47 protein-coding genes and 5 pseudogenes (1 of these 52 running past the window's edge) are annotated in these 57,671 nt (G+C 36.0%); 11 read left to right on the top strand and 41 right to left on the bottom strand.

What is annotated here, in order from left to right; genetic code table 11:
• Positions 1 to 839: 839 nt before the first annotated feature.
• On the bottom strand, positions 840 to 1,430 hold the full coding sequence (locus tag NSQ61_RS18090; protein WP_339210452.1) for a TetR/AcrR family transcriptional regulator: 591 nt from the start codon (positions 1,428 to 1,430) through the stop codon (positions 840 to 842).
• A 189-nt stretch (positions 1,431 to 1,619) separates the two neighbouring features.
• Between NSQ61_RS18090 and NSQ61_RS18085 the strand changes: the two genes are divergently transcribed.
• A complete protein-coding gene (locus NSQ61_RS18085) occupies positions 1,620 to 3,179 on the top strand; it encodes an AMP-binding protein (RefSeq protein ID WP_340807807.1) in 1,560 nt (519 codons plus the stop codon).
• 170 nt (positions 3,180 to 3,349) lie between these two features.
• The gene (locus NSQ61_RS18080; protein WP_144598291.1) at positions 3,350 to 4,657 is read left to right on the top strand and encodes an MFS transporter; all 1,308 of its coding nucleotides are present in this window, start codon (positions 3,350 to 3,352) and stop codon (positions 4,655 to 4,657) included.
• Positions 4,658 to 5,202: 545 nt separating this feature from the next.
• On the opposite strand, the gene NSQ61_RS18075 is transcribed toward NSQ61_RS18080, so the two are convergent.
• Positions 5,203 to 6,081: a LysR family transcriptional regulator gene (locus tag NSQ61_RS18075; RefSeq protein WP_063388774.1), complete on the bottom strand. Its 879-nt coding sequence runs from the start codon at positions 6,079 to 6,081 to the stop codon at positions 5,203 to 5,205.
• A 216-nt stretch (positions 6,082 to 6,297) separates the two neighbouring features.
• Between NSQ61_RS18075 and NSQ61_RS18070 the strand changes: the two genes are divergently transcribed.
• Positions 6,298 to 7,620: a short-chain fatty acid transporter gene (locus NSQ61_RS18070; protein ID WP_144598292.1), complete on the top strand. Its 1,323-nt coding sequence runs from the start codon at positions 6,298 to 6,300 to the stop codon at positions 7,618 to 7,620.
• A 125-nt stretch (positions 7,621 to 7,745) separates the two neighbouring features.
• On the opposite strand, the gene ltrA is transcribed toward NSQ61_RS18070, so the two are convergent.
• From ltrA to yhfZ, 15 genes are all read right to left on the bottom strand, one after another.
• Complete coding sequence (gene ltrA / locus NSQ61_RS18065; RefSeq protein WP_340808025.1) at positions 7,746 to 9,005, bottom strand: group II intron reverse transcriptase/maturase; 1,260 nt, start codon at positions 9,003 to 9,005, stop codon at positions 7,746 to 7,748.
• 612 nt (positions 9,006 to 9,617) lie between these two features.
• Positions 9,618 to 9,800: a hypothetical protein gene (locus NSQ61_RS18060; protein ID WP_144598293.1), complete on the bottom strand. Its 183-nt coding sequence runs from the start codon at positions 9,798 to 9,800 to the stop codon at positions 9,618 to 9,620.
• A 1,286-nt stretch (positions 9,801 to 11,086) separates the two neighbouring features.
• Positions 11,087 to 11,491 (bottom strand): hypothetical protein, encoded by a 405-nt coding sequence (locus tag NSQ61_RS18055; RefSeq protein WP_063388778.1) that lies wholly within the window; start codon positions 11,489 to 11,491, stop codon positions 11,087 to 11,089.
• 175 nt (positions 11,492 to 11,666) lie between these two features.
• Positions 11,667 to 11,858 (bottom strand): cyclic-phosphate processing receiver domain-containing protein, encoded by a 192-nt coding sequence (locus NSQ61_RS18050; RefSeq protein WP_339193410.1) that lies wholly within the window; start codon positions 11,856 to 11,858, stop codon positions 11,667 to 11,669.
• Positions 11,859 to 11,907: 49 nt separating this feature from the next.
• Positions 11,908 to 12,123: a hypothetical protein gene (locus NSQ61_RS20400; RefSeq protein WP_445659467.1), complete on the bottom strand. Its 216-nt coding sequence runs from the start codon at positions 12,121 to 12,123 to the stop codon at positions 11,908 to 11,910.
• A gap of 602 nt (positions 12,124 to 12,725) precedes the next feature.
• Positions 12,726 to 13,457, bottom strand: coding sequence for a glucosamine-6-phosphate deaminase (gene nagB / locus NSQ61_RS18045; RefSeq protein WP_340807802.1), 732 nt, complete (start codon positions 13,455 to 13,457; stop codon positions 12,726 to 12,728).
• A gap of 57 nt (positions 13,458 to 13,514) precedes the next feature.
• Positions 13,515 to 14,258, bottom strand: coding sequence for an HAD family hydrolase (locus tag NSQ61_RS18040; RefSeq protein WP_340807800.1), 744 nt, complete (start codon positions 14,256 to 14,258; stop codon positions 13,515 to 13,517).
• 68 nt (positions 14,259 to 14,326) lie between these two features.
• Positions 14,327 to 15,478, bottom strand: coding sequence for a YhfX family PLP-dependent enzyme (locus NSQ61_RS18035; protein WP_130158690.1), 1,152 nt, complete (start codon positions 15,476 to 15,478; stop codon positions 14,327 to 14,329).
• Positions 15,450 to 16,703, bottom strand: a complete 1,254-nt coding sequence (locus tag NSQ61_RS18030; RefSeq protein ID WP_066250152.1) for a phosphopentomutase — start codon at positions 16,701 to 16,703, stop codon at positions 15,450 to 15,452. The genes NSQ61_RS18035 and NSQ61_RS18030 overlap by 29 nt, the downstream gene beginning before the upstream one ends.
• 16 nt (positions 16,704 to 16,719) lie before the next feature.
• Entirely contained in the window at positions 16,720 to 17,841 is a 1,122-nt protein-coding gene (locus NSQ61_RS18025) for an aminotransferase class V-fold PLP-dependent enzyme (protein ID WP_340807796.1), read from the bottom strand.
• 5 nt (positions 17,842 to 17,846) lie between these two features.
• Positions 17,847 to 18,722 (bottom strand): phosphotriesterase family protein, encoded by an 876-nt coding sequence (locus NSQ61_RS18020; protein ID WP_066250155.1) that lies wholly within the window; start codon positions 18,720 to 18,722, stop codon positions 17,847 to 17,849.
• A gap of 81 nt (positions 18,723 to 18,803) precedes the next feature.
• The gene (locus NSQ61_RS18015) at positions 18,804 to 20,105 is read right to left on the bottom strand and encodes a YhfT family protein (protein ID WP_340807789.1); all 1,302 of its coding nucleotides are present in this window, start codon (positions 20,103 to 20,105) and stop codon (positions 18,804 to 18,806) included.
• An 817-nt stretch (positions 20,106 to 20,922) separates the two neighbouring features.
• Complete coding sequence (locus NSQ61_RS18010) at positions 20,923 to 21,282, bottom strand: DUF2620 domain-containing protein (protein WP_063388786.1); 360 nt, start codon at positions 21,280 to 21,282, stop codon at positions 20,923 to 20,925.
• Positions 21,283 to 21,295: 13 nt separating this feature from the next.
• Positions 21,296 to 21,661, bottom strand: a complete 366-nt coding sequence (locus tag NSQ61_RS18005; protein ID WP_063388787.1) for a PRD domain-containing protein — start codon at positions 21,659 to 21,661, stop codon at positions 21,296 to 21,298.
• 147 nt (positions 21,662 to 21,808) lie between these two features.
• Positions 21,809 to 22,735, bottom strand: coding sequence for a GntR family transcriptional regulator YhfZ (yhfZ, locus tag NSQ61_RS18000; RefSeq protein ID WP_066250160.1), 927 nt, complete (start codon positions 22,733 to 22,735; stop codon positions 21,809 to 21,811).
• Positions 22,736 to 22,999: 264 nt separating this feature from the next.
• On the opposite strand from yhfZ, the gene NSQ61_RS17995 reads away from it, so the two are divergent.
• The gene (locus tag NSQ61_RS17995) at positions 23,000 to 23,203 is read left to right on the top strand and encodes a hypothetical protein (RefSeq protein ID WP_340807784.1); all 204 of its coding nucleotides are present in this window, start codon (positions 23,000 to 23,002) and stop codon (positions 23,201 to 23,203) included.
• Between the two features lie 16 nt (positions 23,204 to 23,219).
• Here NSQ61_RS17995 and NSQ61_RS17990 read toward each other — a convergent pair whose 3' ends face one another.
• Both NSQ61_RS17990 and NSQ61_RS17985 read right to left on the bottom strand, forming a co-directional pair.
• The gene (locus tag NSQ61_RS17990) at positions 23,220 to 23,780 is read right to left on the bottom strand and encodes a hypothetical protein (protein ID WP_311066568.1); all 561 of its coding nucleotides are present in this window, start codon (positions 23,778 to 23,780) and stop codon (positions 23,220 to 23,222) included.
• Between the two features lie 75 nt (positions 23,781 to 23,855).
• A complete protein-coding gene (locus NSQ61_RS17985) occupies positions 23,856 to 24,329 on the bottom strand; it encodes a hypothetical protein (protein ID WP_133309162.1) in 474 nt (157 codons plus the stop codon).
• 63 nt (positions 24,330 to 24,392) lie between these two features.
• On the opposite strand from NSQ61_RS17985, the pseudogene NSQ61_RS20395 reads away from it, so the two are divergent.
• A pseudogene (locus tag NSQ61_RS20395) lies at positions 24,393 to 24,749 on the top strand (transposase); the annotation flags it as partial.
• A gap of 1,090 nt (positions 24,750 to 25,839) precedes the next feature.
• Here NSQ61_RS20395 and NSQ61_RS17975 read toward each other — a convergent pair.
• The 6 genes and pseudogenes from NSQ61_RS17975 to NSQ61_RS17950 all read right to left on the bottom strand — a co-directional run bounded on the left by NSQ61_RS17975 (position 25,840) and on the right by NSQ61_RS17950 (position 31,093).
• Positions 25,840 to 26,214, bottom strand: a complete 375-nt coding sequence (locus NSQ61_RS17975) for a hypothetical protein (RefSeq protein ID WP_066250170.1) — start codon at positions 26,212 to 26,214, stop codon at positions 25,840 to 25,842.
• Between the two features lie 300 nt (positions 26,215 to 26,514).
• Entirely contained in the window at positions 26,515 to 27,231 is a 717-nt protein-coding gene (locus NSQ61_RS17970) for a hypothetical protein (protein WP_340807780.1), read from the bottom strand.
• Positions 27,228 to 27,644: a hypothetical protein gene (locus NSQ61_RS17965; RefSeq protein ID WP_340807778.1), complete on the bottom strand. Its 417-nt coding sequence runs from the start codon at positions 27,642 to 27,644 to the stop codon at positions 27,228 to 27,230. The genes NSQ61_RS17970 and NSQ61_RS17965 overlap by 4 nt, the downstream gene beginning before the upstream one ends.
• Positions 27,634 to 28,569: a ParA family protein gene (locus NSQ61_RS17960; RefSeq protein WP_340807776.1), complete on the bottom strand. Its 936-nt coding sequence runs from the start codon at positions 28,567 to 28,569 to the stop codon at positions 27,634 to 27,636. Before NSQ61_RS17960 ends, NSQ61_RS17965 begins: the two co-directional genes overlap by 11 nt.
• Before the next feature lie 227 nt (positions 28,570 to 28,796).
• Positions 28,797 to 29,955: pseudogene (locus NSQ61_RS17955) on the bottom strand (transposase).
• A gap of 20 nt (positions 29,956 to 29,975) precedes the next feature.
• A protein-coding gene (locus NSQ61_RS17950; RefSeq protein ID WP_340807774.1) for an IS3 family transposase occupies positions 29,976 to 31,093 on the bottom strand; the annotation gives its coding sequence in 2 pieces (ribosomal slippage) (positions 29,976 to 30,850 and positions 30,850 to 31,093; 1,119 coding nt in all).
• A gap of 283 nt (positions 31,094 to 31,376) precedes the next feature.
• On the opposite strand from NSQ61_RS17950, the pseudogene NSQ61_RS17945 reads away from it, so the two are divergent.
• Both NSQ61_RS17945 and NSQ61_RS17940 read left to right on the top strand, forming a co-directional pair.
• A pseudogene (locus tag NSQ61_RS17945) lies at positions 31,377 to 32,449 on the top strand (IS3 family transposase); the annotation flags it as partial.
• A 110-nt stretch (positions 32,450 to 32,559) separates the two neighbouring features.
• Positions 32,560 to 33,732 (top strand): annotated as a pseudogene (locus NSQ61_RS17940) (IS1634 family transposase); the annotation flags it as partial.
• 197 nt (positions 33,733 to 33,929) lie between these two features.
• Here the strand turns inward: NSQ61_RS17940 and NSQ61_RS17935 are convergent.
• Positions 33,930 to 34,211 carry a transposase gene (locus tag NSQ61_RS17935; protein WP_339193224.1) on the bottom strand — a complete coding sequence of 94 codons (282 nt, stop codon included), beginning with the start codon at positions 34,209 to 34,211 and terminating at the stop codon, positions 33,930 to 33,932.
• Between the two features lie 106 nt (positions 34,212 to 34,317).
• Positions 34,318 to 35,334: a BREX system ATP-binding domain-containing protein gene (locus tag NSQ61_RS17930; RefSeq protein WP_340807771.1), complete on the bottom strand. Its 1,017-nt coding sequence runs from the start codon at positions 35,332 to 35,334 to the stop codon at positions 34,318 to 34,320.
• A gap of 48 nt (positions 35,335 to 35,382) precedes the next feature.
• Between NSQ61_RS17930 and tnpA the strand changes: the two genes are divergently transcribed.
• From tnpA to tnpC, 3 genes are all read left to right on the top strand, one after another.
• Positions 35,383 to 35,709 carry an IS66 family insertion sequence element accessory protein TnpA gene (tnpA, locus tag NSQ61_RS17925; RefSeq protein WP_327848417.1) on the top strand — a complete coding sequence of 109 codons (327 nt, stop codon included), beginning with the start codon at positions 35,383 to 35,385 and terminating at the stop codon, positions 35,707 to 35,709.
• Positions 35,703 to 36,059, top strand: a complete 357-nt coding sequence (gene tnpB / locus NSQ61_RS17920; protein ID WP_048622526.1) for an IS66 family insertion sequence element accessory protein TnpB — start codon at positions 35,703 to 35,705, stop codon at positions 36,057 to 36,059. Before tnpA ends, tnpB begins: the two co-directional genes overlap by 7 nt.
• Positions 36,060 to 36,123: 64 nt before the next feature.
• Complete coding sequence (gene tnpC / locus NSQ61_RS17915; protein WP_445659444.1) at positions 36,124 to 37,701, top strand: IS66 family transposase; 1,578 nt, start codon at positions 36,124 to 36,126, stop codon at positions 37,699 to 37,701.
• A 48-nt stretch (positions 37,702 to 37,749) separates the two neighbouring features.
• Here the strand turns inward: tnpC and NSQ61_RS17910 are convergent, their stop codons facing one another.
• The 11 genes and pseudogenes from NSQ61_RS17910 to rlmD form a co-directional block, all read right to left on the bottom strand.
• Positions 37,750 to 38,112 (bottom strand): BREX system ATP-binding domain-containing protein, encoded by a 363-nt coding sequence (locus tag NSQ61_RS17910; RefSeq protein ID WP_340807769.1) that lies wholly within the window; start codon positions 38,110 to 38,112, stop codon positions 37,750 to 37,752.
• 15 nt (positions 38,113 to 38,127) lie between these two features.
• On the bottom strand, positions 38,128 to 40,641 hold the full coding sequence (locus NSQ61_RS17905; RefSeq protein WP_340807767.1) for a PglZ domain-containing protein: 2,514 nt from the start codon (positions 40,639 to 40,641) through the stop codon (positions 38,128 to 38,130).
• Positions 40,642 to 40,702: 61 nt separating this feature from the next.
• A complete protein-coding gene (locus tag NSQ61_RS17900; RefSeq protein ID WP_340807765.1) occupies positions 40,703 to 43,105 on the bottom strand; it encodes an Eco57I restriction-modification methylase domain-containing protein in 2,403 nt (800 codons plus the stop codon).
• 121 nt (positions 43,106 to 43,226) lie between these two features.
• Positions 43,227 to 44,273 (bottom strand): annotated as a pseudogene (locus tag NSQ61_RS17895) (transposase).
• Positions 44,274 to 44,400: 127 nt separating this feature from the next.
• Positions 44,401 to 45,420 carry a DNA methyltransferase gene (locus NSQ61_RS17890; RefSeq protein ID WP_340807763.1) on the bottom strand — a complete coding sequence of 340 codons (1,020 nt, stop codon included), beginning with the start codon at positions 45,418 to 45,420 and terminating at the stop codon, positions 44,401 to 44,403.
• 24 nt (positions 45,421 to 45,444) lie between these two features.
• A complete protein-coding gene (brxC, locus tag NSQ61_RS17885) occupies positions 45,445 to 49,062 on the bottom strand; it encodes a BREX system P-loop protein BrxC (RefSeq protein WP_340807761.1) in 3,618 nt (1,205 codons plus the stop codon).
• 13 nt (positions 49,063 to 49,075) lie between these two features.
• Positions 49,076 to 49,621 carry a BREX protein BrxB domain-containing protein gene (locus NSQ61_RS17880; protein ID WP_157727847.1) on the bottom strand — a complete coding sequence of 182 codons (546 nt, stop codon included), beginning with the start codon at positions 49,619 to 49,621 and terminating at the stop codon, positions 49,076 to 49,078.
• On the bottom strand, positions 49,599 to 50,393 hold the full coding sequence (locus NSQ61_RS17875) for a BrxA family protein (RefSeq protein ID WP_340807759.1): 795 nt from the start codon (positions 50,391 to 50,393) through the stop codon (positions 49,599 to 49,601). Before NSQ61_RS17875 ends, NSQ61_RS17880 begins: the two co-directional genes overlap by 23 nt.
• Positions 50,393 to 51,022 carry a BREX-6 system BrxE protein gene (gene brxE / locus NSQ61_RS17870; protein ID WP_340807757.1) on the bottom strand — a complete coding sequence of 210 codons (630 nt, stop codon included), beginning with the start codon at positions 51,020 to 51,022 and terminating at the stop codon, positions 50,393 to 50,395. The genes NSQ61_RS17875 and brxE overlap by 1 nt, the downstream gene beginning before the upstream one ends.
• A gap of 273 nt (positions 51,023 to 51,295) precedes the next feature.
• Positions 51,296 to 52,411 carry an IS4 family transposase gene (locus tag NSQ61_RS17865; RefSeq protein WP_340806227.1) on the bottom strand — a complete coding sequence of 372 codons (1,116 nt, stop codon included), beginning with the start codon at positions 52,409 to 52,411 and terminating at the stop codon, positions 51,296 to 51,298.
• A 553-nt stretch (positions 52,412 to 52,964) separates the two neighbouring features.
• Positions 52,965 to 54,335 (bottom strand): 23S rRNA (uracil(1939)-C(5))-methyltransferase RlmD, encoded by a 1,371-nt coding sequence (gene rlmD / locus NSQ61_RS17860; protein ID WP_340807755.1) that lies wholly within the window; start codon positions 54,333 to 54,335, stop codon positions 52,965 to 52,967.
• A gap of 180 nt (positions 54,336 to 54,515) precedes the next feature.
• On the opposite strand from rlmD, the gene NSQ61_RS17855 reads away from it, so the two are divergent.
• Complete coding sequence (locus NSQ61_RS17855; RefSeq protein WP_082829588.1) at positions 54,516 to 54,671, top strand: Fur-regulated basic protein FbpA; 156 nt, start codon at positions 54,516 to 54,518, stop codon at positions 54,669 to 54,671.
• A gap of 196 nt (positions 54,672 to 54,867) precedes the next feature.
• Here NSQ61_RS17855 and NSQ61_RS17850 read toward each other — a convergent pair whose 3' ends face one another.
• From NSQ61_RS17850 to gatA, 3 genes are all read right to left on the bottom strand, one after another.
• The gene (locus NSQ61_RS17850) at positions 54,868 to 55,797 is read right to left on the bottom strand and encodes a diacylglycerol kinase (RefSeq protein WP_063388805.1); all 930 of its coding nucleotides are present in this window, start codon (positions 55,795 to 55,797) and stop codon (positions 54,868 to 54,870) included.
• A 269-nt stretch (positions 55,798 to 56,066) separates the two neighbouring features.
• Positions 56,067 to 57,497: an Asp-tRNA(Asn)/Glu-tRNA(Gln) amidotransferase subunit GatB gene (gene gatB / locus NSQ61_RS17845; protein WP_340807752.1), complete on the bottom strand. Its 1,431-nt coding sequence runs from the start codon at positions 57,495 to 57,497 to the stop codon at positions 56,067 to 56,069.
• A 13-nt stretch (positions 57,498 to 57,510) separates the two neighbouring features.
• A protein-coding gene (gene gatA / locus NSQ61_RS17840) for an Asp-tRNA(Asn)/Glu-tRNA(Gln) amidotransferase subunit GatA (RefSeq protein WP_094244375.1) crosses the window boundary here: on the bottom strand, positions 57,511 to 57,671 show its 3' portion. Its footprint extends 1,297 nt past the window's final position; only the last 161 of its 1,458 coding nucleotides appear in the window; its start codon lies beyond the right edge, outside the window — the gene reads right to left on this strand; it ends in the stop codon at positions 57,511 to 57,513.

Below are 57,671 nucleotides of genomic sequence, written 5' to 3'. Positions count from 1 at the left end.
CTACATGGCTTTCGCCACACGCCTTTTCTACAACAATTATATCTTAATTATAGTATATCATTATTTAAGTATAGTTCATTATTAGTATTTCTAATTAAAGTCCATCACGATTATTTATAGATTTACAGATTCTATATCAACTTTATACAACCAGACCGCTAAAATTAATTTTTTCTTGAAAATGAATCATTTTACTCCACCAACATATCCTATTATTCACCAATCATCAGATATCACCTGAACGAATGAGATGTGCTGTTTAAATAAGAGTTTCTACCGATAAAGAAGATCAAAAAAGAATCCATAAGCAGTCAAATAGAGCTCTTTATGGGATATATCTTGGTTAAAGGGGGATATCGAAAATTTTTACGTTGATGCAAACACGAACAGTTACACAAAATAAAACAGATAAATCACCTCTTCAAACAACAGATGATGAACATGTCACTCAATTATAAAATCAGTCACTTATTCTGCCTCCCAAAATAGATAATTTTAACAAACAGTTCCAATTGTTTTTTAGGATTTATCCCTTTGTTTGCTTATCTTGCCAGCAGCGATGATGTTCTGTCATTTTTTGGCGTGGATTTCACTCTATGCAAAAAAACACAAATTTTTACATATAGGATGTATGTTTGAATTTGATCATTTAATATTAAGTCACTTTACAGAGGATCGACCACATAAAAAAATGAGCCACTTGATTTCCCAATTTTCAAAACCTCTCTTATGCTTGTAAGTATCAGAACATTCAAACATAAAGAGAGGAAGAAAAGGATGATCAGTATGGCTCAATTTCATAGTTTCCTACGATTCTGAAGCTCTAGTAATTTTTTGAATCAACATTTTTCAATTCCTTGAAAAACCGCTTGAAGCATCTTTTCAATCTCGATGACCGGATCTAGTTCCTTTTCGAAAATAAACCAATCATATAAAGTTCCCCGCATGCACCTGGAAATGATCATGGCCAGCTCTTGTATTGAAAAATCTTCGGTGAACTCCCCTTTTTCCTGTCCCTCTTGTAAGTAATTTTCAAGAATGTGATATAATCTTCGATTCGTATCCGCAAGAAACTTGGCGCTTTGAGGATTCATATAAATCGTTTGCATTAACTCTTTCCCTAAATCGTTTTTCAAATACTTCATTTGTGTGATGGAAAGACGTATAATTTTTTCCTTAGCAGATAAATCATTCGGCAATGTTTTGCAAAATTCATCATAAAAGTTATCAATTTCCTTAAACTTTTCCAAAAAAATTTCTGACTTCGAAGCAAAATGCCCGTAAAAGGCTCCCTTCGACGTTTTGCTTTTCTCGACGATTTCATCCACAGTGACTTGGTTATATCCTTTTTGACTAAACAGCTCCAAAGCTGTTTCCAAAATTCTTTTTTTGGTTTTAAGCGCCTTTTTTTGCTTTGCATTTAATGTCATAAAAAAATCCCCTTTTTTCCTAACTCAACTTGTCTTTTATTATATCTAATGGTCTTGGAAAACCTATTATACAAAATATTCTAAATTAACAAAATATTATTGACAAATCAAATATATTGAAATAAACTATGGTCTATAAAGACTATAGTCTATTTTCGTTGTAAGCGTTTACTATAGGGGGTGAAATCGATGGATATTATTGGAGAAAGAACGATTATCGATTTGCTTCATGAAAAATGCAGGTTACACGGAGATAAACCATTTCTTGTCTTTGAAGATAATAACAAAAAAACCACCATGTATACTTATCAGACGTTTTTGCAAAAAATGAATAAATTCAGCCGAGTACTTTTGGATTTAGGGATTCAAAAAGGCGACCGGGTTACTCTCCATCTTCCAAATGGTTCTGACTTCATTGTCTGCTGGTTTTCATTAGCTAGAGTCGGTGCGGTTATGGTACCAACAAACATCCTCTCGACTGCAAATGAAATGGAATATACAATAGCCCACTCGGAATCGGTTCTCCTAATTACAGAAGAGGGGTATTTGGAAAAGTTTCAATCAATTCAAAGCAAATTGCCAAATCTTAAAAAAATATTGTTAAGCCGCTGCAAAAATGATCTATACAAAGAAATAAGCATGGATCATTTAATTGAAAAAGCAGAGGGAGACATTCCTCCTATATCCCTCAAAAGCGATGATATTGTCTCCATCATGTATACTTCGGGAACAACTTCTAAGCCGAAGGGATGCATGATTACTCATGCCAATTATCTTTATACTGGCGAGGCTGTTTCGAAGACCCTGAACTTTACCCCAGAAGACAGGGCTTTGATCGTACTTCCTCTTTTTCATGGCAATGGCCAATACTATCTGTTTATGCCTGCCTTAACCGTTGGAGCAAGTGTTGCCATCACGGAACGGTTCAGTGCTTCCCAATATTTTAAGCAGGCAAAGAGATTGCATGCAACAGTCGGTTCATTGTTTGCAGCTCCCATCCGCATGATTTTAGCACAGCGTTTTGATGAGGCAGACAAAGAAAATCCTCTCCGCTTAATCATCTTTGCCCAATCGGTCACGCCTGAACAACTGCAGGAATTTGAACAAAAATACAATGTACCGCTGTTGCAGCTATACGGAATGACAGAAACTGTAGCACCGCCATTAATGAATCCATTATATGGGCAAAAGGATAATACCGGAATCGGAAAGCCCATCCTCAGCGCCGAAGTCAAACTTGTGGATGAAGCGGGAAAAGAAGTACCGGTCAACAAACCCGGTCAGATCATTGTAAAAGGCATTCCGGGGCGCACTATTATGAAAGGGTATTTCAAAAATGAAAAGGCAACCAACGAAACTATTCAAGACGGCTGGCTGTATACAGGGGACAACGCCATTATGACAGAAAACGGTTATTTTTACTTCGTTGATCGGAAAAAGGATATGATCAAACGTGCTGGAGAAAACGTAGCGGCAATGGAAGTAGAAAATGTAATCATGGAACATCCGGACGTGTATGAAGCCGCTGTCATCGGCGTGCCTGATGAGATGCGGGATGAGGCCATTAAAGCGTTTGTAATTTTAAAAGAAGGCAGACAAACGACGGAACAGGAGCTGATTGAACATTGCCGGAACCGTCTTTCAAAATTTAAAATACCGAATACCATCGAGTTTGTGAAGGACTTTCCTAGAACGTCTGTCGGAAAAATTCAAAAACATTTGTTGAGGAAATCCGAAAATGTACTTTAAAATCATTCAATTTACCTTTATGAACCTGCTTTTCCAACATGTTAAACCTCGGAATGTCATTAATGGAATTCCGCCGTTCCAGTGCAAGCGATAATGAAATAACCGTGAATTCCCTCAAAAAGAGAATTTGAATTTGATTATTAGATATGTGAGATGAGGGGTGTATTTTTATGAACAAAATCCGTATCTTGTTTGCCAGCTTATCAGGGTCTGTCATTGAATGGTATGATTTTTACCTATATGGTACTGCTACGGGACTTGTGTTTTCATTTCTATTCTTTCCAAGTCATGATCCGGCTGTAGGATTGTTGCTTTCTTTTGCAACCTTTGGCATCGGCTATGCAGCCAGACCTATCGGCAGCATTATCTTCGGTCATTTTGGTGATAAGATGGGAAGAAAGGCCGCTTTAATATTTACACTTATTGGAATGGGCGGAAGTTCATTTTTGATTGGTCTTCTTCCTACTTATGAGCAAATTGGTATTTGGGCGCCGATTATACTCGTCCTTTTAAGGCTCATCCAAGGTATTTCCCTTGGGGGTGAATGGGGTGGAGCTGTTCTGTTGGCCACCGAATATGCCCCGAAAGGCCTTCGCGGACTGTATGGTTCCATTCCCCAGTTAGGTGTACCTATCGGTTTAGTTCTCGGTTCATTAAGCTTAACGGTTATTAGTTATTTTACTTCTGATACACAATTTTTGGCATGGGGATGGAGGATTCCGTTTTTATTTAGTGTCGTTCTGATTGGACTCGCGCTCTGGATCCGAAGCGGAATTGAAGAGACTCCTGCCTTCAAACAACAAAAGGAAGCTGGAGCAATTGCGAAAATACCATTTTTGGAAACGTTCAAAACGAATTGGAAAAGTGTTTTGCATGCTATCGGTTTAAAAATTGGGGACGGATTTTTCAATGTATTCTTAATGTCATTTATTCTTTCTTATTCTACGGTGTACTTGGGGTATTCCAACCAAGTGGCACTAACAGCCCTTACCATTGGCTGCGCGACTATGATTATCACCATTCCGGTTGTAGGATACTTGTCTGATTATATTGGTCGAAAACTTATTTATATTGTCGGATTAATTTTATTGTTTATCTTATCTATCCCTTATTTTTCATTGGTTGACGAGGGCGCTTCCTGGTTATACATCATGCAAGGCGTGATGCTGGGAATCATCTGGGCATCGATTTTCGCAACACAGGGCACCTTATTCTCCGAATTATTTCCGGCAAAGGTTCGCTACACAGGTTTATCCTTCGGGTATCAAGTGGCAGCCGCCATTGTTGGTTTCGGTCCGATGATTTGGACAACAATGGCCGAATCCTTCGGTCCTTCCCCATGGGTCTTTGGCGGATTTATGATGGGAGGCATTATATTATCCCTTATTTTAAGTCTGTTAGTTCCGGATACGAGAAAACGTTCGTTATACGATCATCATATTGAAACAGCTGAAAATAATTTCAGCATAAAAATGTAAGGTAAAATAAGATTTCTATCCTTCCACAGGGTACCATAAAATTATTGAATGAGGTTACCCTGTTTTCATTTTTAAATAAACTCCTTTGGTATATCTATGTGTGGGGCCTAATTATGGTGTGAATGCCTCTTACGCAGTTGCTAGAAACGAAAAACTCAAGGTTGGAGCCACTCCCTGAAGGAAAGGGGATGCCTTGACATTATTTGAATCTCTCATGCTCGCTATTTCCTCTGGGGGTGGATGGACCAATACTGTCTTTTTTAAAAAAAGTAATCCGCTCTTGAGTTGGCGGCTCAGAGTGGATACAGTTAGTGCCGCTGAATCGGCTGGTCCCCCTGACAGAGAATCGTTTAAAGACGGTTATCAATGTTCGTCGTACGAATAACTTTTTCATTTACCAACAATTTATACGTTTATTATATCTTTTGTACAAAAAATGAAAGACTGCAGCCAAGGAATTTCCGTCCTAAGGTACTTTCCATCATTAGGAAACGGTTTATTTATTCATTGAAATACAATGTTACTCGAAATGGAATGTATAGATATCACTTCTCTTGCTCCGTAAGCATCTCCAGCAATTTTTTCAAAGCAAAGGAGCGGTACCGACCCTTTTTCGTGATAATACCAAGATGCCAAAGAACCTTTTCTTTCAAGGGAATAATAACAATATCCGGATTATTTTGTTTTCCGCCTATCACTTTCGGCAGCAATGTGATCCCCATTTTTGATGAAACAAGCTCCAAAATTAAATCCCATTGGGAACTTTCATAGGCGATATTCGGGGTAAAACCAGAATTTTTGCAGGTGTTAATGATAAATTCATGCAACGTAAAGTTTTTTGCAAATAATATAAAGCTTTCCTTCTCCAATTCTTTGACGGACACCCTTTGTTTGCAGGCCAGAGAATGATCCTTGTGGATAAAAAGGACGAATTCATCCGTAAAAAAAGAAGAAATGTGAAAAATGGATTCATCCACCGGCAGAACCACAATGCCGACATCAATTTCCCCCTCTTCCACCAGCTGCTCTACCACCCTTGCGCCAACCTCCACCAACTCCAATTTGACATTCGGGTATTGTTGATGGAAGTTTCCGGCAATGGAAGGGAAAAACAACGTTCCAATAAGGGGAGGAATGCCGATTTTAATTTCTCCAATGGCGACGTTTGCCAGTTCATCCAGCAGCATTTTCGTTTCTTCCAAAATACTCATCAACTTTTTTCCCTGTTCATAAACAACTTTTCCTGCATCCGTCAATTGAATATGCCTCGTGGATCGTTCCAATAGTTCCATATGAAATTCCTCTTCCAGCTTTTTCACGGCTTTACTTAATGACGGCTGGGATAAATAGGAGTGCTCCGCAGCCTTTGTAAAACTCTGATGATTGGCCACCTCAATAAAGGATTGAATGTCCCGAAGTTCCATCGAATCCCCCTTTTTATTCCCAAATGTAATAAATAAGATTCATTTTATTTATTTTACTTTACCGTTTGTCCCTGTGTAAACTTTTATGTAAGCGGATGCAAAAAAGGAATTTTGAAAGCGATTCCATCATGCACTCATTTACTTGTTCTTATTTTTTAACGGAACCGGTGGAAAAAACAAACAGAAATTATTATTTGCTAAAGGGAGGAGAAACCATTGAAGACACTTACATCCTTTTTCAACCGGGTGGTGCAGCGTTATTTGCCTGATGCCTTGCTGTTCGCCATTATTTTAACGTTTTTAGTATATTTATTAGGTGTTTTCTTTACAGACAACAGTCCAGTGGACATGGTCACCCATTGGGGTTTAGGTTTTTGGGATTTACTGGAATTTACCATGCAGATGACCCTTGTGGTTGTAACCGGCTATATATTAGCAAACACTCCCGTCATTAAAAGGTTCTTGGCGAAAGTAAGCACCTTTGCACGCACCCCTGTCCATGCCGTCATGCTTGTAACCATTGTTTCATTAATCGCCTGCCTGATTAATTACGGTTTCGGGCTGGTGATCGGCGCTTTGTTTGCCATACATGTTGCCAAGTATGTTCCATCCGTCGACTACCGTATTTTAATTGCCAGTGCATACAGCGGATTCCTCATTTGGCACGGGGGATTTTCCGGTTCGATCCCACTTACCATTGCAACCCCGGGCCACTTTTTGGAGGAATCCATGGGCGTGATCCCAGTGACGAAAACCCTTTTTAGCCCGACAAATTTGTTTATTGTTATTGCCCTTTTGATCACCTTGCCGCTGTTTAACCGTTATTTGTTAAAAAATGCAGAGAGCCAGCTCGAAGATCGAACGAAATGGGTGATTCCAAATGAAGAAGCAGCAGCAGTAGAACATGTGACACCTATGACACCAGCAGAAAAATTGGAAAACAGTCGGACAATATCCCTGATCATCGGCATTATGGGAATTGCATTTATTGTTTATCATTTTGTTGTAAACGGATTTAACCTAAACATTAATATCGTCAATTTTATTTTCCTTTTTCTTGGAATTTTGCTTCATCAAACACCGAAAAGGTTTCTGGATACGGTAGCGAACGGCGTTAAAAACGCCAGTGGGATTATCATCCAGTTTCCCTTTTATGCTGGAATTATGGGAATGATGATTCATTCAGGATTGTCTGAGCAAATCGCATTATGGTTCGTCAGTGTTTCGACCGAACAAACCTTGCCTTACCTCTCCTTTCTTAGCGCTGGCTTAATCAATATCTTTGTTCCATCCGGGGGCGGGCAATGGGCGGTTCAAGGACCGATTATGATTCAGGCAGCAATGGAATTGGGAGCAGATCCGGCCAAAACAGCAATGGGGGTAGCCTGGGGAGATGCTTGGACAAATATGATCCAGCCGTTTTGGGCGCTTCCCATTTTAGCGATCGCAGGCCTCCACATCCGAGATATTATGGGATTTTGCGTCATGATTCTAATTTTCAGTTTTATCCCGATCTCCATTGGATTTCTGCTGTTTTAAAGTTTCAGTTGTCCCACAACAAAAATTTTCCCAATATTCTATGTTTTGCAAATCGAGTAGGAGGGGGTGACTAACCCCCGACCTCTCACACCACCGTACGTACCGTTCGGTATACGGCGGTTCAATTAAGTATGACGTAGTGCTTGATATCTTTCGAATAGACTTCTTAACCCTCGACGCTTCCAATAGGAGTTGTCGAGGGTTTTGTGTAGAATGGGACTGCAGGCAATCCGCCAATATTTCTTGCGTGTATTGCCCCATTCGAATGCTTTATGGCTTGGAACCCCTAATCCTCTGAGTTTCCGAATTCTTGTTTTCGGGGTTTTCCATTCTTTCCACAAACACATCCGAAGCCTTCGTCTAATCCATTCATCAAATTCTTTGAACTTACTTGGTGTTTCTGCCAAGGCAAAATATCCGCACCATCCCATTAAATACTTGTTCAGTTTCTCAATCCTTTTCTCCATTGGATACGGTTTCGATCTTGATGTAATTTCACGGATCTTGTTCTTCAAACGTTTCACACTTTCGTTCGCAATCCGTACCTTTGGAGTCTTATTGAGTGTGAAGCTGAAACCGAGAAACTTCCGTTTCCAAGGACGGTCTACCGCCGATTTCTCTCTATTTACCTTGAGCTTTAACTCCTTCTCTATAAAGTTCGTAATGGAGTTCATGACACGAATTCCTGCTTTCTTTGTTTTCACATAGATGTTACAGTCATCCGCATACCGAACAAACTTATGTCCACGTTTCTCAAGCTCCTTATCCAATTCATGAAGCATGACGTTTGATAAAAGTGGACTAAGCGGGCCGCCTTGAGGCGTTCCCATGTCCGTTTCCATTACCACTCCATTGATCATCACGCCTGATTGAAGATACCGGCGAATTACCTTCAGTAGAATTCGATCTTTGATCGTTTTCGCCAAGATCCCCATCAGTTTGTCGTGATTCACCTTGTCAAAGAATTTCTCTAGGTCTATATCGACTACCCAACGATATCCTTCTTTGATATAACCCTTTGCTTCCCTAACCGCATCATGTCCCCTTCTACCTGGGCGGAAACCATAGCTATGGTTCGAGAAGGTCGGATCAAAGATTTTCGTCAACACTTGGGCAATCGCTTGTTGGATGAAACGATCCGTCACGGTAGGGATCCCTAGAAGCCTTACTCCACCGTTCGGTTTCGGGATTTCGACTCGACGGACGGGTAAGGGCTTGTAGGTTCCTTCTCTCAACGACTGTCGAATGGAGTCCCAATTTTCGTAGAGGTGTCTTCGTAGGTCTTTTACGGACATGCCATCTACTCCGTGACCTCCTTTATTCTGTTCGACTCGTTTCAGTGCCGCCAGGAGATTTTCCCGTGACAAAATCATTTCCATCAACATTGATATCCTCTCCACGTGAACGAATTCTTCTATTTGTGCCATCTTCTGCTCCACCCTCTTGAAGTCCCCCGTGGGATTCACCACTTCCTCCTTCAAGTAAGTCCTATCGGATTGTCTGCTTCCACACAGAAGATGAACGCCTAGCGATTCGTTCTCCTTAATTGTTCAGTCCTTCCTCTTCCATCTCGAGCTTGAAAGAGTACTATGACTTCTGCTGACTTCTGACTGTTCAGCTATCTATCACTAGATAGGTTACCAAGGTTACTTGGCGTGCCAGCCAGACCTCCCCGGGTAAGAGTGTAATCTTTCCTTCCATCCATCTGCTTCATTTACTTTGTATCACCTTCGGCAGAAAGGGCTTTGTTTTGTTGTGCAAACTCACCCAGTGATACCTAGCCTCATATGAAGTTCGTGTTCCTCAGACCGGAAGTTTGCCGCTCGCTTCCTTCAGATTCCGCGTCACCACGGACACCCTTGCGTTAAGCTAACTGCTACTTCTGCCTTCGCAGCTCGGGACTTTCACCCTATAGATTACACCCATGCCGGGCGCACACAAATCCCAAGAATGCTGTTATGACGCCAGCATTCTTGGGATGGATTTTTTAAAGTTTATCAAAAACTATCATTTGCTTTTAATCCTTTTTTTGTTCCTTCTCCGTTTGACGGGATTGACGGTATCCCGGGTGTTTTGACAATGGTTCCCTTTTTATTGTTCCAATTAGGAACATGATCGTTCCAGCATTCTTGTCTAATGATGGGACTGGATGCATATTTTCTTGTAAAAAATACTCCCACTTTGCTGTTTCTCCTAAAAAAATGTTGCCGTGCTTGCTGTGCTGTGCAGAAGGTTACTATCTCTCCCGTTAGATACTGAGGATGAATCGAATCCCGGCCGATGAGCTTTTTCAAATAATTTTTGACATAATCCAATTAAAGCAGACCGTTTTGTGTCCTGAATTTGTGCATTACAAAACCAAATCTTTCACAGCCAACTCAATCATTTTCATTTTTTCCTCATTCATCATTTTCTTCTCCTTCTAAACTATTGGATAATTCCAATTTCAATTTCCTATTGAAAACGTTAATAATAGATAAAAAGATCGGTTCTATCACTCAAAAACCGTAAACCAGAAAAAATCACCATCTCTTTTTTCATAGAGGAGAAGAAAAATTAAGAGAGAATCGCAAAAGGGAAAGCCTATTGCATTTTATAGAAACCTATTCGCAAAAGACATATCAGTCAAACGATGTGATTTTTTTTTCGATAATCTGTCTCCCAAAACACAAAATAGATAATTTTAACAAACAGTTCTAATTGTTTTTGGATTTGTTCCTTTGTTTGGTTTTCTCGCCAGCAGTGGTGTGATGTCTGTCATTTCTGACGTGGTTTTTCACCCTATGTCGAAAAAAACTACTAACTTTTATATATAGGGGCTATGTTTCGGTAAATCCGTTTTTTGTCACAAAAAGGAGAAAATACAGCAAAGAAACTCCTGACTCATAGGAGCAGGAATTGTTTTTGTCATCGTTTGACAGAGTATTTTTCTAAAAAAAATTGTACAGCCAGTAGAGAATTCTCGAAGCATATTTTACGCAATCAATGCAGAAGTGGATCGAAGCCTGAAGAGATAGGCTGCGAGGTGATGAAGCAGGAAATTCTCATAGAAACATGGAGAAGCACGCCACTTTAGTTAGGGTGTGAGGTTCCACCGCGGTAGAAAACTGCTAATCCATTTCCATAAAGAATTTTTGTAAACGTTCAGCAGCCATTCGATATGCCTTTTTCCTATCACGAGGACCAATTGCAATAACTTCCATTCTTATCGGCCGTCCTTCAACTTGCCGATAAATCACCCTAATATTTAATAACTTTGATTTAATCCTTGCAAAACCATGTAAGTCCCCATGTAAAGATTCAGCAACTCCGTCAGGCTTAAATAGGGGGCCTTGCTTTGCCCTCCTTAATATTTCTAATAAAACGGTTTGCCTATGTCCTTTGTTAATCGCTTTAATATCTTGTTTAACATCTTCAACAAATCAGATCGACATTATATTTTTCTAAAACCAATGCCTGCAAATCTTCAAGTGTCTTCACATCCATCTTCCTCTAATAATTTCATTAATTCATTTACATTCATATCGTCTTCATCAAAAATATCTGATAAGGTTTGATTTGCAGGTTTATCTTTACGTGCATAGGCTTCTTCCATAACGACTTGATCAAGCGCTTCTTCTAAAACTTCTTTCATTTGAAGCAATGTTTCAAAATAATCTATATTGACGACTACAGCTTGTGCATTTTTCTTTTTTGCATTTTGAATAACAAATACTTCATCTGTGAAACCATTAGAAAAAAGATCCAGTATTTCTGATAATTTTTTTGTTCTCGAAATGTCCGTTACGCTTAAAACATTTGTTTTCAAAAAATGCAATGTATTCGTGTTAGCAATAGGATGTTGTTCTTTTTTCAATGTATGAACACCCACCTTCCATCCCCCTTTCCTTTAATAAATGCATTATTAATCTATTTGATACACGTAATTCTACACAAAAAACAACACATTTATATGCTTAAAATATACAAAGCAACATAAATATGTTTCATTCTCTTCGCGAGTCCTGTTCCTAACAAACTGATAATGATAAATTTCAATATCCTTGTCAATGAACCCTCTTCTTTGTGCGGCCAGTAAGGTTTGATACATGTTTTCCTTTTCCACGACATTTAATGTAAATTCTGTTTTCAGGTCTTATACCTTTTTCACAAATATATTTAACCAAATTATAACCGATTCTTCGCATATTTCCTTTTTCATCTGTTCCCAAATCATGATCCAACGAAAGAATATGCACATGTTGTTTCTTGATTTATGAAATGGCTTATTCATTGTTCCCACACCTATTAAGCCAATCGGAATGTCCGACAAATCATCCAAATATAGATTGATCCAACCATACTCTCGGAGAGGTTCAATGTACCAATCTGTATATGACCATCCCATCCGTTATATGCTTGATCCATACATATTTCATTTATTTTTGCACCGTTATTCAACAAAACCCTCGATATATCCACATATCCGAAATAGCATGCCGTGGATAGAGGGGTTTTTCCGATTTTATCTTTTCGGTTAATCCATCCACTTTTGGAATAACAGCTTGCAAGAAAAAATCTAGTTTATTCATGAATACCGCCCAATACAACAAGACTTTGGCCTTGTATTTACTCGTTTACTTCATAGTCTTGCAAATATGTCTTCAATCTGCTTTCCTCATTTGAATATATAGCTTCAAGATAATCCATACCCTTTTTCTTTTTTTACTTCTATACGAATCCGCGAAGAAAAAAATCTTATTGTAGCTAGAGTATTCGATCAGTAAAAAGGCAATCCATTATGATCAACAGCTTGGTAAGAATCAAGAAATTGGAAATATCATGTATTTTGCAAATATTGTCATGGATAGCTCAAAAGGGAAAAAAGCACTCATCGCTATTGGACGATGAATGCTTTCCATTGTTTATCGATTGCTTATTCAATAAAGAGCCTTACAAAGAATTACATGTAAATACACGAACAAAATGTTTATACGTGAAGCCGTATTTTCGGCAGTTTTTTCAATTACATCTTTTCTCTTACGCCTTGATTTGAAACCCAAAAGTCACAGTCTACCCCTGAATTTATTTTCGCAAAAAAGGAGATTAAAAATAGACAATAAATATTATTCATTTATTTTTTTCAAGGCCTCTTCATCTGCGATCACTGTCACATCATTATGCTGTCTTAAAATTGAAGCAGGAAACTCTTCAGAAATATCACTGTTACCCAATAGCGTTGCAAGGGCGTCCGCTTTCTTTTTACCAGAAACAAGCAGCAAGATTTTCTTACTTTCCATGATCGTTTCAATTCCCATCGTAATTGCTTTCGTTGGTACTTCGTCGATCGACTGAAAGAATCTAGCATTTGCTTTTCGCGTTGATTGATCCAGTTTAACAATATGCGTTCTGCTTTTAAAGCTGGTCCCTGGCTCATTAAAACCAATATGGCCGTTTAATCCCAGTCCTAATATTTGTATATCAATTTTATTTTTAGAAATTAATCTGTCATAAGTCATACACTCTTGTTCCAAATCTTCAGCCATTCCATTAGGAATATGAACATTTTCCGGTTGAATATCAACATGTTGGAATAAATTTTCATGCATATAATAGTGGTAACTATTCTTATTTTCTTTAGGCAGCCCAACGTATTCATCTAAATTAAAAGTAGTTGCATGTTTAAATGAAACTTCCTTTTGCTGATACTTTTTGACCAAACAATTATATAAACCAATTGGAGTTGAACCTGTTGCAAAACCAATGACTGGTCTTTTCAAACTTTTCATATGCTCTATGACTATATTAGCTGCTTTCTCACTCATTTCTTCATAATCTTTTACTTTAATAATTTCCACGTCATTTCACCTTTCTACAAAATCATTATGGGAATCTTTACTCTGGAGCAAAATATTTTATATTTTAAAAATCGTTCTTAGTGCTCTTGCCACTCCATAATGATCATTATCTTCAACAATCATGTTTGCTTTACTTTTTACATAATCAGTTGCATTTCCCATCGCAATTCCTAATCCAGATGATTCCAACATTTCGACATCATTTATCCCATTACCGATCGCAATCACTTCTTCAGGCAATATATCAAAATGTTTAATGGCTGATTGAATACCGGTCCATTTAGAACCTTTTGGATATACCTCGAGTCGATCTCCTTCTTCAAAAACATAATCCTCCAGCACTTTCTCTTTAAGAACTTTACGTTGTTCAGAATTTATATATAAAGTTAATCGGTGCGCTTCGCAATCCGTATCCTCTAAATTTGTCTTTTTTGCAAATGGCAGTAAATGTTCTTCATATAAAGGCTGATTAGATCGTGAGGTACTGTACGAAAAGTGAATATACTTGCCTCCATATTGATAAGTTTGGCTGCAAAGATCATAGGCAACTTTTGCTGATATTTTTACATCATGAATGATCTTATTATTTAAAAATACAAGGCTGCCGTTATAAGCAGCATAAAGCGAGCACTGTAATTTATCACCATAAATTTTTGAGGCTTCTAAAGACCTGCCTGAAGCCAAACCAACGATAATCCCCTTCTTTTGCACTTTATGAATAGATTCTATGGTTTCATCTTCAAGCTGATTTTTAGAATTCAAAATTGTCCCGTCTATATCCAGAAAGACAGCTCGATACATTTAAAATCTCCTCCAAAATTTCCATTAACAACCATGCTCTTGCAGTAAAAATGATCATTTTTATTGGATCAATTGATTAAATTCCCCATAGAATCATAAATTCCTACAAGTTCAGGGTTGGCGGAAATATTCTTTAAGACGGCAACATGGGCATTGGTAACAAATACTTGTGTGCGAAAGGCATATATGACCGTATCTCCCACTCGTACTCCGTCTGTCGCCAATGAGCCGTAATAATCAATATTAGTCGGAGCATTATCAATTGTAGGAACCCGCTTTAGATTTTGTCTATTTGTTCCAACTAATGCTTCCTTCATATGTGAACGTGGATAAAATCCACCGCCAAAAACATATGCATGATTATTATATAAATGGGATACCTCCGATACATATACCATCGCAGGTTTTTCTTCCAAGTTTTGTGAAGCATGCAATGGAGTCGTTCCGATTAATGCATGACCGGGTTCTCCTTGTGTTGCACCATTTTCCTTTAATAATTTCATTGTTGCGGTAGAAGTGGCACTTGGCATATTCATCTCAAGCTTTTCATATCCTCTATTCATTAAAAACAATTTTGCAGTCTGCATGGATTTGACATTCGGGGTAATGGTTGGAACATCATCTTGAATCAATATACAAGGAAAACTTGTTAAACCGGCTATTTCAATGCCTTCCAATTTTTCCATAGATTCAATATCTTTCACTAACTGTTCAAATGTGAATCCACCTTCTTGACCGTTATATATATAATCGTCTTTGTTTGCAATGCGCAAAAAGACTTTTTGTTTTTTTCCCATCTGTTGAGCAATTCTGCTTATATTTCGAGCATTTTCATAACTAAAAACTGTAACATAATCAGGATTAAGATTTAATATTGTTGATATCATATGGACAGGTATTTGAACGAGGTGTCCAACATGGCCAATCTGAATGCCATTTTTACTAAGAGTCATGGCCTCCCATGGATCTACGGCGACTGCCTTCTCAATCCCTGATTCAACAATAGCTTGCGCCACCAACGGATTGCGGCCAAATTGTTTTGTCATAAAAAATAGTTCAATATCCTGTTTTTTGGCTTTTTCAGATAAAGCTTTAGCATTCCTCTTTACTGTATCAAGATCTATTACATAAGTATTGGGTGGGATAATTCCTTGCTGATGAAAGTCCAATGCAGCTTCTATTAATTTTGGGTTATGCATTATTGTCGATTGTAAAAACATCCGTCAGTCTCCTCTTTCCTTTTTGCAATATTTGAAGGAATGAAGTTCCGTTTTCAGTTTTATTAAGTCCAAGATACTCTGCAGAAGTTGCAGCGATATCTGATAGTGTCTTTCTTTCTCCAATTTTAACGGGGGATATTTGTTTATGATAAACTAACAGATACGTTTTCTCTCTTGTATGTTGATTATGGCCAATCGTAGGATCATTCCCATGATCCGCACTCATAATCAACAGGTCCTGTTCTGTCATTTTTTCCAGTATTTCCGGCAAATATCTATCGACCACTTCAATACGATCCGCATAGCGGGCTGGATTCTGTGCATGTCCGGCCAAATCTGTTTCTTGTACTGTTGCAGCAATTACTCCATGTTTTACATTGTCCATTTCATGTAAAATATCCTTCATTACTTGTTCCGTATCGACACCCGGAAATCTATTGGCGCCTTCACAATAAATGACATCCTGCATTTTTCCAATAAGAGAAACTTCCATTCCGCTTTTTTTCGCCAATGTTGGCAGCTGAAATTCAGGAGAGATGCCAAAACCTAAATGACGTACTTGATACCCTTGTTTATATACATTTGATTTAGGTGAATTCACCCCTACTAATCCATCTTCCCGTCTTTCTACTGATCGTTGCAAGTGTTCGGGTGTTACATTTTCGCCACCAAGGACAATCACACGATTGACTTTAACATTTTTGCGCACACATTGCCCTATTTTTAATACTTCTTCAAACGGAATATAATCTAGCGGAGCACTCACATTATAAATTTGGCCGTAATCAGTTTCGATATTATCAGCGACGATGACTAAATCATTGACTAATAGATACGGCAATTCAGGATTTGGGATCGTTACTTTATATCCTTCTTTTTCTAGAGCACGTTTTACTTGATCCATATTTTCAACAAAAGGAGCTAAATACGCTTTTTTTGGTTTTGTTCCCATAATTTCATTATGCCCTTCAAAACTGTCTGCTCCTTGATGCATAAGGTTCAAAACACCGTAACTGGCAATATTATCAACATTTTTTAATTTCGGATGATGTAAAATTTTGTTGATGCCTAATCTTTCAAAGTTTGGAATTTTCAATGATGGCACTACATCAATAATATGATAAAAAGTATTGGCGCCGACATCTAAAGGGTGATAGTCTTTGGCATCTTCCATATAACCGACACCTAAGCTGTCCAATATAATAATAATGACTCTTTTGTTCATTTTTGATCCCCCTTTACTATATTTCCTTATGATTTTCGGTTGCCCGATGAATGGATTCCTCTAGTATTCTTAAAATTGTTTCCGCTCCGCTTCTTAATGGATTAATACGTATCATTTTTTTGGCTAATGTTGGATCTGACGATAAGAAAGTGCCGGAAACTCTATAAAACATTGGCACAACTTCGTATTTTGATTCGGCGCCGACCGGATTGGGTGCCGCCCCTAATTCATTGGCATGATAAAGTACTTCTTCTGCGATTGGTTCAGTAAATTCCACAAGCAAGACTTTTGATTGTGCATTGGCTAAATAAGCCCTTTTCACACCCTTTACTGCTCCATTATTAAGGGCATGGACTAATTGATCATTCACGCTTGCTTGTATAGCCAACATAACGGGAGCATATACAAGACCTCTTAATGCTTCCAAAGCTTCATAGCCTTGAACTTGGCTTCCTCCGGAATAATTCATTTTTTCTATTTCCTTGATTAAATCCTTTTTCCCTAATATGATTCCAACACCTTCTGGACCTAATAGCTTGAACATTGAGAAGGTGGACAAATCCGCTCCGACTTGCACCCCAATATTTTCTACTTTCATTGCAGCATAATTGTCATCTGTTATTATAATTAGAGCCGGATCAGCCGAACGTATTATTTTTATTGTTTCAGCCAAATCATAATGATCATCAATTTTTTGCCTAGTATGCTGAATCAATGCGCCTTTTAGTTTTGGATTTTGCCTAATTGCATTTTTGATTTCTTCATGATTGTGAAAATCCGCATATATCGGCATTATCCCCATTGATTCTAAAGTTGTTTTGCTTGTTGGATATATAGGTGCATCATGTACAAGGAGCTGATCACCCGGCTGCAAAAAACTCATAAAACCAAACCTCAATGCACCTGTTCCAGCGCCGCGCACCAATAATGCTTTCTCTACGCCAAAGAAGTCAGCTAATGTTTCTTCTACTTTTTTTGTAAATTTTGGTTTATTAATGCCTCTTACAACACCTAGATCACCAAGCGAAATCATTTCATCTCCGCGAAAATGCCTTGTAATGACATCAACGAGCTTAAACTGTCTGCGCTTAGCTTCTTCAATAGAAATACTCTTTAGCGGATAAGTTTCCATAATCATTCACCTTACCCTTCCATAAAAGCACGTGGGTTATGAATCAACATTTTATCGATCGATTCACTTGTAATCCCATAAGATTGCAAAAGGGGGACAAATGTGTCCAGTAAATAGGAATACCCTAATCCACCTTTATATTCGAGATGTGATTTTCTAGTAATATCCATAGATAATAGTACTTTGTCGATATACCCTTTATCCTGTATTTTTTTCAACATTTCTGCTCGAACGCGATCCGGCATGTAACTTTCTTTTCCTATTGTGTCAAATTCTACATATACTCCTTCTCTTAGCATTTTTAATACATAATCGGCGTCTCCTGTTAAATCAACATGTCCTATGACCACTCGATTTAAATCTACTTCATGCTTTTTAAAGAATTCCACTTGTTCATGTCCTAACGTTCCGATAGAAGTATGTGTAGAAATTGGTTTTTTCGTTTCCTTATGAGCGATGACAACTGCTTCAAACACTTTTTTCTCAGCTTCTGTCCATTTATTATAACTTGTTCCAATTTCACCAATAATTTCAGCTTTTGCATCTGTTCCTTTTATTCCTTCGACAATTTCCTTTATCATTCTTTCTGCCAGCTTTTCTTTTGTTTCCCGAAATACTTGAATCGGGTAAAAAGAATCTTGATAGAAACCAGTAGCGAAAATAATATTAATCCCGCTTTCTTCTGAAACCTTTTGGACGTATGTAATACTTCTCCCCATTCCGATATTGGTTACATCAATAATATTACGTACACCCTTTTCATATAATTTTTTAAATTCTTTTACGGTTTCAGGAAATACATCCAACCGGCAATCCTCATTATTTTTTACTTCAGAAAGGTCAATGGTTGTATGCTCATGCATATAGGTAATCCCGTTTTTCAACATTAGATACTTTCCCCTTTTTTTAATAATTTCAACTGAACATCTCTCCAATCCCAAAATGAGATTGGAGAGATGCCATTGTATTTAACCAACCTGCCATAAACCAACTACGTAAAGAAGATTAACGATGATCCCCAATAATATGACCGCTATTGGCCCAACAGCCAATTCAACAAGTGGTTTTGATGCCATCCGGTTGATTAAATAAAATCCAATGACCCAAAAGAACCCGATTCCTGGAGCAATTTTTTCCGCTGCCATTGCACTGCCGATTAATATCGCAATTCCGAGAACATCTGCCAGCGAAGTTCGAATATGCTCTCCCATCTCGCGTATGCCAGGCAATTTATCCATACTTTTTGATACTGCTGATAATGATATGACCTCCAAGTACATGACTAAAGCACCCAACACAAATGCCAAAATCGGTATATCTCTGAAAATAAGACCGACTGCAAATACTAATGTCGTACCAGCTAAACCATAAACCCCCGTTACAATGGCAGTTGAAAAAACTAAAGGAATAAATCCGATCGCACGTGCAAATGTAGCAATGGCTGCCTCTGTATAAAGACCTTTATTAATCAATGCTTGAGGCATTGCATCAACTGCTAAAATCAACATGGAAGATGTTAAAGAAACAAGTCCACCCATTAAAGCTAATAACCAGCGATTCTTCTTAATTCGATTTACACGTTCATTAAAAATATTTACTAAATCGGCATTTGTAGTATCCTCTCCGCCTTTAACTCTAGAGGCATAATAAACCATCATTAACATTCCTATTAATAACGCCATTCCTTCAGGGCTAAGGGAAATATCGTATCCTGCGACTTTAAATGTTCCAAACTTTTCGAATAACAAAAAGGAGGCTAAAGTGACAATCGCCGTGACAGCAGCTTTTTTTAAACCGTGCTGATACCCAACGGCAATAGCAGGAAATACTGTAAATGCAATAATAATCGGATTACCGATAAGACTTAAAGAATCTATGAAATTTACTGGAAGCATGTTAAATAAATCTACGACAAATTGCAAACCTAACACTATTCCTATACTATAAACAGCACCGAGAACTCCGGCTGTAACCATTCCTATTTTATTATCTGGAGTCCAAATACCAATTATGTCGCACGCTAATAAAATACTATGGCCAATAATAATCGCAGCTCCTATAGAAAGAGGGATGCCGAAGCCGACTATTAATCCAAAACTCAATGCAAAACTGGTTGCAGCCAGTTCTCCTCTTGTCATTCGATTTTCAAGGTATTCAGGCATAATGGGACGCAACCCGTCATTAAACACCGCTACCCCGCGGTTTACGAGAATAGAACCTAACGCACCGACAGCAACTATGACAATACATTGAATGAGATTCAAATCCATTCTACTCACCTCTGTTTATTCATTTTTTATACTCAACTTTCGCACATTGTTAGACATTGCCCGATATAATTAGGTGGAAAATGCCAACCTTTTCTTCATTGATTTTTCAAAATGCCTCAATCCAAAAAACTTCATTTCAGGCAAGTGCTTGACAAGGATCGATCAGTGTATGTAAAACGGTTATGTCATCCTTGTCTCGCACATCTTCGCAAAACTATCAAAAGGTTTGCCAACGGATCTTCTTCCGATATCATCCATCAAAATATGTATAAGCAGTGATTGTATCAATCATCAACTTGTCATAAAAGCGGCCTTGAAACTGCTTGCCTAGGTTTTAAGGGATACGGATTTAAAAAATACTTCATATCGGATGATTTGGGCAAGGCTGTATCAGCACTTAAAAGTGCAAGCCATTCACTGTGTTCACAGAACTGCGGACAAAAAGAATGTTAGTGAACGTAAAAAACGATAAATAGTATCTTTTTTACGCAGATTCGCTGATTTTTATTTTGAAACACTGGAAAAAAATCGGTTCACAAACAGGAATAGCCTATATATTTCTTGATATTAGCCTCTCTTAGATGATATATTTGACTATGAAATTTCTTTTGGTAATTGCGTAAAGCAGGTTTCTTTCATTACCATTTAAATGACACCTTTTTTCTTTTGTTAAAAGTTTCGTCACCCATATTTTCCCCAAAAGAAAAAGGTGTCTTTCTTTTTATTAATCACATGTTCCAAAAAACAATTTGCATTTTTACAAGGATTGAAGTGAGTTCCATCAAATGTTTAGAAAATATAAAACTGCAAAAGCTGATTATTTTAATAAAGCAGGAATTAGTATATTCAATATATTTTTTGAAGATGATGCCGTAAATCCAAATGCAATTTTGCCATCATTCACTTCCTTTTCGATTTCTTCCTTGGTTTTTATGGTACTTGGAGATGCCAAAGTAACGCATTTATCTTTGCCTAATAATGCAATTGCCATTGCAAGCGCTCCACCTGATCCGGTTTCACAGGCACCAATATAATAGTCAGCTTTTTTGTTTTTGACAGCCATAACTGCTTCCAAATCACTTTTAACGGATACTTCTACATTATTTCCTCCGATTTCTTTCACTTGCTTTTCAATTGCTTGTTTATTCAACTGTCCACCTATTACAATTCTCACCATAGAAAAACCCCTCCTATTTATTTGATTCAATAACTCGATGAAGATGCAGATAAAAATAGACACGCTCTCCTTCAGGGAGTTCTTGGCCAACCAGTGAATTTATATGGTTTATAATTTCTTCTATATCCTCTTTATAAGGCGTCTCATTCACTTCATTCATGATTGTATTGGAAGGACCATCTTCGCATTCACCCCTTTCCATTCTAGTTAAAGCCATTGACATATGTGTCCAAAACATTTCCGAGTTGTCAATTACCTCCTTTTTGAATTTTTTTGATAAGTAATCAAATGTATTTAAAGTTACATGAAAAGCTTTTTGTGTAATAACACTGCTTGTTAATAAAATAGTTAACTTTTCTTTCACTTGAATGCTATTCACTATTATTTAAACCTCCAATATACTGTATTTAGTATTTTGTTTTAAAAAATTTTGTGTCTTGTATAAAACGCAAATTTTAATAGTGTCTTATACTGTTTGATTTTCGGATAATATCTTTCATAATCCCGTAAATGATAAATTAATGTTTTAATAGCGTGGTATTTTTTCCCCCTTTTCAACACTTTTTTGTATGTCCAGTATTTTTTGAATATCAACTGAATCCCACTTTTCTGCTATTTCTTGTTCTCTATCACCATCAATCACAATAACAGCTTCTGTTGTGTCTCGGGAAATTTTCTTCGCTTTCGCTGATTGAAAATCGATTGCTTGAAATGTTTGATTCATTCTTTTGTCATCGACATTCCAAACAGCTACATCAATTTGTTTTGAATTAAGCATATCGAATAACTGCATATAATTGACATTGACATATTCGACATTCCTGTTTTCAAATTCAGCAAATGTCAGCTGCATCTGATCTGGAGACTCCATATCCACGCCCACTCTTAATTTATCATTAGTTACATGATTATCTGAATCAGCTAAGAAAATCTTATGAGCGGATACATAACTGTTGGCTCCAAATTTCTTGAAAATTTTTAAATTTGGATATTCTGAAATGATATTATCTGCTGTCATCTTAGAAACAATTGCAAAATCACTTCTCTTTGTCCGAACCGCCTCAATTCGATTTAACCCGCCGCGCATATAAATTAAGTTTATTGTTTTTCCGGTTGATTCAAATGCTTCCACTATTCCTGTCGCTAATCCTTCATATTTCCTTGAATATGGAAGCGGCATAGAGCCGATTAATGGGGCGATGCCGGCAATCTCAAGCAATAAATTGTTGTCCTTGCTAATTAGATACGTGCCTAAATGGCCTCTGGCCTCTAATTTAATCGCTTTCATTTCCACCAATAAATTTAATGCGCTTTGTACAGTTCCCCTGCCAATGGATAGTTGGGCGCAGTAGTCAGAGATACGAGGAATTTTATCTCCAACTTTTAATTTTATCAATTCTTTGGCAATGTTTTTTGCTGCTAAACCATTTTTAGAATAAAATTTTTCCCACATACTCTATCTTCCTTAAAAAACAATATACTATATTCTGTACAGTAAATTATAAGCAATTCCTATTAGATTTGCAATAGGTATTTTATACATAACCAGACATTAAAAATGATTTTATAGATTAAGACACATACTTATAGTATTTCTTTGACATTATCACGCAAATTTTCTTCTTAAATAATTTTCAAAAAAAATGTTTCATTTTTTTGAACTCCTTCACTTATCAGTTGTCTTTGTTATTATATACCTAATGAATGAACACCAGAAATGCTGCATCAATTCATTAATCGAATTGATGTAAAAGAGGACGGGATGGTGGCATTAGCCCACAACTTCCTGAAAGTAGCCGGCATCCGCCAGCTACTTTCAGATAAAAATCGAAAAAATATAAAAGCAAGTGGAGAGAAACGCATCGTTTTTCTCCACTTGCTTCATTTTAGGGACTTATCGGACACCCAGCTCGAAAATTGAATAGAAACTGGTGAGATTAAACAGATACGCTGAATGTACTTCCCGATGAGATGGCAGCACCATCGATAGTATTGCCTTTCCCATAATATGCCTCGCGCCATGCTTCAACGTATATTGCGCTAAACTCACTAGTTCGTGCCATTTCTGCTTTTGTCATCACCATTGTCCAACCATTATTTTGTGAATAATGGGCAATGACATTATTACCTGCATCTTTGAACTCCACAAAGGATATTCGGCCTTTGCCGGCAAAACTTTGGGATGCTTTTGCGATAATACCTTTTCTATCTGGAGACACAACGGAAATATAGCTTTTCATAAGATTTCTGTAGCCCGCAGATTCACCGCCACAGATACCTTTGGCAGCATCTTTTTTTGCCTGTTCAATAATAGCCTCTCTGAATTCTTCTTCACTCATGGCAGGGGCTGTTTTCGTGCAGAAATCGAACCTGGTAAAGTCAGGGGACGGAAAGCCATTCATCCGCAGCTTATTGTCAATTTTTGTTCCAAGCAATATATTGATTAAGTTGACATCTAATGGTTTTATACGACTTATTTTCCATTCACTCCTTTTCATAGGATTTCGCCTGATACTTTGCTGGAAAATACCTGGCGATAACCACTACTTACCTATCCGGGTTTAAGATGTTGTTTAGTAGTTGTAGTACACCGTCAGCTTTATATTTTTATATGTTTTATAACCGGGAGACAAACTGCTGACGTTGGTTCCCGTATAGTAAAGTTGATATGTGCCATTCGCAAGTGTGCCAATCAATTCTGCAGAAATTTCTGTTTTGTTACCAGATCCCCATGGTGCCGATGTCCATCCGGAAATGTTACTAGTTGTTATATACAATCTGTTTGACAGGATTGCGCCAGAATACGACATCGTGTTACAATCAGCAACGACCTTTGTAATGACCGCATCTGCCGGTAATCCGGAGACATTAATTGTAGCAATAGACGAGGAACCACTCTCACCCGGGTCAAGATACAGACTCATTGAACCGATTGTTCCAGAGGATGAGGTGAATGTTTTCGATGACGAAGCGGCGAATGCGGTTGTTGTCATGAAAAATACTACGACCATCACAAGCAATAAACTGATTAACCTCTTTGCTTTCATATAAGCACCCCCTTTCAAATGTTATTTTTGAGGATTCACCAGCCCATAGAATAATTGACCCTCATTATATATATCGTCCAGATATTACCATTATTTTACACAAAATTTCATATTTGCCACTTACACGTACCACGGCATCGTAATGGCAAATTTAGTACCGATCTCTTTGAATGCTATCAGCGTAGCGAACAAGCATTATTGCTTGCTATGTTGGAAATAGTGGTAAACGGTGTTTCAACTCGGAAAGTACAAAAAATTACAGAACAATTATGTGGCAAGAAATTCTCGAAATCCACTGTTTCAGCCCTTTGCAAAACTAGACCCTATAGTTCATGAATTTAAAATGAAGCCCCTACAAACTCATTACCCTTTTTTAATTGAGATGCCTTGTATCTTAAAGTGCGGGAGAATAATCCAATTCATGTCCTATGAATCCTTAATTCTTTCTCTTTTTCATCAAGCTGATTTAAGTAAAGAAGAATTGTTCGATTTGATTGAAAAGCAATCGTGATCAATCAAGAAATATTCTATATAGTTTGAACGGAACCTCTTTTCACACACCCATTCCCAACCAAAAATTGGTTGAATGGATTAGCCAACAAATAATCAAAATACAATTTTAAAAGTTCCTGTCCTTTCATGAGGCAATTCCTGAATTTTCTTCATTGACTAAATCGAAATAAAAGCAGAGGGAGCTCCGAAAATCTTTACGGATTTCCGGCTCCCTCTGCTTAATTTTCCTTCAACACAATCTCTTCCAAGCACTCCCACATGACGGCCCTTTTGTTTTTATCTTTGATTATATTTTCTTTTAGAAACAAGGAGTAAGCCGATCATCCATGCTGATCAACAAATGATTGAATATTGAAGTAGCCGTATTTGGCAATACAATAACATAATTCATAAAAAGAAGACCTATTATAATTCTTTTTTTAAAACCATCTTCGCCACACACTCCACATGTCTTGAGTGGTAATCGCAGATAAATCGATTTAGCAGTGTTTACCTTAAAATGGTCAACTTTTAATCTTACCGGTTTACTTCTAAATACCGGAGTTATACGGAGTTATATATTTATTAATGTTTTCAATAATAAGGTCTAATGCTCTTTTTAGTAACAAAATTAATATAAATAGACAAAATTTCACTAAACAGGTTCGTAAATTTATTACTCAGTATTTCTTTTATCAATTTTTTAGTTTTCTTTACAGATTCCTCCTTTTTCTGTTTCCTCTTCTCTTTCTTTTTCCTTATATGTGTAATGACCCCTTCTTTCATTCTAGCTAAAATAAAGTTTTACTACGAAACTCATATTTTTTACTTTTTTCCTATTTTCAATTGTACTTTTGACTATAAGATGCTGTGAATTGTAAACGTAAAATAATTTCCACCTATTATGGAGGGGATCACTTAGCGCTTAGTTTAATCTACATTAAAAGGTTATTATTTTTTGGAGTAAAATATTTTATTTCAAGCTGTGAATAGTTTTGTACAGCAAGTTATTGACTTATTAAAATTCCCTTTGTCCCTCTACCTTCAACATTTCCTTATCTATAATATCTACTAATTCTTGACTACTATATATATACATAACTACCTCTTTATCCTCGTCTTCAATTTGTATTTCAACTTGAATTCGTATTTTTGTCTGTTTTCCTTTATAAGTCACATCAAAGGTTCCAAACTCTATGAGCTTATTATCTTCATTTGTTCTTTCTATTTCCTCTTGAATCAATTTAATATCTTTTTGAGTCAATCCAATATCTAAAATAGATTTTGATAAATAGTTTAAAAAAGGTTCTATCTCTTCAACGTCAAAGTTCATTCCTGCAGCATATTGAGCTTCTTTAAATTCATTAGTTAATTTATTTTTAAATTTAACCATAAAATTCCCTCCACAAATTTTTTTATCTTTTCATTTCCTAAGAAAATATAAATAATAAACAATTCACCTCCCTCTATATCTAGAATAAATTTGTTCAAAATTTTTTGCTATAAACCAGAAAACTACTTTAACTAAGTTTCTCTATTTATCAATAAGGTGATTTTTGAAAAAATAGTATTTTCGAACTATTCATTATTAATTTTTTATAAACGTTAATACTAATTACCAGCTACAGACCTAACAATTTCAAATCAGCCAGTCTAATACTTTCAATATAATGTTTGAAAGGTTTTCATACTTTTATTGTGTATATAAAGAAAAAAGTTGTAGAAATTTCTCCGTCCTTTTTTGCCCAAAAGCAACTCTTAATATTTCATTTAGGTTATCTCTTACCCATTTTTCAAGACTACTTCTAGAAATAAGAAGTGAGCAAATTAATAAATATTCTAAAGTCACAACTAATTTTTCAATTACAAAATCTATATTTTGTTTGTTTATCATCTTGACATCTGTAAAATATCTTAGTATATTGCTTTTACTTTCAACTGTAAGCGAGTGAGACAATCCTGACAACTCCCTATAAACAGTAAACATTTGGGCATTTGTTCTTCTAAAAAGTTTTCTATATTTTTCTTGCACCTCTTTATTTATTATCTTTTCAAGAGTATTCATATTCGCGGTGTACGATCGATCATTTATTTTGTAATTACCTTCCCCCGAGATTTCAATAGTATGTTTTAAAAAATTTTCAAGCCCGCTCCTCAAAACCAAAGCGGAACCCCGAGGATAGTTCTCAAGTATGAGATGGAATGCTTCTATTAGACAGGAATATGAAACATGGTAATATGTAGTATTAAAAAAACGCTTTAATTCTACCCTTTTTGATAAATAATTAATTACATAAAGATATGAAAAACCTTTTTTTATATCAGGGAAATTATAATTTATCACTTGATCAGTATTAATTAATTTCAGTATAGAATCAAGTTGCCTTTGACAGTCCTCTGTTAAAATCACTTTACATTACCTCTTATAAAGTTTATCCATTCGTTCATTCCATCATCATTCCACTTAGAACTAGATATATTTTTTTCCTTATCTTCTTTCCCTGGTAATAAGTTTCTAAGCGTCTCTACGGTTTTTATTACATTCTTATATTCAAAATCAAACAGGATAATTTTTCCAATTCTAGAACCTAGTAATGTTCTAGACAAAAACAAATAATCTTTAAAAGGTTTTATACTCATAGGTGCTACAAAAACTTGATTAACAAACATTTTCAAGTCCGAATTTTTGGGAAATAGGTCCCTTCTTTGAATTATTTCAAAAATAATACCAATTAATAATAACTTGCTTTGGGAGGAGTTTAACTTGTTTGAAGTAATTATTTTAAGATCATTTTTAATCGTACTCAATTCCCTATTCTTCATCAAAATTTCCTCCCTCCTCAATTTTTTCCAAAAGCTCTGTAGTGATTTTTTCTATGGAATTAATTACTTGATCATATTTTGAGTCACCTTTTGCATCACTGTACATTACAAATTTTGTAGGAATAGACGGAATATGAGGTAAATAACTAACAAAAAAATCTATGTACGGAAATTTTTCCTTTAAATTAGTCATTCGTATTTCTTCTGCTCTAATACCTCTATGTACTAATGTAAAAATAACTCCTAATCTTTTTAACTTCCTTTTTGTGAGCTTATATACGCTATCATTCAAAATTTTTTTAGTTACTTGTTCTTCTAGCAATTGAATACCAATTGAAGAATAAAAATCAACTTTACTAGGAATAATATAAAAATCTGAAGCAAATAGACTAGAATGAGTAAGTATAGACCAAGTTGGGGGACAATCAATTAAAATAAAATCAAATTCATTTAAGATTTCTTTTTCTGATAAGTGATCCCAAACTGCGCCAACTTTATTAGCTGTATCACCTGAAATTTCCTTTGCTAACGTCAAATCACCAGGAATTAAATATAGGTTTTCTGTAATTTTTTGAGTCAATTTAGGATTTGAATGTGGTTCATCAACATCACTAGATTGGAAGATTTGTAACACTGTAAGTTTTTTTTGAGATAAAATACCATATTCTTCCGAGGATGTTATTTCTTTAACAATGTCTGCCTCCGCCTCTGCCTCTTCAGAAAAATCTCCAACTGTTTTATCTTGATCAGCAAGATGTGTTCTATGAAGCAAAAGGCTTTGCGTAGCGTTAAACTGAGGATCCATATCTATTATGAGAACCTTTTTTCCTCTATTTGCTAACTCCTCACCTATATTTATTGTTAGTGTAGTTTTTGCTACACCGCCTTTCATATTAATGAAAGAAATTACTTTTGCAACTCCCATACAAACCCTTCCTAACTTTATATTTGCCCTTTCCTCTAACATAATAATAATAAAATATTCACTAATAAGGAATATTTTTATATGAGCATTTTGCAAAATTAGATTTTTAGTAAAAAGAGTTTTAAAAGAAACCCAAATAAATTGGGGTATTTTGTATCTTTGGTTTACAAATATTCTGTTTGTCCTTTTTTGGGCGTACTTGCAGAATTTTTCGCTTTAAAAATTTTTTAAGCGGTGTGTTGCTTTTTACTCTCTTTTGTCATTGCGAGAGCTGAAACCAGTAATACGATGGCGTTCAAGTAAATATGAGTTTTTACTTTATCGATTCCCCACACATGCAGGGAGTTCGCTGTAAGATAACTTTTCATTCTTGAATTGCACCGTTCTACACTGGTTCGCTCATTGTAAAGTTCTTTCCAATGTTTGGAATCGCGGTGTGGATTAGAGTACCGGCGAAGATCCTTATTCACGTTAATTTTTACTACCATTCCATAGTTGGAGGATGAACAGGCTGCCATTCCTAATGGGCAAGCCACTTTTCCGATTGCGTGTAGACATCTGAATTTGAGCTGGTCCTTATTGGCTCCCCAATAAGTCATTTCGTACCCCATAGAACAGCGTGGGGTTCCATTGGAGGCAATTCCTTCGGGAGGCTCCTTTTCATTACGCAAATTGAGTGGAATAATAGCTTGAGCCCCGATGTTCTTGGCGGATTCGTAGTTTTTAAGCTGGTCGTACCCACCATCCATTATCAGGAAATCAATTTTAGAGTTTGTACAACTCTTTACTTGTTCAATTAATTGTGGTGCGACATCCCCATCGTTGATATGCGCAGGGGTTACTTCAATCGCCATTGGTAATTCACTTTTGGTGTCAACGGAAAGATGCATCTTATAGCCAAACCAAGTAATTTTATTACCGAAGGAATCAAACTTTGCCCCCCAATTGGCGTTGCCTGTTTGTTCACTTCGCTTCTTAGGCTGCTTCTTCTCGTAAGCATCAATGGCGGCACTGTCGATAGCCTGATGTTTTCCATCAATTACTCCTTCCTCTTGAGCTAACTGGACGAGATCTTGAAAGATTCTTTTCACGAGTCCAGTTTTGGTTAGTGAAGAAAATACTCGGCTAAGAGTAGAGATGGATGGTATAGGCCTGATAATATCTAAACCACATTGGTAACGAAAACGCAGGTCATTTTTCAATCGATTGTGAAGAGAAGTAAAAGTATCAATACCTTCTAATGGGGCAGCGATAAGAGCCCTTAATATCCCTTCTTTGGAAATGTCCTTCAGCCCCTTGGGGTGAAGAACTTTTCAATTGTTTAGCATAAGGACACAAATCTAGAGCACTAAAAAAGATCGGTAATTTCTCTTTTGACTCTAAAATTTTGGTATGTCAACACTAAACTAGACAATTTTTTTGAGGTGTTTCTCTTTGTACTCCACCGTGCTTAAATACCCAAGTGTTCCATGTATTCTAATATGATTAAACCAATGAACATAATCATCTAATTCCAGTTTCAATTGGTCTAAATTTTCGAAATATCTACCCTTAACAAATTCTGTTTTGATAATTTTAAAGGTTGCTTCAGCTACTGCGTTGTCATAGGGACAACCCTTCATGCTTAACGACCGATTAATCTGAAAAGTATCCAGAGCTTCATCAATTGTCTTGTTCTTGAATTCATTGCCTCTGTCTGTGTGGAATAATTGAATTTGCCGTAAATCTGCTTGCACGGTCGATAAAGCTTGGTAGACTAGCTGGGCATCTTTGTTTGGGCCTGCACTATGACCAATAATTTCTCGATTATAAAGATCGACAAATAAACAGATGTAATGCCAGCTTTTTTCTACTCTAACGTATGTTAGGTCACTAACCACAACTGTTAATTCTTTTTGTTGATCAAATTCTCGTTTTAACACATTTTCAACTTTTGATTCATTGCATTTATCTACATGAGGTTTAAACTGGGCAATCGTATAATTTGATACTAGCCCGTTTTCTTTCATGATTCTGCCAATTCTTCGTCTTGAGGCAATCATACTAAGCTTCTCTAATTCATGTTTGATTTTACGTGTACCATAGTTTTTGCGGCTTTTCTGGAAAATTTCCCGAATGGCAGCTGTCAGTTCATCTTCTGCATTACTTTTTTCTTTTGCTTCGTAATAATAGGTGCTTCTTGGAAGTTGTAGGACATCGCACATTGCTGATATCGAGTATTTGTGTCTGTTATTCTTGATCACATTTACTTTTGTCCTAGTATCAGCGCGGCTTGCTTTAAAATATCATTCTCCATCAATAAACGCTTGTTTTCTTTTCGAAGCTGGATCAATTCATTTTCTTCTGGAGAACGATTGTCCTTTTCCTTAAATGAACCGGATGTTTTGCTTTGTTTGATCCATTTGTCCAAGGCTGAAGGCGTTAAATCATATTCACGAATAATATCTTTTCTTGATTTCCCATTTTCATAAAGCTTGACCATTTGAGCCTTGAATTCTACAGTGAATGTTCGTCTGTTTCTCATTTTTAAACTCTCCTTAACTGTGGTAGTGTTGAAGTAGACCACCAAAACAGTGGGTTTGCGACGAAACTTGACATGGAGCCTCTGCGGGCATGCTTTCCCAGCCAGGAAGGTCAGATGATGTGTTCATCTGTCTCGCCGACAAGGCTAGCATCCCCGCCACTCCACGTAAAGTTTCTAGTACGGATCCTTTATGTTTAATAAGCAGTATACCCAAATTTGGTGTTTAGTCTACTTGACCTTAATTTTATTGTCCAGTTAAGTGTAGCCGATTCAACTAGATATTTCACCAAAAACCTTACATAGATGGGTGAGTGATTATAAAAAGGATCCAGTAAATAGTTTTGTTGGGAGTGGCAACTTAAAACCTGAGGATGCAGCTATGCGTGAATTAAATAAGCGTATAAAGGATTTGGAGGAAGAGAACGCAATCTTAAAAAAGGCTATGGGCATCTTCGCCAAAAACCAGAAGTAATATATGACTTCATTGAAAAACACCAACACGAGTTTCGTGTAGCGAAGATGTGCCAAGTATTAGGTGTTGCAAAAAGTGGATATTATGCTTGGAAAAAGCGTGAAAAGAGTCAACAAAAGAAACGAAAAGAAAAGCTAACAGCTAAGATTAAACGTGCACATTTAGAATCAAGAGGCCTATATGGTAGTCCTAAAATTACAAAGGTACTTAACGAACAAGGAACGAAGGTCTCACAAAAGACGGTCAGCCGTATTATGTGTGAGAACAATATTCGCTCAAAAACTATGAAAAAGTATAAAGCAACAACCAATTCGAAGCATAACTTGCCAGTTTATCCGAACTTATTAAATCAACAGTTTGAAGTAGACAAACCAGGTAAAGTGTGGGTTGGGGATATTACGTATATTTGGACTCGTGAAGGATGGCTGTATTTAGCTACGATAATGGACTTGTTTTCAAGGCGGATTATTGGTTGGTATATGAGTAAAAGAATGAACAAAGAGTTAGTAATAACAGCATTAGAACGAGCAATAAGAACTCAACCACCTAAGGAAGGGTTGGTCCATCATTCAGATCGCGGTAGCCAGTATGCATCTAAAGATTATCAAAAGTTATTACGTGAACATCATATCAAGACAAGTATGAGCAGAAAAGGAAATTGTTACGATAACGCTTGCATGGAATCGTTTCATAGCGTAATCAAGAAAGAACTTGTTTTTCTTCAAGACTATCAAACTCGTAAGCAAGCGGAACAAAGCATATTTGAATATATTGTGAGTTTTTATAATGATCAACGGATTCATTCTTCTAATAATTATATGTCTCCTATTGCGTATGAAAAACTCTATTACAGTAGGAATCAAGATATTACAACCTCTAGATAAGATTGCGAGTGAAACTCTCAATCTTATCTAGAGGCCACCAAGCGAAAGCGCGGTAGAGTTCAAAGTGAAAATCTTAATTTTTTGTGTCCATATTATTGACATAATACCAGATTTATGCAGAAGGTCTTTCAGACATTCAACTCCATCACTACTATCGTGCATTAGACTTCTTAAGTGAACAAAAAGAAAAAATTGAGGAACAACTTTATGGACATTTAACCGATTTAACTTCATTAGAAGTAGATATCGTGTTTTACGACACGACAAGCACCTATTTCGAAGGAGAGGAAGCAGACGAACTGCTGGCTCACTATGGTTACTCCAAAGATCATCGTGGAGATCGAAAACAAGTCGTGATTGGCTTATTAATGACCAAAACAGGGATTCCGATTGGGCATCAAGTCTTCCCTGGAAACATGCATGATACGAAGACATTTGGCATGGTGGTTGGAGATCTGAAGAAGCGCTATCCTATTCAGAAAGTCATTCTAGTGGGAGACCGCGGAATGGTTAGTGAAGCCAACTTAGATCAAATTCGTGAACTGGGCATGGAATATATTGTGGGTGTCAAATTACGAAAGTCGAAGAAAGCCCAAGAGCTATTATCCATCCGTGGGCCATATAAGAAGGTTCTCCCGAATCTAAAAGTGAAGTCAAAGAAAATCGATGGCGAAACGTATGTACTCTGTTACAATCCGGACGCTGAAGAACGTGATCGAGCGAGTCGTCAAGTCGTGTTAGAAAACCTTCAATCGAAGCTTGATGAACTCGGTCCATCTGGACTCGTCAAAAACCGTGCGTATTCCAAGTTTTTAACGATAGAAAAAGCAGCGGCCAAAATTGATGAAGAGAAGGTATCCAATGACGAAAAGTTTGACGGAAAGTACGCCATTCGGACCAACTCGTCATTAACGGATGAAGAGGCAGCACTTGCCTATAAAGAGTTGTGGAGAGTGGAACAAGCCTTTCGTAACCTGAAGTCGAATCTAGAACTTCGCCCGATGTACCATCGAGTGGAATCTCGTATTCGAGGCCATATCATGGTTTGTTTCCTTGCGCTTGTCATGGAATCCTTTTTGGCCTATAAGCTAAAAGAAATAGGATGCCAAACAAGTGTAAAGGATATTTTGCATGATGTAAGCCAGGTGAAGGCCTCGAAAATACGCGTGAATGGTGAAGAGCAAATCGTTCGTACAGAATTACAAGGTCAAGCAAATCTAGCATTTGAAGCACTTGTCACACAAGCGCCTCCTAGAGTATTAGAAAAAGACACGTGCCACTAACAAGTGTAGTGGTACGTGTTGTGGGTAAAGTCCAAAACACCAGTATTTTCGGGCTTTTCTTTAGTGTACTCTGTCAAACTTGAGTTTGGATTGATAGTAGGTACTTCTCGGCACGCCAAGGACCGTACACATGGTTTTAAGGTCATAATGGTGTTTGGCTCTTATCTCGTCAATCATGGATATAACAGTGGTTTGATCTACTTCTTCGCGAATATGGCCATAGCTTTTTTTAAGATTTCGTTTTCCTCTTTCAGCCGGTGCAATTCTTTTTGCAGGTTCAGAAATTCTTCCGGGGTAAAAGAGCCCCCGTCATCCAGCTTAACCGGTTTTTGTTTTCTGATCCATTTGTAGATTGTCGTTTCAGACAGGCCATATTCGCTGCAGATCTGTTTTACTGGTGTTCCAGTTTGATAAAGCTCAACCACCATTTCCTTAAATTCAGCATGATAACTTTTACGTTTTTCGCTTGTGTTACCCATATCAGGACACATCCCTTCGTTAATATTATATATCACTAAAGGGTGTCCATGAAACTATACTAGCATCACTGTTGTAATCTTTTAGATAATAAAGAAAATCCCTTACTCATAACTCCACATCCACTGCCGTTTCTCGTCCTCCTGCAACTTCTATATTATGTTTAATTCTTTCTACAGTACTAGGACTAATATTTAAAAGAGAATGGACATCGTTCCCCTCTTTCGCAGCGTCTAATACGAATATAAATTCACGTAAAAATGTCCTTGGAAGTACAGTTATTTCCTGTTCAAAGGCAACAGTAAATGATTCAACATATTGCTTAATAAATGTATCATCAATAACTGTCTCTGGTATCCATTTGTGTACCATACCGTGGATTTCCCTAACTTTATATGAAACTTCTATTAATTGTTCAGTTGAGAAACGGTTTAATTTCATCAATGGGGTTGAAAGTACACCACTAACGCTTTCATTTTTTTGTAAAGATAAAGGTTTAATTCTAGAATATAAAGCATCATGTTCTTTAATTGATCGATCCTCATTTTCAATTAAATCATCCGTTCCTGTAAATAACATATAACATCCTTTTAATCGGTCTTTACTAACCATATCAATTAAGAATCTTAAATTTTCAAATGCTTGATACCTAATATCTTTTCGTTCTTTTCGAACTGTCTCGACCTCATCAATAATAATTAGAAGGCCTTTATATCCAGATAATTTTAGAATATGAAGTAGTGCTAATAAAAACTCAAATGCATTCGTCTTATCAACTTTTCCTGTTACCCCTATTTTAGATTTAGCCTGACGATCAATACTCGTATCGCCTGAAATCCAACCTAAAGCCCAGTCTGATAATTGCCTATCACCATCCATTAAACCTTTATAGAAACTATAAAAAGCTTGTACAATACCGGGAGTCGTTGCATTTGCCTTTGCAATTTCATCACTAATTTTTTGTTCAAGTAACTCCATTAATCTTATTTCATCTTCTTCATTTTCATCCGGATCTAAATCATACTTCAGAAGAATGTCTTTCTTTTCTTTTGAAAGCCATTCTTGAAATATCTGCCTAATGGCTGAATATTCGTAAGCGTCAAATAAAACCCACATTCCGATCATAGGTCATCCGTGTGATAATCTTCTTAGAATGATTCGGGAGGTTTTGCCATGACCCTAAAAGAAAAAAGAATAGAATGGAAAGCACGATATGATGCCTGGAAAGAGAGTGGACAGAGTATAGCGGAGTGGTGCCGGGATCAAGGAATCAAAACTCACCAAATGTACTATTGGGTGAGGCAGTTCTCCCGCGGTGGCAGTTGCACTGAAACGCCTGTCCAGACGCAGTGGCTGGCTGTTCAGGTAGAAGAATCCTTGCCCTCTTCAGGTCAAGGTCCGATCTTTTTACACGTTGATGCGATCTCCGTTGAAGTACGGCCCGGTGCCAATCTGGATCTATTAACCGATGTGATTCGGGTGCTGCAACACCAATGTTGATGAATTCCCCGTTTGAACGTGTCTATCTGGCGCGTGGCAGTACGGATCTTCGCAAATCGATTGACGGACTGGCCGCTATTGTACAGGAATGCTTTGAACTCGATCCCTTCTCTCCGTGCTTATTCGTGTTTTGTAACCGGAAACGGGACAAGTTAAAGATTCTTCAATGGGAACATAACGGCTTCTGGCTTCATTATCGCCGTCTGGAAAAAGGGACGTTCCACTGGCCGTCGGAGAATGATACAGCGCCCATGTCTATCAGTTCACGCCAGCTGCGCTGGCTGCTGGACGGCTTGCCAATCGAACAAAAACAAGCGCATCAGGAAGTGAAGGCACGCATCCTTCTATAAAACAAATAAATAAAAAAAGAATTCGATACTAGGCAAGTTGGATTCTTTTCCGTATACTGGACATATGGAAAAATCAGCGCAGACTTCAAAAGGCACAATTGAATATTACAAAGCGCTCAACGAAAAGCTCCAAATGGAAAAGGAAGAGTTGGAAGCGAAATTAAAATGGTATGAGGAACAATTCCGCCTCAGCCAGCAACGCCGATTCGGAGCTTCCAGCGAGAAGACCCATCCGGACCAGCTCTCCCTTTTCAACGAAGCCGAGTCCACGGCTGATCCAGCTATGGAAGAGCCTACCGTTGAGACGATGACATATAGACGCAAGAAACAACACGGCCAACGCAAACGCATGCTTGAAAACCTGCCTACAGAGACGATCGAATACCGTTTGTCTGATGAGGAACAGGTCTGTTCGTGCTGTGGCGGTGCCATGCATGAAATGAGCACAGAAGTACGCAAGGAATTGAAAGTCATTCCTGCCCAAGTGAAAGTAGTCGAACATGTGCGTCATGTATATAGCTGCCGTCACTGTGAGCGTCATGAACTGAACACACCTATTGTGACAGCGAAGATGCCGGAACCTGTTTTCCCTGGAAGCCTAGCGTCTCCGTCGTCAATGGCTTATACCATGACACAAAAATACATAGAAGGTATGCCCCTGTATCGCCAGGAGAAACAACTGGAACGCTTTGGCGTGTCCATACCTCGGCAAACGCTGGCCAATTGGACAATTTATGGGGCTCAAACTTGGCTTAGCCTCATTTACGATGAGATGCATGAGCACCTCCTACAGAAGGATCGTCTGCATGCGGATGAGACAACCTTGCAGGTCCTGTCTGAACCGGACCGGCCAGCGACATCGACTTCCTACATATGGCTTTATCGTACCGGTCGCGGGGATACACCAATCGTCTTATACGATTACCAGCAAACCCGTGCAGGCAAGCACCCACGCCGTTTTTTGGACGGCTTCCGGGGATATTTGCATGTGGACGGGTATGCGGGTTATAACGTCCTCCCCGATGTGAAATTGGTCGGGTGCTGGGCCCATGCCCGCCGCAAATTCACAGAAGCCCTGCAGGCACTGCCTGAATCGGCGAGCACTTCCACCGTCAAAGCAAAGGAAGGTCTGGCCTATTGCAATAAACTTTTTGAAATTGAGCGCAAGCTTAAAGATGCAAGTCCAGAGGAGCGCTATCAAGCACGGCTGGAGCACAGCAAACCCGTGCTTGAGGCTTTTTTGTCATGGCTTAAAGAGCAAATGCCGCGCGTACTGCCAAAAAGCGCACTTGGCAAAGCGATCAAGTATTGTCGTAACCAATGGGAGCGGTTGGAGGCATTTTTAGAGGACGGCCGTTTGGAGATCGATAATAATCGCGGGGAACGGTCAATTAAACCTTTTGTGATCGGTCGCAAAAACTGGCTCTTCAGTAATACATCAAAAGGAGCAAGGTCTAGTGCGATCATCTATAGTGTTGTGGAGACAGCCAAGGAAAACGAGTTGGATCCATTCAACTACCTTAGCTATCTGTTTCAAGAGCTTCCCAATATAGATACGACAGATAAAACAAAATTAGCTGAATTCCTGCCATGGTCACCGACGCTTCCGCAGGAATGCTGTGTTCCTAAAAAATCTAAATAAAGCATACATGAAATCCCCATCTGAATACAGGTGGGGATTACTTTACGCTTACGAATATTCTCTCTGGGAATCTGTTCTTAATCCGGTCATGATAGCTTGATATACTGTCTCAAAATTGTGTAACTGAACTGCTTTGCTAATTACTATTTCCGAAACTGCAAACCCCTTTTTAAAAGCATCTTCCTTTAGCACTTCGCATAAAAAGGATTTACCAGAACCATATGGGCCATAAATAAATTTAAAACCTGCATGACCATTGTTATTTGCAAATGAAATATAATCCAATTCCTTGTTCAAATGATTTTTCTCATTTTTATTACCAGCAAGAAGATAATTTGTCCCGACACTTGGTACAGACCCATTTCGTAATGCACGTAAAATTGCTTCACCTACAGAAATATCTAACAACATCCAATCACCTACTTCCTACTTTAACGAATATTCATACATTGTTCCATTTATCATTTCTACAGTAAACCACTTCTTACCTTGATTCTCTAGCTTATTTATTAATGCCTCCATTGCCTCCGAAACTAATATACTTTTGAATTTTATACCTTTCGATTTTGCACGTTGAAGTAGTTCCATTTCACTCCATTTTGTACTGTCTAGAAAACAATTCAATAAGAATATTTCACGCTTCGATAAATCGTCTTCAAATGTAATCAAATAGTGCTTAATTTGTTCTTGAATATTTGCTGTATCTTCAGCTTGATTAACTTCTATAAGAGATGTTTGCTGCTGTATGATTCTTGGATCCTCAATAAAATCTTTCGAACTATTCTTTGAAGTGATAATAAGTACTGGGATTATCACCTCTTGAATGGATATTCCTCCATGGCTAAATTTAGTGCCGCCATTCGCTGTAAAATAATAATTACTTAGAGGATAATACTGATATAAATTCCCTTTGTGATGAGACCAAGAAATTTCTTTTACAATCCAATCACCCTTAATTTTATTAGTCGCAATTGCATATCTACGTGATTTCTTAATCAGATCTACTTCATCAGATATAGAAATTTCATTCCATCCTTCTAAACCATTCGTTAGTAAAAAGCCATGATCTGCTGTAATTACAACTTTTTCCACCCCGGCTCTTAAAAGATTTTCAGTTACAATTTTAATTTTATGTAATAATTCCGGAAAAATATTTACTGCAGAATCTTCAATATGTTCACCTGCTGCATCAATTTCATTTGAATATACAACGATTTTTTCTTTATCCGCAATATCCATTTTAATCTGTTGTTCTGTAAAACGATATAAATTATCTAAATTATAGACTTGCCCATGAGTTCCCATAACTGTTTCGAGATATTTTACACGATTAGACTTATTATTCATTTTCGTGTTATCTGAGTATATGATTAGATCATCTTTCTCTTTTTCCCATGTCAACACTGTTGAAGAAAGTGGTAACAAAGAAGCCATACCTATTTTGGTAATTGATGGCAAAGATGATAACATACTATCCACATCTACTTGCCATTCTTCATCAATCAAATGTTGAAGTTCAATTCCCATTTCATATCTAAGTGCATCAACAAATATTACGGCAATTTTATTATTTGACTCATTGATATATTCCTGCCAAAAATACCTTTGCTGAGGGATCCCATCGATTGAAAAATAATTTTTATTTTCAATACTTTTTTGAAATTGTGTGTTTATTGGCTTTAAAAAGTGATGAATATATTGCCCATTTGCATAATTAATGAGTTCGTGGATCAATAAGTTGTTTTGTTTATAATTTTCTTGTGCCTTACGAAAATGGAAGTCAATGCTCCACCAGTTTTGTTTAATATACTCACTTATAATACTTTCAGGATTTTGGAAGTTACCTGTTTGTGATACATAATTTTTAAATTTATTTAATTCATTAATAAATTGTAATAACTCTGATAGAGCCTTCCACTTTTGGATTAAATTGCTTTCTATAGCGCGAGTAACCCTTGATTCCGCAATTAAAATAAATTGTTCAATCTTTTCAAAACTTAATAATTCAATATTTAATTCACCTGATAATAATAATTGCTTTTCGACTCGTGACCAAAGTTCCTCATCAATAATTGAAAACCCTTCTATGGTGTATAACTCTTCTATTTCCTTTAACGAAATTTCTTGTTTATATTTATATGAAAGTTTTTGGGACCATTCTTTAAAATGATTTCTGTAAAAGTCATGTTTCGACCATAGATTAAAAAGTTCGCTACGACGATATGCAATCTTGGGATCCAGTTCATAATCAGATTCCTTAGAGTTTAGTGAAAGTTCAGTTTGGATTAATGAACTAGCAATTACCTCCACAATTTCTTCATAAGACTGCTGTTCATCAAATAAAAATCCATAATATTCATTTGCTAACTGTAAAAAGGCTTGCAAATTTTCCAATTCTTTAAGTGATTCAAAATAGGTTTTATCGGTCATAAACTTAAGTAAGGTTTCTTTTTTATCTAATTCGTCCATTGTAAGTTGGTTTTGTAGGATTATTTGTTCTAGTTTTACTTCATCTAAATTCTCAATCAAATCTTCTGATAAGATATCCCATTTGGCTTTAATGTATTGTAATTGTTTATGTAATCGATCATTTTCATTTATCGGCAACTGTAAATTATAATGTTTAGCCAGCAAGTCCCTTATCGTATCATCAAAAATTTCTGCTAACCATTGATATTCCTTCAAAAGCTTTATTTCTTCAAATTTTATCGGCAAATAAATAAGTATTCTTTTTTCAAAGTGAGGAGAATAGTTCACTATCATATGTCTTAGTTGCATGAAACTACCTGTAAAAATAAATTTCTCAAGATGCTCTTCTTTTATATATCTCTCATATTCAGAAATAAATGACTGGTATTCATCTACCCAAATGACAATTGGGCGTTTTTGAAATAAATTATTTATACTAGTTGCTACCATATCATAAAATGATTTTTTCATATTTGACAAAAGCACCTACAAAAACTGCAGGTGCCTTTATTTCCCTCCTTCCCTCATTTATCTACTTCTCAATTTTCTTAGCCAATATTGGATTCAGTGGTTTGATATTATATAAAACACCTTGATCAATATCTGGTTCGTAACCCGAAGCAATGATTTCGTCAATTTGTTTATCGAATACTTCTAAGTCATTTATCTGTTTTTCTAACTCCACTACCCTTTTTTCAAACTGCTTGGCAGATTTCTTATCATCAGCAGTTCTCATCTTTTCACGATAAAAACTCAAATCACCTTTCAGGTTTTCCATCATTGGTTTTAAATGATTAGATTTTAATTTATAAAGAGTATCTGAATTTAGTGCATGATAATACAATATTGCATTAAATGTTTTGTTTTGACTACATATATGCCAATATATTGGACGGTTTTGATATTGTTCTTTTTTTATATGTTCTTCAAAGAAGTCTTTCTGATACCAACTTAATAAATCTTTCCCCAATATCAGTGGTAATTCTTCATCAATCACTCTCTCAAAGTTATCTTCACCAAAAATAATTTCTATTAATTCATAAATTACATCTTCAATAAAATCATTATTTAAGATGATTATTCCATCTTTTTGAATATTATCAAAACCTTGTATTTTCCATCTACCAAAAACAAGTCCAATTAAAACTGATGAAAAAGTTACGAAAATCTCTTTTAAAATTAATGTGGGAATGTGATTGCTATCCTCAATATAATTAATTAAATTTAATCTATTTACATTTTTCCCTTCTTTTCCATACCATTCATCAAAATCTTCCATATTTGGAATATTATCAATGATTTTTCTTGATTGCTTTACTTTATCTTTTATAAATGATATGGTATTTTCACTTAATTGATACAATTCATTAACGAGAGAATTATTCTTCTCAACTAATAAAAGATATTCTTTTTCTATAGATAATAATTTTCCCACAATACTGTTTATGGATCCATCGTTTTTAAGGTAATTATTAATATCGAAATTTATCTCTGTGTCGTCATATGAGAGCAATTCTTTTTTGAGTTGAATAATTTTTTTAACATTATCAGATATTTTTTCTTGGTATTCAATATCTATTACTGCAGGCAAACGGTGAATATCATTATTTTTAAAGTTAATAGTAGGATTAAATAGATTTAATAGGTATTCCGAAAAATCAGAGGCTAAAATTCCAAGTACATAAAACTTATCAACATGATCGAAAATATTGACAAATGAACCTCCGGAATCGAATATGTGACCTTCTGGTAAATATCTAATTCCAAAACCTTTACTACCCACACCAGAAAAAGTTAATCCTTCTTTAAAGAAAAGATTTTGGTTCATTAATCTACAACCTTTGTATTCCTTCATTTTTTCAGGTCGCCAATCTACAACTGTTTTTAAAGCACCATAATATTTTTCTGATCCCCCACCTTTAGCATAAGGTACAAAATTCCTATCTGATTTTCCATTAATTTCCCACCAAAACTTTACAAAGTAATCATTATTCCCGGTATTTATTCCTGTTTTTGCTTCACCAAACAACTCTAAAAAGGTTGAATTAGTTCCCAAAATTTTCTTTATTTCTTCTGGTAAATAATACAAAAACGGACTACCTTCTAGTTTGCTGAAAAATGTTTGATTTAAGTAAAACCAATTATCTTTATTTTCCAATTGTTTAAGCTTAGATAATGAGTTTTTGTATTCATCTAATTTTATAAATATACTTTGATTATTGGCTTCTTTAGTTTTTTTAAGAATAAACATTGATGTACTGACACGTTCTCCACTTATATCATCAAATGCCCTTGTTCCTAAGTGTGCAAATTTATATATATATGCATTAGATAAAATAAATTTTCTTAATTCTTCATATGATTTTATAAACATAAATGATTCTTGGGTAATCATACCGGTAAAACCATCTTTATCCAAGAAATCCATAACTCTAATTATAAAAGTTGAATATAAGTCATTATTAGCTATCTTGTAGTTATTGTTTATAAATTCTTTTAAAACCTCATTCATATTTGATTTACCCATATAAGGAGGATTTGTTACAACCACATCATATTTTTGAAGAAATATATTTAAAACTGTTAATGATTTTTTTGCTTCATTTGCAAATAATTGATTATTTATATCATTATTTCTAATTGCATTATTGTGTACGTGTTCTAAATACTTTGTTAATTCTTTTTCACTTTGTAATAAAGATAACCTGTCTTGTTCCTCTTCAAAATCAATTTGCCCTTCAAATAATCCTAAATCTTCTTTTTTCTTTTTGGATTTAAGTTTCTTCTGCCTTTTTAGAACGTCTTCTTCTAATAAAGGTTTTAATCTTTTCTCAGGTTGTATTAAACTTCCTTTAATACGAGTATCTTTAAATTCTTCATACATTATGTCAATCATTTTTAATACTGTTTGATTTTTCTCAAACTCCTTTTTCATAGTTGCTAAACGATTACCGTTTAATAAAACTACATCCGCACATACTAGATTGACGGTAATGTGATTTTTTATTTCATTAATACCTATTTGTTTTAAAGTAACTAATACTTTAATATATAACTCAACTTTCGCAGCTCAATTTTGGTAAATAAGCCTTGATATAATTAGGCAAAACTACAATCCATTTACGTAATTGACTTTCGATGAATTTTTTAATCTTTTGATTTACATTTTGAAGTGCATCTTCAAGAATTTCAATGAGTAGTTGAAGTGCAAAGGCCCAATCTAGTTCATCGATTTCATCACAAAGTTCATAAAAAATGCCGCCTAATGTTCGATAATCTGTACTTACTCGGTTTTGCCAAGACAAAACAATGTACCTTGTAAACACAATAGTGGTATGGCTGATCATGGAATCATAAGATCTTCCTTGGAACTCTTTTTGGAGTTTCAATAAGGATTTGACTGTTTTGAAGAATACTTCAATATCCCAACGTATCCCATAAATACGAATGATTTCTTGATCCGATAAAGTACAGTCTGGTGTGTTGGTGAATAACTTCCGGCGCTTTTGTGTGCTTCGACACGCCGCTTATAACCGGATGTACGCTTATCGATTCGGTTATCAATCCCATTGATTTGTGGAATTCGTAGAGCTTAATAAAGCAAAATCAATAGGCAAAAATGTAGCACCATCTGACCAGCCGAGTGTAAGCATACGAAATCCTTTGTAATAACGCATTTTTTGAGAAGAATGATCGAAACAGCGAGCAAGCAGTTCAACCTTTTTACTGCGTGTTCGTTCATAAGATGTGTCGTCCACGATCAGCACTTTCGGACGGTCGTGTCTCGTTAAACTACTTACCTTCATAATGGTGAAAGTACTCAAAACAAGTAAAAACCTGCGCCAATTGTATTGAGGGTTATTTAAGAAGCGATAAATAGCGTTTTTTTCCGGCAAATCTTTAGCTTTTTTACTTTGAAGAAGTCGAAACAAATTTTTGCCTTCAAAAACTAAACTAAAAACTAGCTGGAATAAATAGGCGCAGGAATAACCGAAACCCTTGTTAATTCCCACTTTCCTTAAATATTTTAAGATTTCAAGTTCATCAAATATAGCTTTTACTTCTTTTGGTAGTTGATTGTTCAGTCTGTTATTCGTTATCATAATAAGAGACACCTCACCTGCTTTTGGTAATGTTTTTTCTGGACAATTAAACTATACCAAAAGTTGAGGTGTTTTTTTGCAAATCTTTTACACACGAAACAACCAACAAACCCATTAACCGTAAGGCTTAGAAATCCAATTTACTGTGAGAAAGTTGAGTATATAATATTAAAGCTGTTAATTGGACTGCCCTTGCATCGATGTCAATTCCATATAGATTATGTTTTAAAATTAAGAAGGGAATTTGTTCTTTTGGATAACCCTCTTCTACATAATATTGATAGAATAAATCATATGCTTTTACTAAAAAGTGACCGCTTCCACAAGCCGGATCTAGAAGTTTTATTTCTTCTAATTTTTTACGTTCTCTTTCCCCACTAATCATTTCTTCACGTAATTTCCCTAAAGAATTATCAATAATCCATTCTACAATCCAATCAGGAGTAAATAACTGGGTGGCCGCAGGTATATCAATACTTTTTATTTTTTCTTTTTTATTATATAAACGATCAAAAACATCATCTTTTTCTTCTTCATTGAAATATTGATAAATCCATCCTATAATTTCGTCCTGCTGCCAAGCTTCTTCATCAATTTCCGTTGTAAGCGACTGGATAATTTCAAGTAATGCTTGATTTGACGGTCCAATAATCGAGTATTCATCTTCAGTATTGAACAGTAACCCAATATCGGATGAGATTTCATTAAATAGTAAAGAAATTAAATACGATAAGCCCTCGTCCGATTGTGATTTACAATACTCCCTCGCAACTTCAAAAAAGTTTCGATGTCCATATGAACGATTACCGTATTCTTCCCTTTGGATTAAAACTTCTTCCATTAGTCCCCTTACTTCCATTACCCTCAGAGCAGCAATCCGATTAAGGTATGTATAAGTTACTTCACGAATATAGGAGATAAGGGCTTCCTTTTCAGAAAGCCCACCTTTCATCTCTTTTCCAATGGCATCACGCAAATCCTTATAAATCTGTTCCTGTTCATCCGACAATGATAACTTATCTTTCTCAATCCAAGGTTCACCCAACAATATACCGTAAGTTATAAGTTGGTTTTCTATGTCCTGTTCAAGTATTTTTCGACATTTTAATATGGTTCGATTTATCGCTTTTTTTTGTTCTGGTTTCATAAGTTTCGATCCCTTCTATCTTTATTAAGATAAGATGAAGTAATCAACTTTTCTCAATTCTTCCTTCAGTTTTTCTTCTAATTCTTTTACAAATTCCTCAATCTCTTTATCAGAAGAAATTTGTCTCATTTTCATAAAATCGCTTAATCTAATTTGTTTAAATACCGGTTTAGGATTATCGTTATTTTCTTCATCTTCAATAGTTGTGTTAACTGATCTATTCAATTCTTTTAATAAATCTCCATATATTGCAATAGCTTTCTGTTTATAACTAGGAAGTGCATTTTTTAATTGTTCTAAGAAATCATAGTTATATTTACTTTTCGAAGCAGAGTCTTCATAATATTTGCTTAACGGTTCCAAAATTCTCCGTTGTTCAAAAACATCAAACAAATGGAATTGAGGTAGATTTTCAATTTCATTCATCATTTGTTCTATATTTTTCATTACTGTTTGATGAATGTCCAAAAACACGGAGTCATAGTAAGTTTTTATTTCCAAATATCTACCCTTGATGTCACTCCAATTATCTAGAAATTCTACCGTCTGTAGCTGAGATTTAATGAAAAGAACCAATTTTTCAAGAGAATCATCTTTTGGAAATTGTTGTGGTTCCCAAATCTCAAAGATAAATTTTTTAATTTCTTTTAAAACATTTATATTTTCATTAGAAATAAATTTATCAAATTTACTCATTAAATTCATTTCATCTGTCAGTTGCTGATACACATCCACAAATGAGATAACGACGTCACTTGAATGATTTTTATTGATTACTTTATCGTATTCAGTTTCTATTTTCTCTAATGAATTAATAATAGGTAAATCGTTGTCCCTTGCAGATACAATTAATCCTTGAACTTGTCTTAGTAATTTATTTGAGATTTTTATTGCCTTTTGATAATATTCCGGGATTGTATCTGCTTCTACTGTCTCGTTAAAATTTGCTTCTAAAATTCTTTTACATTGCTGTCGGATTGCGGGATCAACATTCTTCACTTCTATTAGCTGAGCAGTTTTAAAGTTAGGCTCTTTCTCAAAAATTTCTTTTACTCCTGATTCAGTATAACTTCTAATTGGTTTACCTTTTACTTCAAGTTCAATAAACCCTCCACGGAACAATAATGCTGAGAAGAAACGAATAGCTAAACTATCCCATCCATAAGGACGATTGCTGAATAATTCCAATAAATCATTGCCTGTGCAAACACCAAACCGGGCATTTCTTGACTTAATTTCTGTTAAAACTTCATTTAATACTTTGGCACTTTGATTTATTTGATTATCTTTATCCAGAATATTCAATTCTTTAAACACTGCTGAAGTTGAATACAGACTTGGCTTAAATACTTCATCAATTTGACTTGAAGTAATTTTAACACTTACATCATCAAATCGGGTATAAACTACAGGGATAACGATCCCAATTAACTCATCAAAAATAGGTTTAATTTCTTCTCCTTTTGGAAGATCAAATTCCTTCCCTCGATATAAGTAAGAACCAGATAAAAATGATGACTTTATCTTACGTTTAATCTCTAAAGAAAGGTTTTGATTTTTTTGTTCCTCTTTTCTAAGAAAGAAGAGTTTTTCCTCGTCTGCTTTTTCTCTTTGATTATTAATTGCAGCTTGACGGGCGAGATATTCCCTTATAAATTCTTCTATTTCTTCATTAGGTTCTGCAAGCCAGTAAATTCTGCTTTCATCATTAATTGATTCCTTTCTCTTTTTACCACGTAAAGTTTCATCATTAGAAAGAATGACCGGACTCAAAGCTTCAAATGATATATCCTTCCCGTTTGCATATTTTTCTTCATCAGCATACATATCAACGGAAAAAAGACTAATTTGTTTATATTGAGTTCGATTCTGATTAAATAACTCTTTTACTAAGTCCTTTACATAAATGGAAATAGCTCTTGTTCTTACTTCCTCTTGTTCTGCTAGTACTATTTCACGGAAACTTTGCTCTTCAGGTGTAAGAAAACTATAAATTTCACCTTCTCTTTCTACAAACCCCGTTTTTGTAAGCTTCTTTAAGGAATTTTCAACTTTCGTTCTTAAATCATGAAAATTAACTTCAATATGGTTAAAGAGTAATTTCGTAATATTATCTAAAGTTCTTGGTAAATAACTAATTGAATCTAAAAGGTATAGTACTTTTAAAACCTTTTTTGTAAACTCATGGTTTTCTGGGTCTGCCTTTTCTACTTCTTCAACAGTATCAATGACCGTTGATGGTACAAAATCGGAAGCCCTTGCTTCAGCATATACCTGATCCAGCGTAACAAAATAACCGATTTCCATTTTGTCAAATTGATTTTCAGGATTAGTTAAAATACCTTGCGTGGTTTTAATCATACTCCTATTTGTTCCGCCAAGTTTCTTATTAGATTCAGTACGTTGCAAAAATTTAATAAAAATATCTTTTATTATTCCTAATTGATAAGGTATAAAAGGGTATGCCTTCACAAAGTATTCTTTTGTTATTTCAGGAAATTTTCTGTCTGCATCTGAAAAATCTAAAATAGATTCCAATTTACCTGAAAATCTTTCGTATTCATCTTCTAAAGTATTTCTTCCTTCAGATGTTTTCTTTAAGACACGCTCATATAAAACATCATCTAGATTTTCTGGTGTTAAATGAATTTTTATTTCAAAACGATCCGCTATTTTCCCTAATTCGTCATTATATTTAATCGCATCTTCAACAACAGCTTCTAACTTTTCTTGGGCAGTAACCCCAAGCCAAATTTTACCTTTTCCGGTCACATCTACTTGATGAGATATTCCTTGTAATTCACTTATTTTTTGATCATCTCTCGCTATAAACTGTCCCATCTCATCAATTAATAATAAAAATCTAAGTTCTTTATCTAAATTATTTTGTTTCTTTTCTATATAAGATTTCAAAACTTCAATTAACCGTTTTGGCGACATAGAAAAGTCAGTTTGAATACTATTTATATAATCCAGGGCAATAGTTTCGGAAGGGAAATCATCTGATTTGATCTTGCTAAGTGTTTTAGCGATTTTCGATTTTTGCCGAGCTGGTTTTTCACGAGCTTCTAACCAGCTTTTCCCACTCAATTTTTCATATTCAATTTTAAATTCATCATATATCCCTTGATCGTATAAGTCGTATTCTAACTCACCAACCCAAAGAATATGACTATAAAAACCTAAATAGGAGAGAAATTGTTTATAAATAGTTATAGATATACTTTGTTGTTGGTTATTGCTGTCGTAAGATGTTTCCTCTAAAATATCAAACATTAATACTTCTGTTCTGTATTTTTCTCGAATTTCTTCAACTAAAGGACGAAGAACCGATGATTCATCTCTACTTAAGAATATTTCCGAACTAGTGGTATTTTCAAATTCATAATCACCTAAAACATGACCAAACAATTTAGTAAAATGGGATTTTCCGGAACCAAACCAACCTGAAATCCAATAGCAATATTTTGAACCATTTAAATAATTTTCAAAAGCCTTTTTGAAATGTCCTCGTATTTGTTCCGTTATTACATATTCTTGAAGTTCCTGCCGTATATGTTCTTTATTTTGATCTTGAACCTTTACAACAGGATTGATATCTCTTGTAATTTTATCTCTAAAAATCGTATGTATCTTAGTCATCTATCTCACCCCTTTATAAATAAAATGCACGAGATCCACTTATATCAATATCATCTAGCATAATAAACTGATTAGAATTCACGGTACCCGGAATGAAAAAACATAAAGGAATCGATACTTTATTTTCCAATTTTGAAAGCAACTGAATCAACCTAAAATGTGAAGCTATACTCCCTACCCTTGTAAATAATAGTCTTCCGTTCTTACCTAGTTGTTCAGACTTTTCAAGAATCCATTGATATATCAATTTAAATAAGGTATTTTGCATTTCGGTTTGAAATTCGGGAAAATCCTCCTGCTCAAATTCATATATATCGGATAAGTCACCATTCTCATCTTTTAGCAATAGTTCGTAAAGTAGCATTTCAACATTTACTATTTCCACTGAATATCCTTGAATATCTCCATCACGTTGAAGTTCCTCTAGCTTAGGTAGTAGGTATAGTTGCTCTGTTTCATCAATCGCAATTAAAATAAAGGGTACCCCAGCCTGTCTACTCCATGCTAATTGATCATTGAAAATCATACTTTTTAACTTATGCATTTTTTCCGACAACATAGTTTTCAACATACTCCTTTAAAGACGGAAATAGGTACTCTATCTTAATTTCTTTTCCTTCATCATCAAGATATACTACTCCATTTGTTTCTAATTCTTTTAATAATAATTTTCTATGTGCTTTATCAAGAAGAAAAAGTTTAAAATCATCATGGTTATTTAAATGGTCTATAGTTTTTATAATGTCTTTATTAAAATAAAGTAAGTAACCAAATACCTTATTTGAAATATACAAAGATTCGTTAAATACAGGATTTTTCCTATTTTTAATAAAACCGATTTCCAATAATACTGTAATAAGAGCCGTTTTTAGATCTTTATAAGTCCTTTCTGACCAGTTTTTCATTTCTTCATGTGTTTCTGAGGATTTTATAAGGAAGTTTTCTGAATCTAGATTTGAAACTCCAAGGAATCCTTTAATATAACGTGAATAAACAGTATCAATAACAAAATCATATATAAGACGATCTGAGAGACAAAGATAATAGTAAAGAATCAAAACAGCTTCTTCTTTACTCAAGTGATTAATTGTTATTAAAAAAGGATTATTAGCAATATTTGCATTCGTTATATTGCTGATGTACCTTTTTTTTATGGATCCATATACATTTTCAATTCTTCTCTTGGATGCTTTTAGTAATAAGTTTTTTTCAAATAACTCATTTTCTAATTTTTCAATACTATTTAATTCAAATAACCTTTTTAGAATATTTAAGGAATCCTCAAAAACCGGTCCTGTTGTTTTTAAATCCGCAATATATTTACTGCTCATTAGTCCACTGCAACTCTCTTATAATAAGGTATTGTAATTTGGCCTTTACTTGCATAATCATAAACTGATACTAAATTATGTATGACCTCTTCAAGTTCTTCATTATGTATATAAAAATGTCTTGTCTTTGAGCCAATTTCGAATGCGTTACCAGAAACATTTTCAAAAGTCTGCAATCGATGTTCATCGAAGAAATCTCTCGCCCAATGTTTAGTAAAAGATATATTTTCAATCTTTTCGATTTCTAACAGAATATCTTTCCATTCTTTTCTACTGGTTAACATTTTTAATGCAGGTTCAAATACTTTTTTTTCAAATTCATACCCAAAATGAAATAGGGTAATTACTTTATTAACATGTATTGTGTTAATTTCCTTTTGTCTTACCGCTTTAATTGCCATATCAAATCTCTGTTGAAAGAAGGTTTTTGGTAAAAATGGTATCATATTCAATCTACCTACTGAACTTAGTATTCTTGATTCCCACCAAAAATTATTATCTTCTTCTCCTAAACGAGCAATCATTATTCGATAATAAATCACTTTAGCTAAATTCTTTTTCGAAACACGTTTATCTTGGATATCACTATCTTTAATAATGTCAAAAATCATGTTATAGATTGCTTTCAAAACGAAACACCCCTATCGATTGTCAAAACCTTGACTTTTCACGTTTTATTATCTCATAATCAATTCTCTTATTAAAGTTTAAATGGATGTTTGTCAAGTAAATAATTACCTATTTTTTATTTATTTCCATTAGCATTGCATAAATATAGTTAGAATTTTCTGTTAATTAATTTTTGTGAATTTGTGCCAAAAAGACAAAACCTAAAGAAAGGTGGCACTGCCCATTTGGTAAATATATACAGTTAAACCAGAGCGACAACGACAAAAGGGAGATTATGGACTGGCTCGCCCATCAAATTTTCGCAACCAAACATAAGCTGGTTTCCACAGAGCTCTCTTTAACCAACGAGTAATTCGAAGTAGAGATTTCTTACTTTTCATCTCCAATTGAATGAGAACATGTAAGCAATACGTGATAAGGGCTAAGAAAATTTGATTTTGAATAGCTGTTTCACTCATCCCATAAAAGTGCTTAATTTCCACGTGTTGCTTGAGCCATTTGAAAAAGAGCTCAATAGCCCAGCGAGATCGGTAAATATCACTTATCTCTTCTGGTTTTAAATCAAATCGGTTGGTGATGAAACGAAGTAAGTTCCCTTTTGTGTCCGTAACTTCTAGTAGACGAAAGACATTTTCAGTACGATTTTGTGTGGTACCAATGTAGACCATTTTATCGGATAGAACGTGACAATCATCAGGAAGTGAAAATGTATAGACTTCACGAATGACTGCGTTTTTCTTCAGTCTTGAAACGAAGAAATAGCCATCATCTGTCATCCGATCAAAACGTTCATAGTCCACATAACCGCGGTCAAACACATACATGGCTTCTTGATCATCCACTAGGACTTCGAGTTGATTTCGGTCATGTTCTTTTGCTGTCGTAATCACTGCTTTTTCAGGATAGACGGTGTCTTTATCCATGAAAACGAGCCGTAAGTGTAGCTTTACACCAGCTTTTGTTTTACGGAATTTTGCCCATTTATAATGGGTCAAATTCAACGGGAGTGTACTTGAATCAATGATTTTCAGTGGCATATTCTTTCCGTTTTGATAATGGTGCCGTTGAATTTTCCAAACAAGATCCAAGAACAAATTTGCAAGAATTAGTGGGTTGATCTGATTGTTTTTTCGGGATAGCTGAGAGGCACTTATCGATTCAAATCCGAGTGCTTTTTGAAGATCTTCGTCTACAAGTGCATCACTCATTTCCTCTAAGCTCGTAAATTCGAGCAGCTGGGCTACCAATAAAAGTTTAATATAGGCTTCTGTTGTCAGCTTTTTTGTGTAATAGTCCTGTTTCAATTCTTTGACTTGTTCGCTAAGTTTTTGAATATTTATGGGTGAAACCCATTTACCAAATGATGAAATTAGTGTATTCTTGTCCATAATGGTTATCCTTTACGATTGGATTTGGACAGGAACCACCTGTACTTCCATTGTAAAGGATTTTTTTGTTTCGAAATCAATAAAAAATTGAACATTCTTAGTATTTTGAATCATCAGATTTAATTACTGCAATGCTAGTGATAAAACGTGACTATATAAAATCGTTTTCATCAAAAATCTTGAAAAAACTAAAACCCAAGAATGCTAAAATACCAACATTCTTGGATTTTAACTTTGAAAAACACAATTACACTGAAATGGACTTTTTAGACACCACTTTTATGAATGATTATCTAATCGGTTATTTCAATCTGAAAGCAGATTATATTAGATTTACTATATATTTTTTCTACTGCTTGAATTGCCTCTTTCTTATTGGATTCAATTTTTTTTAATTGATTCTCATTTGCTTTACCTGCATTTTTTAATGTGGCTCCAATTGAATTCGTATAATACCCTTTTGGTTTTTATAACGAGTTAAATACAAAATAATTTTATAATTTAGGAAAAGTTCGTCTAAAAATAGAGAGTTAAACGAGCTTTTCTATACTTTTTATATTTTTTTTAGCAACACACAACACTCCACATGCGCCGTATGCGGGAACATGTCGACTGGCTGGACTTCTTTTGTTTCGTAGCCGCCTTGTTCTAGGATGGCAATGTCGCGCGCTAATGTCGCCGGGTTGCAGGAGACGTAGACGACTTTTTTTGGTTTCATTGCTATAATTGTTTGAAGCAGTGAATGATCGCAGCCTTTTCGAGGAGGATCCACGACGATGACGTCTGCGCGAATTCCTTGTTCATGCCATTTGGGCATGATCTCCTCTGCTTCACCGACGGCAAATTCAACGTTCTCGATGCCGTTTAGTTTTGCATTTCGTTCGGCATCTTCAATGGCATCGGGCACAATTTCCACGCCGTACACTTTTTTAGCTTTTTGCGCAAGGAAGAGTGAAATCGTTCCGATCCCGCAATAGGCGTCGATGACCGTTTCTTCTCCGGTAAGTTCGGCGTATTCTAACGCTTTTTCGTAAAGCACCTTCGTCTGTTCAGGGTTCACTTGGTAAAAAGAGCGTGCGGAAATGGCAAACTTAATTGATCCGATATAATCATATATATATTCCAAACCCGAAAGCAGCTTTGTTTCTTCGCCAAATATGACGTTTGTCCGTTTCGGGTTTATGTTTTGGACAATCGATCGAATGTTTGGAAATTTAGCGGTAATTTCAGCTAAAATTTTCTTTTTATGTGGAAAATCAGCTGTTCGGGTAACGAAAACAAGCATCGCTTGCTTTGTTTGATACCCGTAGCGGACAACGATATGGCGCAGCCATCCTTGATGGGTTTGTTCGTTGTAAGCCCGGATGTGATAGCGGTTCAATATCGCTTTAACTTCTCGGACAATTCGATCGTTTTCCGTCTGCTGAATGAGACATCTCTCCATATCGATAATTTCGTGCGTTCTTTGCTGATAAAAGCCTGCAATCAGGGCGCCTTCCCGCTCCCCGATTGGAACCTGTGCTTTATTTCGATAATTCCAAGGATCGCTCATTCCGATCGTTGGATGAACCGTGACTTTTTCTACATCCACTTTTCCGATGCGGGCAAGCGTTTCTTTTACTATTTTTTGCTTATGGCGCAGTTGGCCGTCATAGCTTACATGCTGAAGCTGGCAGCCTCCGCATTGTTTGTATATGGGACAAGGCGCATCTGCCCGATCCGGGCTTGTTTCCGATAATTTCATGAGACGTCCGTATCCATAGCCTTTTTTTACTTTGACAACTTTGACTGTTCCCTTTTCTCCAGGCAAAGCATTCGGGACAAATAAAGGAAAGCCGTTGATTTTGGCTACTCCTGCCCCGTCATGTGTTAAATCTTCAAACAATACATCGTAATAATCATTTTTCTTCACTGGTGCTTCCATGTTGTTTTCTTCCTTTTTGATCAGAATGAACTGAAAAAATTGTATCACAACCGTAAAAATGACCCAAGTGATTTTATTATTGTCATAATAGGAAATACTATTGTAATGAAAATATAAAAGGGCGGCACGTAACATTGGTTGATGAAAAAGCGTCTATATTAGCTGAAGGAGTGAATTTACATGGATCAAAGTTTTAAAGAGTCACTCATCGAACAGCTTATTGCCAACGGTGTTTACAAAGGGGAAGATGGACAACAATTATATGAATTGAACGTCATTGAGTTGTTAAAACTTGTCAATAAAATTGAAAGCGATCATTACCATTATGGAAAATAAAAATTTCGTTTTTCCAGCTTGAAAGCAAGGCTGTAAAAACAGCTGCACCTTTCTTTCATTACATTTTGTTTAACAAGCTGCCTGCAAAGCTTTTGCAGTGGTTTTTTTAAGCAAAATGTTGCAGACAAGTCATATAAATCGTTGAAATTAGCGCGGGGAGCCGCATTTCATCTATTCAAAAACGGTAAAGAGCAGCCTATTCGCTGCTCTTTTCAATTGGCGCGTTTTTTTCTGCTTTTTCTTTCGACATGATGATCTCAATATATTGATACAGGTTTTCAAATTCAGCAGGCAGGAGTCCTCCGTATTCGCCGTCCAAGTTTAACTGCATTTTGTCTTCTGTCTTTACTTTTATCCGATTGGCTTTTGTATAAATTACATTTTCACTGTGAATATGCTCGCCTTTTAATGCCAAGCTGGCAAGGCGAATAAACTCCGCGAGGCTGACTTTTTTCAAAATCAGTAAATCAAACATGCCATCATTTAAAATTGAGTCTGGAGCCAACTTTTCAAACCCTCCGACCGAATTTGTCAAGCTGATTAAAAACAGCATGATCTCTCCTTGAAACAGCTTGCCATCATATTCAATTTCCACCTCTGTCGGATGGATGGAAGGGAGCATTTCAATGCCCTTTAAATAATAAGCAAGCTGTCCTAAAACGGTCTTTAATTTGCTTGGAACGTCATAAGTAAGCTCTGTTAATTTTCCGCCGCCGGCAATATTAATAAAATATTGGTTATTCACTTTTCCAATGTCTATTTTCCTTTTTACGCCGTTCAGCAGCGTATCGACTGCGTGCAAAATATTGTCGCGGGGAATGCCGATTGCACGGGCAAAATCGTTTGTAGTTCCGACGGGGATGATTCCGAGCGTCGGACGATTTTCCATGACTGCGAGCCCATTCACAACTTCGTTCACCGTACCGTCTCCACCCGCAGCGATAATGAGGTCAAACCCGCGTTCAGCAGCCTGTTTCGCTGCATTTGTCGCATCTCCTTCACCGGTAGTAGCATGGCACGATGTTTCATAGCCGGCCTCTTCAAATTTAGCAAGAACTTCAGGGAGCTGTTTTTTGAAAGCCTCTCGACCAGATGTGGGGTTATAAATGATTCTTGCGCGTTTCATTCACATCATCCTATACTATCCATTTCTATTGTAAAAATAGAATCATTAATAGATTATTCCTTTTTGCCAAAACAAACAAGTTTTTTCTATCATTTGTGTTCATTTATACTACTTTTGTCAATAAACGTTTATTCTATTTTTATTTTGATAAAACTGTTCGCCATTTAAACACTTTTTTCAAATTCCAGCTTCAAAAATTCACGGATGGGTTTTATTTCCATTTTACTATAAATAAAACACCCAGCTGCTAAGCTGAGCGTCTATTAAAATTATCGTTTCTTTATTTCTTGTAATAACAATTTGTTTACTAATTGCGGGTTGGCTTGCCCCTTCGTTTTTTTCATAATTTGACCGACTAGAAAGCCAATCGCTTTATCTTTTCCGTTTTTAAAGTCGATAACCGATTGCTCATTTTCATCCAATGTTTCGATTACAAGCTTTAAGATGGCACCTTCATCAGAAATTTGAACAAGCCCTTTTTCTTTCACGATTTTTTCAGGGTCTCCACCTTTTTCAATCAGCTCTTTGAACACTTTTTTCGCGATTTTGGAGGAGATGGTTCCATTTTCGATCAGCTTGATCATTCCTGCAAGACTTTCCGGGGTGAGCGCAACTTCAGTCAACTCTTTTTGCTCTGCATTTAAATATGCTGATACTTCTCCCATCAGCCAGTTAGAAGCTTGTTTCGCATCAGCTCCGGCTTTAACTGTTGCTTCAAAGAAATCAGACATTTCTTTCGTCATTGTCAGCACTTTAGCATCATACGCTGGGAGTCCAAGCTCTTCAACATATCGTTTTTGGCGCGCATCCGGCAGCTCCGGAATCGATGACCGGACTCTTTCTTTCCACTCATCATCAATGTAAAGAGTGACTAAATCAGGTTCAGGAAAATAACGATAATCGTCTGATCCTTCTTTAACGCGCATTAAAATCGTTTTCCCTGTAGCCTCATCAAAACGGCGTGTTTCTTGTTGAATGACGCCGCCGGATAAAAGCACTTCCGCCTGACGTTTTTCTTCATATTCGAGCCCTTTGCGCACAAAGTTAAATGAGTTTAAGTTTTTCAATTCTGTTTTTGTGCCAAATTCTTTTTGTCCGATCGGGCGGAGCGAAATGTTTGCGTCGCAGCGAAGAGATCCTTCTTCCATTTTACAGTCGGATACGCCAGTATATTGAATAATCGATTTTAATTTTTCCAAATATGCATAGGCTTCTTCAGGTGAGCGGATGTCCGGCTCTGATACAATTTCAATCAGCGGTGTTCCTTGACGGTTAAAGTCTACAAGAGAATAGCCGTCGCCAGTATGCGTCAATTTGCCAGCATCCTCTTCTAAATGAAGGCGCGTAATGCCGATTTTCTTTTTCTTTCCGTTCACTTCAATTTCAATCCAGCCGTTTTGACCGATCGGCTGATCATATTGGGAAATTTGATATGCTTTCGGGTTGTCCGGATAAAAATAGTTTTTCCGGTCAAACTTTGTATAAGTAGCCACTTCGCAGTTCAATGCCATCGCAGCTTTCATTGCGAATTCAACGGCTTCTTTATTTAAAACGGGCAAAACTCCCGGGTATCCGAGGTCAATGACCGTTGTGTTTGTATTTGGTTCAGCACCGAAAGCGTTTGGTGCACTGGAAAAGATTTTCGATTTCGTTTTCAATTCCACATGTACTTCAAGTCCGATGACCGTTTCAAAGTTCATTAGTTCTCACCCCTTACAGTTCCGGTTTTTGTTTATGGAAGTCTGTTGCTTGTTCGTATGCATGGGCAACGCGATAAACGGTGCTCTCGTCAAAATGCTTGCCGATGATTTGCAATCCCAGCGGCAGGCCGTTGGCAAATCCGCAAGGTACGGAAATAGCAGGAACTCCGGCAA

Source organism: Aeribacillus sp. FSL K6-1121 (assembly GCF_038003725.1).
GTDB classification, from domain to species: Bacteria; Bacillota; Bacilli; order Bacillales; family Aeribacillaceae; genus Aeribacillus; species Aeribacillus composti.
The sequence above is the reverse complement of the archived record's forward strand: the minus strand, read 5'-3'. Positions and strand labels throughout refer to the sequence as shown.

Coding starts and splice junctions, on each gene's coding strand:
- NSQ61_RS18090 (WP_339210452.1), bottom strand. CDS start 1,430: ATGACATTAAATGCAAAGCAAAAAAAGGCGCTTAAAACCAAAAAAAGA.
- NSQ61_RS18085 (WP_340807807.1), top strand. CDS start 1,620: ATGGATATTATTGGAGAAAGAACGATTATCGATTTGCTTCATGAAAAA.
- NSQ61_RS18080 (WP_144598291.1), top strand. CDS start 3,350: ATGAACAAAATCCGTATCTTGTTTGCCAGCTTATCAGGGTCTGTCATT.
- NSQ61_RS18075 (WP_063388774.1), bottom strand. CDS start 6,081: ATGGAACTTCGGGACATTCAATCCTTTATTGAGGTGGCCAATCATCAG.
- ltrA (WP_340808025.1), bottom strand. CDS start 9,005: ATGTTGATGGAAATGATTTTGTCACGGGAAAATCTCCTGGCGGCACTG.
- NSQ61_RS18040 (WP_340807800.1), bottom strand. CDS start 14,258: ATGTATCGAGCTGTCTTTCTGGATATAGACGGGACAATTTTGAATTCT.
- NSQ61_RS18035 (WP_130158690.1), bottom strand. CDS start 15,478: ATGTTTTTACAATCGACAATAATGCATAACCCAAAATTAATAGAAGCT.
- NSQ61_RS18030 (WP_066250152.1), bottom strand. CDS start 16,703: ATGAACAAAAGAGTCATTATTATTATATTGGACAGCTTAGGTGTCGGT.
- NSQ61_RS18025 (WP_340807796.1), bottom strand. CDS start 17,841: ATGATTATGGAAACTTATCCGCTAAAGAGTATTTCTATTGAAGAAGCT.
- NSQ61_RS18020 (WP_066250155.1), bottom strand. CDS start 18,722: ATGTTGAAAAACGGGATTACCTATATGCATGAGCATACAACCATTGAC.
- NSQ61_RS18015 (WP_340807789.1), bottom strand. CDS start 20,105: ATGGATTTGAATCTCATTCAATGTATTGTCATAGTTGCTGTCGGTGCG.
- NSQ61_RS18010 (WP_063388786.1), bottom strand. CDS start 21,282: ATGGTGAGAATTGTAATAGGTGGACAGTTGAATAAACAAGCAATTGAA.
- yhfZ (WP_066250160.1), bottom strand. CDS start 22,735: ATGTGGGAAAAATTTTATTCTAAAAATGGTTTAGCAGCAAAAAACATT.
- NSQ61_RS17995 (WP_340807784.1), top strand. CDS start 23,000: ATGCTGCATCAATTCATTAATCGAATTGATGTAAAAGAGGACGGGATG.
- NSQ61_RS17990 (WP_311066568.1), bottom strand. CDS start 23,780: ATGAAAAGGAGTGAATGGAAAATAAGTCGTATAAAACCATTAGATGTC.
- NSQ61_RS17985 (WP_133309162.1), bottom strand. CDS start 24,329: ATGAAAGCAAAGAGGTTAATCAGTTTATTGCTTGTGATGGTCGTAGTA.
- NSQ61_RS17975 (WP_066250170.1), bottom strand. CDS start 26,214: ATGGTTAAATTTAAAAATAAATTAACTAATGAATTTAAAGAAGCTCAA.
- NSQ61_RS17965 (WP_340807778.1), bottom strand. CDS start 27,644: ATGAAGAATAGGGAATTGAGTACGATTAAAAATGATCTTAAAATAATT.
- NSQ61_RS17960 (WP_340807776.1), bottom strand. CDS start 28,569: ATGGGAGTTGCAAAAGTAATTTCTTTCATTAATATGAAAGGCGGTGTA.
- NSQ61_RS17935 (WP_339193224.1), bottom strand. CDS start 34,211: ATGGGTAACACAAGCGAAAAACGTAAAAGTTATCATGCTGAATTTAAG.
- NSQ61_RS17930 (WP_340807771.1), bottom strand. CDS start 35,334: ATGATCGGAATGTGGGTTTTATTTGACGCTTACGAATATTCAGCCATT.
- tnpA (WP_327848417.1), top strand. CDS start 35,383: ATGACCCTAAAAGAAAAAAGAATAGAATGGAAAGCACGATATGATGCC.
- tnpB (WP_048622526.1), top strand. CDS start 35,703: ATGTTGATGAATTCCCCGTTTGAACGTGTCTATCTGGCGCGTGGCAGT.
- tnpC (WP_445659444.1), top strand. CDS start 36,124: ATGGAAAAATCAGCGCAGACTTCAAAAGGCACAATTGAATATTACAAA.
- NSQ61_RS17910 (WP_340807769.1), bottom strand. CDS start 38,112: ATGTTGTTAGATATTTCTGTAGGTGAAGCAATTTTACGTGCATTACGA.
- NSQ61_RS17905 (WP_340807767.1), bottom strand. CDS start 40,641: ATGAAAAAATCATTTTATGATATGGTAGCAACTAGTATAAATAATTTA.
- NSQ61_RS17900 (WP_340807765.1), bottom strand. CDS start 43,105: ATGAAAAAGGAGTTTGAGAAAAATCAAACAGTATTAAAAATGATTGAC.
- NSQ61_RS17890 (WP_340807763.1), bottom strand. CDS start 45,420: ATGAAACCAGAACAAAAAAAAGCGATAAATCGAACCATATTAAAATGT.
- brxC (WP_340807761.1), bottom strand. CDS start 49,062: ATGACTAAGATACATACGATTTTTAGAGATAAAATTACAAGAGATATC.
- NSQ61_RS17880 (WP_157727847.1), bottom strand. CDS start 49,621: ATGTTGTCGGAAAAAATGCATAAGTTAAAAAGTATGATTTTCAATGAT.
- NSQ61_RS17875 (WP_340807759.1), bottom strand. CDS start 50,393: ATGAGCAGTAAATATATTGCGGATTTAAAAACAACAGGACCGGTTTTT.
- NSQ61_RS17865 (WP_340806227.1), bottom strand. CDS start 52,411: ATGGACAAGAATACACTAATTTCATCATTTGGTAAATGGGTTTCACCC.
- rlmD (WP_340807755.1), bottom strand. CDS start 54,335: ATGGAAGCACCAGTGAAGAAAAATGATTATTACGATGTATTGTTTGAA.
- NSQ61_RS17855 (WP_082829588.1), top strand. CDS start 54,516: ATGGATCAAAGTTTTAAAGAGTCACTCATCGAACAGCTTATTGCCAAC.
- NSQ61_RS17850 (WP_063388805.1), bottom strand. CDS start 55,797: ATGAAACGCGCAAGAATCATTTATAACCCCACATCTGGTCGAGAGGCT.
- gatB (WP_340807752.1), bottom strand. CDS start 57,497: ATGAACTTTGAAACGGTCATCGGACTTGAAGTACATGTGGAATTGAAA.